The organism is Kribbella yunnanensis, assembly GCF_039529655.1.
Classification (GTDB): Bacteria; Actinomycetota; Actinomycetes; order Propionibacteriales; family Kribbellaceae; genus Kribbella; species Kribbella yunnanensis.
Genome location: NZ_BAAANF010000033.1, coordinates 1 through 56936, shown reverse-complemented (window position 1 = coordinate 56936; position 56936 = coordinate 1). Strand labels below are relative to the sequence as shown.

Here is a 56936-nt window from a genome sequence, read left to right as displayed (position 1 = left end):
CCACGCCGCGGGATGACCAGCTCGCCTGGCTGCGGGCGGACTTGGCCAAGAACACCAAGGGTTGTGTGGCCGCGTACTTCCACCATCCGCGGTGGAGTTCCGGTGACCACGGCGACAATCCGGACAGCGAGCAGTTCTGGCGGACGCTGGCCGGCGCCAAGGTCGACGTAGTTCTGACTGGTCACGACCATCACTACGAGCGGTTCGTGCCGATGAACGCCGATGGCGACGCCGACCCGAACGGAACGGTCGAATTGCTCGCCGGGACCGGTGGCGCACACCCGTACGACCTGAAGCCGGCGCACCCGACGACGGCCAAGCTGCTCAGCGCCTACGGCGTCCTGAAGTTGACCATGAACGACAACTCCTGGACCTCGCAGCTGATCGGCCTGAACAACACCGTGGAAGACAGCAGCCCGACGTACAACTGCCGGGCGAAGGGCTGAGGTCATGTACCTCGCCGGAACCCGGGCCGCGGATCACGCCGCGGCCCGGGCGACACCAGCCCGTTCGGTCCTCGGCCGGGTCCCCGGCACCGTCATCGCGCTGGGCGTCGTCAGCCTGGTGACGGACATCTCCGCGGAGATGGTGACCGCGATCCTGCCGCTCTACCTGGTCTTCGGTCTCGGTCTGAACCCCTTGCAGTTCGGCCTGCTCGACGGCCTGTACGCCGGTGCGACCGCCGTACTGCGGTTGGTCGGTGGGCATGTCGCCGACCGCTGGCAACGCCTGAAGGCAGTCGCCGGCATCGGGTACGGCGTCTCGGCGGTCGCGAAACTGGGGTTCCTCGCGGCCGGTTCGTCGGTGCCGGCGATCGGCGTCGTACTGGCCGTCGACCGAGCAGGGAAAGGCGTCCGCACCGCCCCGCGCGACGCGTTGATCTCGCTCAGCAGCGCACCCGAAACCCTCGGCCGCTCCTTCGGTGTCCATCGCGCCATGGACACGGTCGGCGCGTTCCTCGGCCCGTTGGCAGCGACGGCTGTTCTGTGGGCGGCGCTCGGCAATTACAACGCGGTCTTCGTCACCAGCTTCTCGCTGGCAACCTGCGCCGTACTGCTGCTGGTGGTTCTGGTGCCGAACCGGACTCGGCTCACCACCGAGCCGGTCAAGAACAAGCCGTCCTTCCGCACCATGCTGGGGTTGTTGCGGGAGGCAAGCTTCCGGCGCTGCTGCGTGTGGGCGGCGGCGCTCGGGTTATTCACTGTCACCGATTCCTTTCTGTATTTGGCATTGCAACGCCGTTGGGATATCGACGGCCGCTTGTTCCCGCTGCTGCCGCTCGGGACCGCAGGAACCTTTCTCCTGCTGGCGATTCCGCTCGGCCGGCTCGGTGACCGCATCGGTCGCTGGAAGATCTTCATCGCCGGACACCTGGCGCTGGTCGTCGCGGTCCTGCTGGTCTGCGGGCCGATCGGCAACTGGTGGCTGGCGCTTGCATTGCACGGAGCGTTCTACGCCGCGACCGACGGGGTGCTCCCGGCGGCCGCCGGTCCGATGCTGCCGCCGGAACTCCGGGCGTCCGGTCTCGCTGTGCTGCAGACCGGCCAGGCATTGGCGCGGATGGTCTCGGCCGTCACCGTCGGCTTGCTTTGGACGGTGTGGGACGTTCGCCCGGCGCTGCTCCTGTTTACTGCGGCCCTGCTGACGGTGACCGTCGCCGCGGCCGTGGTCCGACCGTTGGAGGCTGCACGATGAGGAAGATCATCGGCCTGATCACCGGATTCGTCGTACTGCTGGGTGGCGCGGTCGCGTACGTCGTCTCCGCGCGCCACGGCGGCGCCGCCGTGAACGCCGTACCGGTGAGCACCGGGCAGACGCTCGCCCTGGATTCGTCGACGCTGTTCTTCAGCAATCTCGCCGACGGTCCGGATCGGGGCAAACTGGCAGCCGTCCCGGCGACCGATCCGGGCACGGCCAGACGTGTCGGGGACTTGTCTTGCGATCGGTTCGCCGCAGCACGGGGTACGGCGATCTGTCTGCGGCTCAAGCCTGGTTCGTTGCCACCGCTCACCGACATGCTCGTCCTGGACGCGAACCTGAAGGAGGTCCACCGCGAGACGCTTCCGGGTACGCCGAGCCGAGCGCGGGTCTCGCCCAACGGCCGGATCGTGAACTGGACGCTCTTCGTCACCGGCGACTCCTACGCGGCCACCGGCTTCTCCACGCGGACCGGCTTCTACAACCTCGACAAGCAGCGGCTGATCAAGTCGGTCGAGACCCTGCCGATCCTCATCGACGACAAGCGGTACTTCGCCTCGGACGTGAACTTCTGGGGGATCACCTTCGCTGCCGACGGCAACCGCTTCTACTTGACCATGGGCAGCAAGGGCAAGACCTACCTGATCGAGGCCGACTTCGCGAAGTACCACGGTCACGCGATCGCCCGGAACGTCGAGTGCCCGTCACTGTCACCCGACGGCCGTCGGATCGCCTACAAACAAAAGGTTGCCACCGGCAAGTGGCGGCTCGCGGTCATGGACCTCGCCACCCGCAAGATCACCAACCCGCCCGACGACCGCCTGCTCGACGACCAACCGGTCTGGCGCGACAACAACACCCTGCTCTACCCACTCCGCGCCGCCGACGGAACCACCGACATCTGGTCCGTCGGCCTGACCAAACCGCCCACCCTACTCATCCGCCACGCCACCAGCCCTTCCCTCGGCGCGAAGGGCTGACCTGGTCACCGTCCTACTCGCCGGGACTGGGGCTACCCGGCGGGTAGGACGGTCAGTTGTTGAGCTGTGCGGCGAGTGCGGTGTTCATCGCCGCGAACTGTGGCTCGATGGTGCGGCGGAGCATCGAGTGCAGGAACGGTACGGCGATGCCGCGGAACTCCTCGTCGTTGATGAGCCGCGTGCGTTCGCCGGGCAGTTCCTCCAACCGGAACAGGTGCTTGCCATCGAACAGCCCGCCGAAGCCGACGCGGCTGAGCCAGATGAGCTCGCGGTTCGGGTCGACGACCAGCACCTTGGGAGTGAAGGTGCGTTCCTTCCCCTCGGCGTCGCGGATGCGAGTGGTGACGGTCGAGCCGATCGTCAACGCCCCGGTCACCGAGAGGATGAACGGGTTCCACGCCGGGTACGCCGGGGTGTCGGTCAGTACCCGCCAGACCTCCGCCGGGGGCGCGTCGAGGTCGATCGTGGTCCGCACCGCGAAAACCTTCGTCATGGTCCGGAACCGTATGCGGACCTGCAGGCCATCACAACTGCGGTCGTCCACCCGTCGCCACGCTCGGGCGGGTCCATCCGCGCCAATTGTGATGGGCCGTGGGTCCGCGCGATGGTCTGCCCGAAAGGCTCCTGCTGCTCGCGAGCTACGGGCCTAGGGTGACAGGGAGTAATGGACTTGGGGAGGAAATGCGGATGACGCAGACGGCAGACAGCGGGATCGACGAGCTTCGGACCACGATCGAGGGAGTGGTGGTCGGGCCGCAGGACGCGGCGTACGACGACGCCCGGCGGGTCTGGAATGCCGCGATCGATCGGCGACCGGCGCTGGTCGCGCAGTGTGTGAACGTCGCCGATGTCCAGGCTGCCGTCCTGTTCGGGGTGCGCAACGGGCTGGAGATCTCGATCCGCGGCGGCGCGCACAGCATGTCCGGTGCGGCGGTTGTCGACGACGGGCTGATGATCGACGTCCGCGCGATGAACCAGATCACCGTCGACCCGGAGGCGAAGCGCGCGCTGGTCGGCGGCGGTGCGCTGCTCTCCGAGCTCGACGCCGCAACAGCCGAGTACGGACTGGCCGCGCCGGCCGGGATGATCAGCCATACCGGTGTCGCGGGGCTCACGCTCGGCGGCGGGATGGGGTACCTGACCCGCAAGTTCGGGCTCAGCCTCGACAACGTGCTATCGGTGCAGATCGTCACCGCCGACGGCCGGGTACTGCGCGCTGCGGCCGATGAGAATCCCGAGCTGTACTGGGCTGTTCGTGGTGGTGGCGGCAACTTCGGCGTCGTCACCGAGTTCGAGTTCCAGCTGCACGAGGTCGCGCCGATCGTCCAGTACGGGCTGCTCTGGTGGGACCTCGACCAAGGCGCCGACGTACTGCGGTTCGCGCGCGACCTGGTCCCGACTCTGCCGCGCGACGTGACCATCATCATCGGCGCACTGAACGCGCCGCCCGCCCCGTTCGTCCCGGCCGAGCACCACCTCAAGCCCGGCTATGCGCTGGTCGTGGTCGGCTTCGACGCCGAGAAGTTCGAGCAGATCGTCGGCCAGGTCCGGACGGCGCTGCCGCCGACAGTCGAGTTCACGACGCCGATGCCGTTCACCGAGGTCCAGAAGTCGATCGACGAACCGAACGCGTGGGGCCACTTCTGCTACGACAAGGGCACCTACATCGAGGACCTGACCGACGAGGCGATCGAGGTGATCACCGACCACGTCGCACGCAAAGTCTCGCCGCTGTCGAACACCCTCTTCTACCGCCTCGACGGCGCCTACTCCGAGATCGGCGACGACGACACCGCCTTCGGTGGCGGCCGCTCACCGCGGTACGCGGTCTTCGTGGTCGCGATCTCGCCGGACGCCGAAGGCCTGCCGACCGAGCGCGACTGGGTGCGGGCGTTCTGGGATGAACTCCAGCCGCACACCTTGGGCAACGGCAGCTACATCAACGCGATGGCGGAATTCGACGCCGACCGGGTCAAGGCGTCGTACGGGGTGCAGAAGTACGCGCGGCTGCAGGAGATCAAGACGGCGTACGACCCGGACAACGTGTTCCACCGGAACATGAACATCAAACCGTTGTAACAGTACTTATATAAGTGCTGTTATGATCGCTCGGTGGATGATCCGACAGAGCAGAGTCAGTGGCGTGCGCTCCACCAGTTGCTGGCGCGAATGGATGGTGAGATCGGCCGGGTCTACACGGACCGGGACATCCAGGGGCTGAAGCCCTCCTGGGTGATTGAGCTGCTGCGGCTCCACGTTCGTGGGCCGATGACGATCACCGAGCTGGCTGAGTCGGTGGGCCGGACGCACTCCGCGCTCAGCCAGAAGGTCGCGGCGATGCGGACGGCCGGGCTGGTGCAGACCGAGGCTGGGCCGGATGCCCGCGCCAAGATGGTCGCGCTGACTCCGAGGGCGCAGGAGCTGGCCGGGTTGCTGGCGGCGGAGTGGCGGGCCACCGAGGCGGCCATCATCGAACTCGAGGCCGAGCTCCCGTACCCGATGAGTCAGGTGGTGCGCGACATCGAAGAGCGGCTGGCTCAGAAGAGCTTCTATCAGCGGGTGACCGAGAAGCTCGCCGAATGAAGGGCGTGCTGATCGACCTCGCGCCGCTGCGGGCCTCGCCCGCGTTCCGGCGACTGTGGTTCGGCCAGGTGGTGTCGATCTTCGGCGCGCAGTTGGCGTTCGTCGCGGTGATGTTCCAGGTCTGGGACCAGACGCACAGTACGGCGTGGACCGGCGCGATCGGTCTCGCCCAGGCGCTGCCGTTGATCGTGCTCGGCCTGTTCGCCGGAGCAGCCGTCGACCGGTTCGAACGGCGGCGGTTCTATCTCGTGATCACGATCTGTCAGGTGATCACGGCGACCCTGATGGCGAGCCAGCTCCTGATCGGTTCGGTGCCGGTCGGCGTACTGCTCGGACTGGTTTCCATGCAGTCTGCACTCGGGGCTGCGTCCGGTCCGGCGGCCCGAAGCATCCTCCCGCAACTCCTCCCACGCGAACTGCTGGCCGGCGGAATCGCGCTCAACCGCATCGCCTTCCAAGGCGCGATGCTGGTCGGCCCGGCCGTCGGTGGACTGATCGTCGGTGCCTGGGGCCCCAGTACGGCGTACCTGGTCGACGCCTTGACCTTCAGTGGCGTCCTGTACGGCGTCCTCGGTCTGCCAGTGCTCCGAGTCAAGGGCGAGGTGCGACCCGGGGTGCGTGGCGTGGCCGACGGCCTGGCATTCGTCGTGTCGACGCCGGTAATCCGGGGTGCTCTAGTCACGGACCTGGCGGTGACTGTGTTGTCGATGCCGATCAGCCTGTTCCCGGCGTTGAACGCGGAGCGGTTCGGTGGTGATCCGCGGACGCTCGGTCTGTTCCTGACAGCGATCGCAGTCGGGGGAGTGACCGCCTCGGTGCTGTCCGGTTCGTACACCCGGTTGCCACGTCCCGGCGTCGTCATGCTGATCGGCGCCGGCAGCTGGGGGATCGCCCTGGGCTTGTTCGCCTTCGCGCCGACCCCGTGGATCGCGTTGGCCTTCCTAGCCGTTGCCGGTGCCGCCGACACGGTCTCGGTCGTTGCCCGCAGCACCATTGTCCAACTACACACCCCGAACGAGCTGCTCGGCCGAGTCGCCGCCGCCGAACAAATCGTCGGCAGCGCCGGCCCAAACCTCGGCAACGTCCGCGGCGGCGTCACCGCCCAACTGACCTCCCCCTTCATCGCCCTGATCTCAGGCGCAGCCCTCTGCGTAGCCGCAGTAATCACCGTCGCCACCACCACCCCCGGCCTCCGCGATCGCATCGCACCGGAAACCAGCCCGGCCAACGACTGAGGCGGACCGCCCCCACTCACCAAGTCGCATTCCGCTCGGTTCACCACGCTCCCGCACGCTCAGCGCCCGTGGACTTCGCAGGTTGGTGAGTGTCTGGCGTCCGCCTAGCCGAGGCGCATCAGCACGAAGGGGACGGTGTCGCCTGGCAGCAGGTACGTCTCCACCTCGACGAACCCGTGTTTCTCGGCGAACCGCACCCCGTCGACATTGCTGGCCAGGATGTGTGTCTCCACGCCCTTCCCCTGGGTCCGCGCTAGGCAGTGCTGGTACAGCGTCTCGCCGAAACCACGGCGCCGGTACGGCGGGAGCACGCGCGCGATCACGGTTTCCGCAGGCGTGTCCGCGTCCGGCGGTCGCACGGTCGAACACCCCACGAGGACGTCGCCGTCGTACGCGACCTCGAGGACATTGCGCGTGGCGCGCTCGCGAACCTCGTCGACTGACAGAGCCGCAGTCGGCACGATCTCGTTGTGCACCTGCTGCCACTCGAGCACGGTCGCCTCGTCGTGGACCCGAACAATCCTCAGCGTCATGGCTGGAGATGGTGGCACGTAGTAGCGTCCGTGTCGTGCGAATTCTGTTTGTCGGGAACAGCTTTACGGCGCGGAACAACCTGCCGGGGTTGCTGAAGGGGCTGGCTGGGGCGCGGGGGATTGACGTCGAGTCGACGTTGATTCAGGCGGGCGGGGCTTCGTTGCGCCAGCATCTGAATGCGGGGAAGGCGCTGGCGGCGATCGCCACTGGCGGGTACGACGTCGTCGTACTGCAGGAGCAGAGCACGTTGCCGGTGAAGAGTCCGGAGCGGTTTCGGGAGAGTGCGCGCGACTTCGATGCGGCGATCAAGGCGGCCGGGGCGCGGACCGCGCTCTACCTGACCTGGGCGCGCCGGAATGCACCGGAGGCCCAGGCTGCCCTGACGAGTGCGTACGGCGGGGCCGCGGCTGAGCTGGGTGCGACGCTGATCCCGGTCGGGATGGTGTGGGAGCGGTTCCTCGAAACCCATGACGAGCCGGTGCTGCATGACAAGGACAACAGTCACCCGGCATTGGCCGGCAGTTACCTTGCCGCGTGCGTGTTCCTGATCGCGTTACTGGCTGAGGATCCGGTTGGGATCGACGTACCGGTGAAGGGCCTCGATGCGGACACCGCGGCCCTTCTCCAGCAAGCTGCGTGGGATATCTGCGAAGGACTAGTGTCCTGAGCCGGGGACTCGACGGCACTGGAGGCGCCCAGGCACGCACCTCGCTGCGTTGGAGAAGCATCCACGATGAACGCCGCATCGAGGACGCTCCTCCGCCTTGCGATGCACGCACCTGGACACCTCCAGCACTCGCCGATTCCCCGGCTCAGGACACTAGCGTCCGCCGAGTAGCCCACCGAGGACGCCGCCGACGCCACCGTCCTGGCCGCTCTGGGTGCCGCTGCCGGCACCGCCGATGACGCCGCCGGGCGGCTCCTCGGACGGCTGGACGACGACGAAGCCCTGGCCGGCGAAGCTCATCGTGAACGCCTCACCGGTGGTCCGGCCGAGCAGGGTGCCGAGGCCGATCTGGTCGGCGCGCTGGTAGCCGGTCTGCAGGCTGGTCGACCAGGCGATCGCGGCCTGCGGATCGGCGTACGTCGGCTGGTCCACCGACAGCACCACCGGGGTGCCCTTGCAGGTGATCGCGAGCCGGCCCTGGCCGGAGAACGTGCAGTTGAACAGGCCGGCGTTCGACATCATACCCATGCCCTGGACCCGCTGGATGTCCCAGCTCAGCGTCGGCTCGAACGCGAGCACGTTGGCGCCGTTGATGCTGAGCCCGTCCTGCGGCCCTTCGAGGTCGATCAGGTAGACGTCGGCGGCGCGGTCGGCGAGGAAGACATCGCCCTGCCCGCGCATCTTCATCAGCGGGATCCCCTCACCGGTCAGCTTCTGCTTGATGAACTTGCCGATGCCGCCGGACCCCTGGGCCTCGAACTGGACGTTGCCCTGGTACGCGACCATCGCACCCTGCCGCGCGAACACCTCACCCCGCAGCTCGACCTTCAGCAGCTTCGAGTTCTGCAGCCGCAGACCCGGCTGGGCCGACTCCTGCTCCTGGTTCTCCGCCGCGAACAGTTGACTCCGCACTGACCTACCCCCTCATGAGAAACAACCCCGAGCGTAGGTTCGGACGCACCCCACGCCGCCGCGGATCCGTGGATCCTGCCCCAATTTCGGCCGACTCTGCCCTCGCCGCCCCCAGCGCCAGACAGGTGGAACCCCTCTCCCCTTCCAACATATAGCCGAGGGGTGGGCTTGCGGCAAGGCCTGGGTGATGCTTCAGGATGGCCGTCCGATCACGAGTCGAAGGACGTGCAGATGCGATTTGTGTTGCTGACCTGGGGATCGCGCGGAGATGTCGAGCCACTGGCCGGACTGGCGGTCCGGTTGCAGGAGTACGGCGCGGAGGCGGTGCTGTGCGCGCCGCCCGACGAGGAGTTCCAGCTGCTGGCTGAGCGGGCCGGTGTCCAACTGGTGCCGCTGGGTCCGTCGGTGCGCTCAGTGGTGAACAACCCGAAGCCGCCGACTCGAGAGGACGCGCTCCGGTTGGCGCCCGACCTGGTCGCCGCGCGCTTCGCCGTACTGCCGAAGCTCGCCCAGGGCGCCAAGGCCATCGTCGCCACCGGGTTGATGCCGGCGGGTGCTCGGGATGTGGCCGAGAAGCTCGGTATCGGCTATGCGTTTGCTTCGTTCCACACCCTCGGGCTGCCGGCCGAGAAGACGAACGAGCTGTACCTCGAGGCGCTCAACACCAACCGGTCGGCGATCGGCCTGCCACCGGTCGACGACGTACGGTCACATGTCCGCACCGAGCAGTCATGGCTTGCTTCCGACCCGACACTCTGGCCGGCCGACGTCGACGACGTACTGCAGATCGGCGCCTGGACGCTGCCCGACCACCGTCCGCTCCCCGCCGACTTGGAGGCCTTCCTCGACGCCGGCGAACCACCCGTGTACGTCGGCTTCGGCAGCATGGCCGCGCACGCGCCGAAGGACATCGCCCGCTCGACCATCGAGGCCGCCCGCGCCCACGGCCGCCGGGTGCTGCTGGGCCGCGGCTGGGCCGAGCTCGCGGCGATCGACGACCGGAAGGACACCTTCGAGATCGGCGAGGTCAACCAGCAGGCGCTGTTCCCGCGAGTCGCCACCGTCATCCACCACGGCGGCGCTGGGACCACAACTACCGCGGCCAAGGCCGGTACGCCGCAACTCGTCGTACCGCGCCTGGTCGACCAGCCCCGCTGGGCCGCCCGCGTCGCCGAACTCGGCATCGGCTTCGCCCATCAGGATCCTGATCCGACTCTCGAGTCCTTGAGCGCGGGGTTGGCTGTCACATTGGATCCCTCGACGCTCGCCCGGGCGCAGGCCTTGGCGCCGACCATCGACACCGACGGCACGAAGCGCGCCGCCGAACTCCTGCTCAGCTGAGCTGTTCGAGGACGGTGATCGGCGCGAGCAGAGTCGCATCGTCAAGCGGCGCTCGCCCGGTCGCAAGCATCTCGAGAAACACCTTCAGCCCGGGTACGACGTAGTCCTTATCCAGCCGGACATCGTGGCTCACCAGTCCCTCGCGGCCGACGATCTCAGCGTGAAACGGAACCCGGCCGTCCACCAGTTGGAGCGTGACGAGCACCCCGTTGCTGCGATACCGCGCGATGACAGCTGCATTTGTTCGCTCGACCCGGACGCCTTCAGGTTCGCCGGGCGCGAGACGCTGAGCGAGATCGGCCGTATGAATGCCGTAGAAGAAGATCCCGCTGTACTTGCTGTTTGCGTCGGCCGGCCCGGTCACAGTCACCGCCTGCACCTCGCCGACCTCTTGGGTGCCTCGGGCAAGCATTTCCGCATCAGCCAGCCAACGAACAGCCGAGTACGACGTCACCGGCGTACCGCTCCGATTCGCGGCCGCGACAATCGCGCGGGCATCCGCCGTACTGGCCGCGAGCGGCTTGTCCACCCACACCGGAACCCCAGCCTCAAGAAACGGCACCGCATGCTCCCGATGCAACGCCCCATCCCGATTGGTCACAATCAGCGCATCCACACTGCCAATCAACTCGGAGGAGGTAGGAACAAGCCGCCCGATCCCACCTGCTCTGGTGAGCCCACGATTGTGTTCGTCATCCGCCCCGACAAGAGCCACAATCCGAGCCCTGTCAGTGATCGGCTCGACGTTGAGGTGCCGGACGATCTCAGTCGCATGACTGTTCTCCGTCCCCACCAACCCGATGCGCATCAACTGTCCACCTCAACAGGCCGCCCCACCCGAGCAGACTCATAAACAGCAAGCACAGTAGCCAACGCCCGCCGCCCATCCGCCACCCCAACCCCAGGCGCCCGCCCCTCCACCACAGCCCCCACAAAATCCCGATACTGCGCAAGATGAGCCAGCTGCACAGGCCCCCACCCGTCCGCCCCGGACGGAGTCGCCGCCTCCGCCACGCTCCTCCCGACACCACCCGCCGCGCCCTCGCCGGGGCGACTACTTGTGTGCCGCTCCGCCCCCTCCCCACCCCCGGGCGTCTCGGCCCTCAGCCCGGATCCCGCGACCGCCCCCACCACACCCCTCCCGACACCACCCGCTGCGCCTTCACCCTCATCCGGCCGACCACTTCGGGGCTGTGCCCCCTCTCCACCTTCAGTGGTTAGAGCGACTAGGCGGTCGTCGTCCATGACGGCGGTTCCTTGGTCGCCGTGTATGGACAGGCGGACTGCCCTTCCCGGATAGGCGGCTGTGCTGGCTAGGAGTAGGCCTATGGCGCCGGACTCGAAGGTGATGGTGGCGGCGGCTACGTCTTCTACCTCTAGGTTGTGGTGCGCGAGTTGGGCGGTCTGTGCGCTGACCTGGACCGGGCGGCCGAGCATCCACACCAGCAGGTCCAGCGCGTGAATGCCTTGGTTCATCAGCGCTCCGCCGCCGTCGACAGCCAGCGTCCCGCGCCAGCCGTCGCCGTCGTAGTACGACTGGGGTCGGTAGAACGCGGACTCGACGATCCCGGACGTGATCCGCCCGAGCGCACCGGACTCGACCGCCTCCTTGATCCGCACGACCGGCTCCTGGAACCGGCGTTGGCTGACAACCGACACCGTGCGACCGGTCTCGCGTTGGGCTGCGATCAGCCGGTCGGCGGCGGCGAGTGTGATGTCGACCGGCTTCTCGACGAGCACGTGCTTTCCGGCGTACAGGGCTTCGATTGCGGCGTCCGCGTGTAAGGCACTGGGCAGACAGATGCTCACGGCATCGACCTCGGCGTACGCACTGGCCGCGTCCGGGTACGCGCGGGCGCCGTACTGATCAGCGAGTTTCTGCGCACGATCGAGGTCCTGATCCACGACCGCGACGAGTTCGTCGTCGAGGGCTTCGAGCAGGCGAGCATGGACGGTGCCGATCGCTCCGGCACCCACGACGGCGAAACGCATGGAACCTCTTTCGGTCAGCTGGACCAGGGGATCGGAAGGTTGTCGCTCTCCGCCGACTGCTGGGCGAGCAGGGCAAGTCGCGTGATCAGCAGGCTGTGGCTGGTGGTGATATCCGGTTCGTTGCCGTCAGCAAGCGCTTGCAGCGGGAGCTCGGCCGGGCGATGACCGGGTGGCAGCGGTACGTCGTACGGCGGCTTCTCGTTCGTGGTCAGGATCAGGCGGTGGCGGGCCCATTGGAGCTCGGCGGTGCCTTCGGTGCCGGTGAGTTTCATCCGGTAGTCGCCGTGCAGGGGAGAGGCGGCCGGGGTGAGCCAGTCGACGCCGGCGGTGATCAGGACGCCCGGGCCGGTGAGTGTTGCGGTGCCGTAGCGGGGGAAAGCCGGTTCGCCGGCGAGCGCGCCGCTGACCGTGCCGGTGGTGAGGCCGGTGAAGTACAGCGCCGCGTCGATGTCGTGAACGGCGAGATCATTGAGCAGACCGCCGTACCGCGTCCGGTCGAAGAACCATTCCGGACGAGACGGGCGGTTGAGCTTGTGCGGGCCGGACGAGACGACGCCGTGGATCGTGCCCAGCTCACCGGATCGGACGAGCTCGATCGCCGCCAGGGTTTCGGGGTAGTACCGCTTCTCGAGGAGCAGGACGACGTGCCGGCTGTTGCGCTCCGCGGCTTCGGCGATCGCGGTCAGATCGGCGAGCGACGTACAGAGGGGTTTGTCGGCCAGGACATGCGAGCCGGCGTTGAGGGCGTCCACGACAGCGCGGCCGCGGTCGGCGTAGATACCGGCAACCATGACGACATCGGGGTGGACCTCGTCGAGCATCTGCTGGTGATCGGTGAAGACCTTTGCCCCGTAGGGAGTCGCATAGCCTTCGGCGACAACGCGGTCGGGGTCGGCCACGGCGACCAGCTCGAATTCGTCGTACCGGTCGATCTCGGCGGTCACGTACCTCGCGTGCGGATGAGCGGCGCCCGCGATCGCGATCCTCATGGTGAGGATTCCAGCATGCAAGCGATTGCAGGTCAACGGCGTCAATTCGTTCCCCCAGTCATCTCCTGGTCGGTGCAATCGGTTGCGTCCTAGGGTGTCCGCCATGGGTCAGCGGGTCGGTGTGACGTTGGGCGATGTGGCCGGGTTGGCGGGGGTATCGCGAGCCACCGTCTCGCGCGCATTCACCCGGCCGGAGATGCTGAACACCGAGACCGTCGAGCGCGTGCGCGGCGTCGCCGAACGACTCGGGTACGTCGGCAACCAGGCGGCGCGGGCTTTGGCCACCGGTCGGTTCGGGAACATCGCGGTCATCGTGCCCGACATCGCGAACCCGTTCTTCCCGCCACTCGTCCGAACTCTGCAGTCGGTCGCCGAGGAGGCGGAGCTGGCCGTGTTCCTGGGCGATTCCGACGAGTCGCTGGAACGCGAGGCGAAGCTGGTGACGCGACTCGGCTCCCAGGTCGAGGGCTTCGTGCTGGCGTCCTCGCGACAGTCCGAGGAGCTGATCCGCAACCTCGCTCACACCCGGCCCGTCGTACTCGTCAACCGCGACCTCGACGGCATCCCTCGAGTGCTGATCGACTCCTCCGGCGGCATGACCGAAGCCGTCATGCTCCTCAAGAACCTCAACCACCGCCACCTCGTCTCCCTGGCCGGCCCCCGCGACTCCTGGTCCGACCAACAACGCCGTACCACCCTGGCAGAAGCCTCCGCCACCACCGGCCTCACCGTAGACATCATCGAAGTAGGCCGCCCCACCTACACCGCCGGCCGCGACGCCGTCACCGCCATCACCGCCTCCGGCGCCACCGCCGCCATCGCCTTCGACGACGTCGTCTCCCAAGGCGTCCTGGCCGGCCTGGCCCTCCGCAACATCTCCGTCCCCCAAGACTTCAGCCTCATCGGCTGCGACGACACCCTCGCCCTCCTCACCACCCCCGCCCTAACCAGCATCTCCGCCGCCTCAGCCCCCGCCGGCCGCGCCGCCGCCCACCTCCTCATCAAAACCCTCCAATCCCCGACCACCCCCACCGCTCCCCGCATCACCATCCCCACCCACCTAATAACCCGAGCCACCACCACCCAAGCCCCCTAACCGGTCGGCTTTCGATCTGCGGACGGACAGGACGTATACGGGGATTTGGGGGTGCGGCCTGCGGCGGTGGGCGGGGCGGACGCGGGTGGTGGGGTTATACGTCCTGTTGGTCGGGGGAGGGGGCACGTTGGCCGAGGACTAGGGAGTTGCCGTCGGGGTCTTGGGCTCGGGCTGTGCGTTCGCCCCAGGGCTGGTCGGTTGGCTCTTCGAGGATGCGGCCGCCGGACTGGCGGATCAGGGTGGTGGTGGCGTCGCAGTTGGCGACGTAGAACCAGAGGGCGATTGAGCCGGGGGTCGGTTGGTGGTTGGGGTCGTGGCCCAGGCCGAGGGAGGCTGCGCCGACGTGGAGGCCGACGTAGGCGGGTGGGCCTTCGGGCGGGAAGCGGTAGTGCTCGGTTGCGGCGAGGGTTTTGGTGTAGAAAGCGAGCAGCCGGTCCAGGTCCGCGGTCGTCACGATCGGGAAAACGTCATCGGCACCCATTGGTGTCCTCCTTCGCTTGTGGTTACCTGAAACTGACGAACAAGCGGGGCCTGGATCGACCGACCCTGGTTACGCTTGGTATCGGCCGGAATTGGGCACTGGAGCGGCATGCAGAGGTACGTCGGCGTGCGGTACACCCGGATCTGGCGCACGGCTGTAGGTGCGCTGGCCGGCATCGGCGTGCTGTCGGCGCTGATGTTGGTGGCGCCGGGGCCGGCTCTGGCGACGTTCCTGCTGGCCGCGTTCATGGTCGGCGCGATCTCGGTGAGTTTCGGGTTGTCGTGCGAGCGGCCGCCGGACCAGGTGTTTCGGGCGGCGCCGCGGTGGGCGCTCCTCGCCGGCGTCGGTGGACTGGCGATCCTCGGGTACGGCATGGCCGCGGGATCCGAAGTCTTGCTGCTGCTCCTGCTCATCGCCGGGACGTCGCCACCGGTCGTCGCCTGGTTCGGCTGGATACCGCAGACCCCGACCCCCAAGGCGCCGAAGAAACTCAAGCGAGTCGTCGTCGAGCCGGTCGACCTCGCTGTCCCCGAACTGGAACTGGAACTCGAACCAGCCGACCAGCTGAGCGAGATGTCGGCCACCGAACTCTGCCTGGCCTGGCGCCGCAGCTTCACCGAGCTGCAGCGCCCCGACCACTGGTCCGCGACGATCGACGTACGGCGGGCTTATCTGGACGAGCTCGAACGCCGGTACCCCGAAGAGTTCGCCGCGTGGATGGCGTCCGGTCCGCGCGCGGCCAGCGACCCGGGGCGTTTCTTCAATCACGGCGCCGATCACGCCGGCGGGTAGAACACCTCCCGCAGGTGCGTGCCGATCAGCTCGACCGCATGCCGCCCGGCCGAGAGCACGGCTGGGAAGTTGAGAAACGCATGCATGGTCTCGGCGTACTCGACCAGCCTGACCGGCCCGTCGAGACGCTCCGCATAGTGTCGAGCGTCATCCCGCAGCGGGTCGCGCCCAGCCGCGAGGATGAGCGCGGGCGGCAGCCCGGCAAGGGACGCAGCGCGCAGCGGTACGGCGGCCGCCGGCAGCTCGCCGGTGGGGAAGTACTGGGCGGATGACCACCGACCCGGCGCGATGCTGAGGAACGTTCCGTCGAACAACCGGTACGACTCGGTGTCCTGCTCGTGGTCGAGACTGGGGTAACAGAGGATCTGGTGATCGGGGAGCGGGCTGCCGTTGTCCCGGGCAACGAGACACGCTCCGGCGGCGAGCCCGGCACCGGCGCTCTGACCACCGACCGCGATCCGCCCGTCGCCGTTCAACTCGGATGCGTGTTCACGGATCCAGCTCAGGGTGTCGAGTACGTCGTTCAGCCCGGCTGGGTAAGGATTCTCGGGAGCCAGCCGATAGTTGAGCGAGACAACCACAACGTTGCCGGCGGCAGCGATCCCGGACGTCGCGTACTCGATGTCGCGCAGGTGACCGCCGATGAACCCGCCGCCGTGCAGCCAGAGCACGATCGGTGCCGGGCCAGTGCTGTGAACAGGCTGATAGATGCGCGCCTCGAGTGTGCGTCCCGGCAGCTCGATCCGGAGATCGCGCGGGTTCGTCCGCGGATCGACCACCCCGGCCAGTTCGGGGTCCGGAAGCTCCAACCGGTCGTTCAGCAGGGCCAGGTACGGGCCGAGTGAAGGACCGGCCGGTTCGTTCGCGAACCGGTTGAGCAAGGCATCGGTCTCACCGGCGAACACCGGACTGTCGATGCTCTCGGCAACGACCGTGCTCATGCGGCCTTCAGGTGGCGCGCCGCATGGCCGAAGACCTCGTGACCCGGTGGCGTCGACACGTACTCCGCCAGCGCCCCGATCCCACCGTCGTACCCGCCGCCCGTCGCCGGATCGACCCACGCCACGTCGTCGTACTGCTCGATCTCGGCCAGCAACGCAGCGCCCACGCTGCGGTAGCGGTGCAAGGTCAACTCCGACGGAATGTGCCGCCCAGCCTCGACCCCGCCCACATTCAAGGCGCTCCCGGCCGAAGGAGTCTCCCAGCGCGGATCCAGGCTCCAGTGCATCCGCCCGTTCCGGGCATCGCGCAGTACAGCGAGCGTGATCTCGTCCCACATCAGCACGTGGCCGAGCAGGTCGTGCAACGAGTCGCAGAAGTGGCCGAGCGGTCCGTCGCTCACCTGGTACGGCGCTCGCAGCTCGTCCTCCGTCAATCCGTCAACCGCGGCCAGCAGCAGGCCTTGGTCGTCCCGCAACAACTGAGCCGCCTCAGCGGGTGATGTCTTCGCAATACGCATGTCTCGACCAAACCACCGCCCTCGTCGCGGACGCCGTCGATTGAGCGAACTGCTCAATCGGTCAGGCCGAGATCGGTGAGGATCTCGGTCACCGGCCGGTTGGGTGGGGCCGCGGTGGTGAGGCCGCGGATGCAGGCGGTCATCACCATCAGGAAGTAGTCGCCGCTGGAAATGGCCGGCAGTTCCGCGTGAACGGGCGCGAGGACCTCGTCGGTCGCGAGCAGGGCGTAGACCTTCTCGAGCTCCCGTTGATGAGGCCCGTCGTGGTACGGCCGGTGGCGCTCCTCGGCGGCGGTCAGGTTGATGGCGAGGGACGCGACCGTTCCCGACAACATGACGGCTCCCGCAGCGCCGTACCCGCGTCGTCCGAGCGCCTCGACCGCCTCGCGCTGCAGGCGCAAACCGGAGGCGCCGCGGGGGAACAGAGTCTGCAGGTACGCCGCGAGTCCGGGCCGGTCGATGATGAACGTGCGGAGCTGTTGGGCGAACGACAGCAGGTGAGCGTTCAGTTCGTCGGACGGGTCATCGACGACGCGCAGGTCGGCGAGCATCGCCTCTCCGACCACCGATTCCAGGCCGAACTTGCCGTCGACGTGGCGGTAGAGCGCGGCCGGGGTGACGCCGAGCGCGCCGGCGACGCCGTTCACGGTGAGGTTCGCGAGGCCGAGGCGCAGTCCTTCGCGCTCGATGTCCGCGAGCCCGATCTGCGCCTGCCGGCCACCGGTCTTGCGCCGGGGCGAAGTCCCTGTCACGACCCTCCTCGAATCTGCTGACCCCTAAGTTATGGTACTAACTTAGATAGTCACCGTGACTTACGGTGACTGTCCCTTCTCTCCCCAGGAGATCATGGTGAGTGAGCACCGCCCCACCCGGAGAACCGTGCTGAAGGCCGCCGGCGGCCTGACGGTCGCGGCAGGCCTCGGCGCTGGAACCATTCTGGCCACCTCTGCCGCGGCCAGCGCTGCCGATGACGGTTTCGGCCTGCACATCGTCGACAGCAACCAGGCGGATCCGCGGATGTGGTACTACCGCTTCCAGACCGCTGAGATCGGCTGGCAGCCCGCAGTGAACGTGCTGCTGCCCGATGGCTATCACGAAAGCGGCGGTCGCCGGTACCCCGTTCTCTACCTGCTGCACGGCGGTCTGCAGGACTTCATCACCTTCGATCGCGAGGGTATCCGGGCGTGGACGGCGGGGAAGCCGATCATCATCGTGATGCCGGACGGAGGAAAGGCCGGCTGGTACTCGAACCCGGTCACCACCAATGTCGGCCCGCGCAACTACGAGAGCTTCCACCTCAATCAGCTGATCCCGTGGATCGACGCCAACTTCCGCACGTACGCCGAGTTCGCCGGGCGCGCCGTGTCCGGCTTCTCGATGGGCGGCTTCGGCGCCCTGAAGTACACAGCCAAGTACTTCGGCCACTTCGCCTCGGTGAGCTCGCATTCCGGCCCGGCCAGCATCCGGCGCGACGGCGGCCTCGTCGCGCAATGGGCGAACGCGTCGTCGGCCGCCGTCGAACTCAACGGCGGGACGATCTACGGCGTCCCCTGGGACGAGGCCCGGGTCACCGCCGACAACCCGATGCAGAACCTCGAACGCTACCGAGGCAAGCGCATCTTCCTCGTCGCCGGCACTTCGCCCAGCTCCGACCCGGGTGACTACATCAACGAAACCCAGGTCCTGGCCGGGCATCGGGAGTTCCGGGCTGCCCTCGATCAGGCCGGCATCCCGTACACCCACCACGAAGACGGCGGCGGCCACTTCATCCGCCACGACCGCATGATCGAAGACATCGACGGCATCATCAACCACCTGCGGCAGTAGCTACTTGCCGGTGAACGCGCCGATCGCGATCCCGAGGACGGCGGCGTTGTAGAAGAACGACAGCACCGAATGCCAGATCACCGCATGCCGAAGCCGCCTGCTGGTGATCTCGGCATCGGAGGTCGCGAACGTCGCCCCGATCGTGAACGCGAAATACGCGAAGTCGAGGAAGTTCGGCGTACCGGTCCCCGGGAACCGGACGCCATGACCGGTTGCGAAGTAGATGCTTGCGTAGTGCATCGCATAGCCGAGATGCAGGATCAGCCAAGCCAGTATGACGGTTATCGCGGCTAGCGAGCGGATGATCCACAGGTCCCAGTAGAGGCCCGCGTCATCCGGGTTCACCTGCACGATCAGCAACCCGCTCGACAGTCCGGCCGCACTGGCCACGAGCAGCGCCCCGAATCGCAACTGTATCCACCGCGCCGACAACAACCAGGCCGGTGACTCCTCGGTATCGGGCGCCGCTCGGCCGCACCGCATGATCCACAGTTGCCGGCTCAGGAAGGCGAGCGCCAGAACATCCCATATCAGCAAGGCCGGGATGGTCATGGCGTCGAGGAAGTGCGGGACCCACAGCACCGGCAGCAGTACGACGCCTGCCGCCGCGAGTAGCCCCCGCGTGATCCCGTCCCACCACCTCAACACGGTTCGGATGCTAGCGATCGCCGTACCGGATCTGGGGGAATCTGTCAGTCGTCGGCGAGGCGGTTCAGGAGGCCCAGCAGGGTGGACTGTTCGTCCGGGGTGAGGCGGTCGAGCAGGGTGACCATCGCGTCGCGGCGATTGCGGCGGACGGTGGCGAGCAGGTCGGCGCCGGCCGGGGTGAGCGCGACCAGGGTGGCGCGGCGGTCGTGCGGGTCGGGCTGGCGGGCGAGCAGACCGCCGGCCTCGAGGTCGTCGACGACTGAGGTGGCCGAGCGCGGAACGATGCCGAGTTGGGTGGCGAGTTCGCTCAGCCGCAGCGGCCGGTCGGCCTGGTCGAGGGTGCGCAGGACGCGGAAACGGCCGTGGGTCAGGCCTTCGACATCAGCCTTCGCGGCACGCCGCTGCCTGCGCACGATGCCGTCGAGCCGGGCGGCGATCTGTTCGGCGGTGTCGTCGGACGCGGTCACGGGAGGAGCTTAGGCCTTGTCGCTTGGTTCCCCGCCTACTGCGCTGCACTCGGCACGGCACCTCGCCGCACTGGAGGAAAGGCCACGATGGAAAAGCATCGAGGCCTCCCCTCCAGCACACCGATGCGCCGCACCGAGCACATGCTCGCTACGGCGCGGAACCAAGCGACAAGCCCTAACGGGGAGCAATCTTGTGAGTTTGCCTCATAGTGAGGTAACCTCAGTATATCTGATCCTGAACCGAAAGGCCTCGATGTCACAGATCTCCGGAATGCCGGGGGCGGGAGGCGGTGGTGGGCGAGCGATGCGCTCACTGCTGAAGGACTCCTCCGTCCGGCACCACAAACTGTCCGCGGGCACCCTGCGCCGCATCGCCGGATTCGCCGTTCCCTATCGCGGCTACCTGGCCGCCTTCCTCCTGCTCGTCGCGATCGACGCCAGCGCCGGCGCGGCGACTCCGTTGCTGTACCGCGCGATCATCGACCGCGGCATCGTCCCCAAGAACACCGCTCTCGTCATCTGGCTCGCGCTCGTCGTTGCTCTGCTGGCGATCGTCAGCGGTGCTGTCACGCTGGCCCAGCGCTGGTTCTCCGCGCGGATCGGCGAGGGGCTTGTCTACGACCTGCGCACCTCCGTCTTCGATCATGTGCAGCAGATGCCGATCGCCTTCTTCAGTCGCACCCAAACCGGTGCGCTGATCCAGCGCCTCAACGGTGACGTCCTCGGCGCCCAACAAGCCTTCACGTCCACCTTGTCGAACGTCGTCAGCAACGTCCTCAGCGTCACCCTGGTGCTTGCCGCGATGTTCGTGATGTCGTGGCAGATCACTCTGCTCGCGCTGGTCCTGCTGCCGCTCTTCATCCTCCCGGCCCGGTTGATGGCCGGTCGGTTGCGCGAGGCAACAGCCGAGACCTACCGGCTGAACGCGACCATGGCGCAGACCATGACCGAACGCTTCAACGTCGCCGGCGCCATGCTGGCCAAGATCTTCGGCCGCAGCCAGGAGTCGTCCAAGGACTTCGCCGACAAGGCCGCGCGCGTTCGCGACATCGGTGTGACAACCTCCATGTACGCCGGTATCTTCCGCGTCTCGCTCACTCTCGTCGCAGCGCTCGCCGTGGCGCTCGTGTACGGCGTCGGCGGCGTCTTCGCCGTACAGGGCGCACTCGGGATCGGCACAGTCGTTGCGCTGACCGCCTATCTGGCGAGGCTCTACGGTCCGCTGACCGCACTGTCCAACGTCCAGGTCGACATCATGACCACGCTGGTCAGCTTCGAGCGAGTGCTCGAGGTGCTCGACCTCCCGCCGATGGTTGCCGACCGCAAGGACGCGAAAGAACTCCCGCCCGACGTCGAACCGTCGATCGACTTCGACCAGGTCCATTTCCACTACCCGTCCGCGGCCGAGGTCTCCCTCGCCTCACTCGAGTCGGTGGCAACCCTGTCGGCCGAGACCGGCGAAGAGGTCCTCAAGGGCGTCAGCTTCTCGGTCCGCCCCGGCGAAATGGTCGCCGTCGTCGGCCCATCCGGAGCTGGCAAAACCACCCTCGCTTCGCTCGTCTCCCGCATGTACGACGTCACCGGCGGCGCGATCCTGGTCGGCGGTCACGATGTCCGCGAAGTGTCCCAAGGCTCACTCCACGACGTGATCGGCGTGGTCACCCAGGACTCGCACATGTACCACGACACCATCCGCTCCAACCTGCTGTTGGCCCGCCCTGAAGCAACCGAAGCCGAGCTCCACGAAGCGCTGACGGCCGCCCAGATCGCCCCCATGATCGACGCCCTGCCGGACGGCCTGGACACGGTCGTAGGCGACCGCGGCTACCGCCTATCCGGCGGCGAACGCCAGCGCCTAGCCATCGCCCGCCTGCTCCTCAAGTCCCCCTCAATCGTCATCCTCGACGAAGCAACAGCTCACCTCGACTCCGAGTCCGAAGCCGCCGTACAAGCCGCCCTGGCCAACGCCCTAACCGGCCGAACCTCCCTGGTCATCGCCCACCGCCTCTCCACCATCCGCAACGCCGACCAGATCCTCGTCCTCGACAACGGCCAAATCCGCGAACACGGCACCCACACCGACCTACTAGCCGCCAACGGCCTCTACGCCGAACTCCACGCCACCCAATTCGCCACCCCAGCCACAGCCGCCTGAATCGGTAACTTTGGGGTGCTATATGAGAAAAAATTACCGCCCCAAGCATCCAGCCCAGGTGAGGCTGAGGGGAGGTGAGGTGAGGTGAGGTGAGTTGCCAGGTGCGCTTTCTGAACGGCAACCCAAGCCCGTCAGCCCCAGACAACGTGGCTCCCCGGTAGCCGGCCTCGCCATCCCCCTCAGCCACCGCACTGCCCAGCCACCCCTTCTTTTAGTCGGCCGCAGCCCTGCTCAGCCACAGCGAACGCCCCCCGGCCGAGTCGCTTGCGCCCCCGGCCGCCGTACGCGACTCGACCGTCAAAAGACGGCCGACAAAACAAGAGGGCGCGCCAAGCAGATGGCTGAGCCGGATGGCGAGCCAGGCGCCCGCCCTTCACGTCGCCGAGGCCTGAGGGGCGATGGCTGAGGTGCCTGATGCCGCGCTAGTCGGAACCTCTTCGGGACCCCAGGGGTCGTGGCGCCGAAAATGTTCCGACCAACCACTAGCCACAAACAAGCTCCACCACCCCGGCCCCGCTGTCACATCACCCCCGCGACCGAAGCCACCGTGCACCCGCGACTGAAGCCACCGTGTCTCGCGACCGAAGCCGGTGTGCGAATGTGAGAAGTTGCGGGTTGAGTGGGAGGACCGTGTTGCTGGTAAGGGGTTTCCGGCGACACTCTTCCGACAGTCGGTGGATCCGTGTCGTGGGCGGCGACTGAATTCACCGTGCGCCCGCGACTGAAGCCACCGTGTCTCGCGACCGAAGCCGGTGTGCGGCGCGAGCGAAGCCGGTGTGCGACGCGACTGGGGCCGGTGTGGGGCGGGACGTACGGCGAGGTTGCGTGGACCGCCGGGCCATCACAACTGCTGGTTGCGCTGGTCGGAATATTTTCGGGTCGTGGCGCCGAAAATGCTCCGGGCAAGGTGTTAGAGGCGGCGGGGTGGGTGGTAGGTGGGGGGTTGTTCGGTGCGCCAGTCGTCGGTGGGGTCCAGGGAGGCTCGGACTATGCGGCCGGCGAAGGCGGGGAGTTCGGCGTCGGTGAGGCGGTCGTCGGTGATGACCAGGTCCAGTTCGGAGGCTTCGGCGATGAAGCCGACGCAGCGGGCGCCGAAGGCTTGGGAGCGGGCCAGGCCTACTCGGCGGTCGCCGGCCGACAACAACGCTCTGGCGGTGGAGACGTGCCAGGCGTGGGAGGTGGTGATGCCGGCGAAGGGGTGGATGCCGTCTACTTCGAGGAAGACCCAGTCGGCTTGCTGGGTGGCGAGGAACTCGGCGGTGGCGGCGCCGGAGACGACGGTGGAGCCGGGGGCGTCGCGGAGTTCGCCGCCGGCGATGACGACGCGGATGTTGGGTTGGCGGCTGAGGCGTTCGGCCGACTGGAGGTCGGTGGTGACGACGGTGAGGTCTTCGACGTCGAGGAGGGTGCTGACCAGGCGGTCGATGCAGACGCCGGCGCCGAGGGCGATCCGGTCGCCGTTGCGGACCATCCGGCGGGCGGTGTGCGCGATGGCGTCGACGCCGCTGTCGGGGGTGGTGGCGAAGGCGACCGGTGGGCTGTCGACGGTACGGCGCCGGACGCCGCCGTGCAGGCGTTCGACCAGGTCGTCGCGGACGAGGCCTTGCAGGTCGCGGCGGATCGTCGAGACGTCGACGTCGAGGCGGTGGGCGAGGTCCTTGACCTCGACGTACTCGCGGCCCTCGACCTCGCGGAGGATCGCCCGCTGGCGGGTGTTGAGTCGTAACCGCATCCGTCGCCTCCCTCCGGGTAGTGCACGACTGTAAACCATCGGTCACCGGCCCGGTAAGGTGCTGACTGCCCGAAATCGGGTCGTCACTCACCATTGACATAGACCGGAACCAGCCGCCAGAGTGAGGCGCACTGCACGAATTCGTGCAGTGGTCGTGCGGAAACGTGCATGACAAGACAAACGCTGGTTTGCCGACCGCCAGAGGAGTTTTGCATGAAGAAGCCGTCACTGCTAGTGCCCGGCGCAGTACTGATTGCAATGCTGGTCGGGTGCGGGACGGTGGATCAGGGCAAGACGGCGCCGCCCGCCGGAAACCCCTCCTCCTCATCCAGTGCGGGCGGCGCCTACATCAATGTGGTCAAGCTGACCGGCATTGCGTGGTTCGATCGGATGAACCAGGGCGTCAAGCAGTTCGCGACCACCGCCAAGGTGACCGCGACCCAGACCGGACCGTCGACGAACAGCCCCGAGCAGCAGGTCAGCCTGATCCAGGGCCTGATCGCGCAGAAGCCGGCCGCGCTGGCGATCGTGCCGTCGGATCCCGGTTCGGTGATCCCGGTGATCAAGCAGGCCCGGGCGGCCGGTATCAAGGTGGTCACCCACGAGGCGCCGGCGCTGACCGATGTCGACGCGGATATCGAGGCGTTCGACAACGCGACGTACGGGCAGACGATCATGGGCGACCTGGCTGCCTGTATGAAGGGCAGCGGCGAGTACGTCCAGTTCGTCGGCACGCTGACCGCCGCGACGCACATGGCCTGGGCGACCGCGGGGTACGAGCTGCAGCAGCAGAAGTTCCCCGGCATGAAGCGGGTGAGTACGCCGGTCGAGTCGAACAACAACGGTGATCAGGCGTACCGCAAGGCCAAGGAGCTGCTCCAGGCGCACCCCAAACTGACCGGCTTCCAGGGCGGGTCGTCGGAGGATGTCCCCGGCATCGCCCGCGCGATCAAGGAGGCCGGACTGCAGAACGACACCTGCGTGTTCGGCACCGGCGTCCCGTCGCAGACCAAGGCGTTCGTCAACGACGGCTCGATCGACGCGATCTACCTGTGGGACCCGCAGCTCGCCGGCGAGGCGATGCTGAGCGCCGCCAAGCTGATCGTCGACGGCAAGCCGCTCGCCGAAGGAACGAACCTGGGGGTGAAGGGGTATGAAAAGCTCAAAGTCTCGCCGCAGAACCCCAAGGTGTTCCTCGGTGACGCCCAGCTGAAGCTGACCAAGGCGGACGTCGGCAACTACGACTTCTGAAGCATCCACGACTTCTGAACGGGCACAGATGTCAGCACCTATCGTCGAGGCGGTCGGCGTCTCCAAGCGCTTCGGAGGCGTCAGGGCACTGACGGACGTCAGCGTCGCGTTCCGCCCCGGCGAGGTGCACTGCATCGCCGGTGAGAACGGGTGCGGCAAGTCCACCCTGCTCAAGGTGATCAGTGGCGCCTACCGCCCGACGTCCGGCCACGTGATCGTCGACGGGACGACGTACGACCACCTCACGCCGCGGCAGTCCCTGTCGGCCGGGATCGAGGTCATCTACCAGGACTTCAGCCTGATGCCGAACCTGACCGCGGCCGAGAACATCGCCCTCCCCGGCTCGGTGGCCGGCGGCCGGCGTCTCTATTCCCGTACGGCGGCCCGCACTCTGGCGGAGCGGGCCGTCGTACGGCTCGGGGTGGAGATCGAGCTGGACATCCCGGTCGGCGAGCTGACCGTGGCCGAGCGGCAGTTGACCGCGATCGCGCGGGCGCTCGCGCACGAGGCGAAGTTCATCGCGATGGACGAACCGACGACCGCCCTCACCTGGAAGGAGGTCGACGCGCTGTTCGCGGCGGTCGGCCGGCTGAAGGAGGCCGGGGTCGCGCTGGCGTTCATCTCGCACAAGATGCAGGAGATCTTCTCGATCGCCGAGCGCCTGACGGTACTGCGGAATGGCGCGGTCGTGACGAGTGGTCGGCCGGACGAGTTCACCCACGCATCGTTGGCCGAGACGATGACCGGCCGTGGCAGTCAGAGCTTCGACCGGGTCGCACCCCGCAACAAGGGTCGCGCCCCGGCGCTCAAGGTGACCGGGCTCGGCCGGGAGCCGCTGTTCGCGGATGTGGATCTCGAGATCGGTCAGGGCGAGATCGTCGGCCTGGCGGGGCTGCTCGGTTCCGGGCGGACCGAGATCGCCGAGGCGATCTGTGGCGTGAAGCCCGCCCAGACCGGGACGATCGAGGTGCTCGGCAAGGCGACCCCGATCAACGCGCTCGCCGATGCGGTTGCCGCAGGCATCGGCTATGTCCCCGAGGACCGGCTGACCCAAGGCCTGTTTCTCGATCAGCCGATCGGCGACAACATCGTCGCGACCCACCTGCCGGCCCGGCGTGGCTTCCTGAAGTCCGAAGCGATCGAGCGGCGGAAGGCACGCGTGGTCCGCGACCTCCGGATCAAGCTCGGCAAGCTGACCGATCCGGTCCGCTCACTGTCCGGCGGAAACGCGCAGCGCGTGCTGCTCGGCAAGTGGCTGGTCGGCGAACCGAAGGTGCTGATCCTCAACGGCCCGACCGTCGGTGTCGACGTCGGCAGCAAGTTCGACATCCTCGGCGTACTGAATGCCCAGTCCCTGCAGGGTCTTGGCGTTCTGATCATCAGTGACGACGTCCCCGAGTTGATCTCGATGTGCCACCGCGTGCTCGTCGTGCGCAGCGGCCGGATCGTCCGTGAGCTCAGCGGTGATCAACTCCGCGAAGACACCGTGGTCGCGGCGGTGACCGCGTGAGGCGAGTGATGGCGAACCAGGAGCTGCTCCTGGTCGGGTTGATGGCGCTCCTGGTCCTCGGAGTCAGCCTGAAGTTCCCGGACTTCTTCGGACTGCAGACGCTCTTCAACGTGCTCACCGCCTCGATGGTCGGCATGCTGTTCGCGGTTGGCGTGATGCTGGTCGTGGTCTCCGGCGGGATCGACGTCTCGTTCCTTGCCGTCGGCATCCTTTCCGCCTACGCCACGGTCAAGTACGGCCCGCAAGGTGACGGCGCTTTCGGTGCGCTGGCCGTCTTCGCGATCAGTACGGCGATCGGCCTCGGCCTCGGCCTGATCAACGCGGCCGTGGTGATCGTGGCCCGGACGTCGGTGCTGATCGCGACGTTGGCGACCAGCTCGATCTACCTCGGGGCGATGTTCGCGTTCGTCGGCGGTGAGGTGATCTCGACCCTGCCGCAACCGTTGCAAACACTCGGTACGACGCACCTGATCACCGTGAAGGGGGCAGTCCGGGGGACCACCAGCCTCAACGTGCTGATCCTGGTCGTACTCGTGGTCTGCGTGCTGGTCTGGGCGTTCCTGCGCTTCACGATCGCCGGCCGCAGTATCTTCGCAGTCGGCGGCGATGCCGAGGCAGCCTCCAGGGCAGCGATCTCAGTACCGCGAACCCGCGTGCTGGTGTTCGCGATCGCCGGTGCGGTCGCCGGGCTCGCCGGGATCATCTCGATCACGTTGAGCGGACGTGCCGACCCGACCACGTTCATGGGTCGCGAGCTCGACACCCTCGCCGCGGTGGTGCTCGGCGGTGTCGCGATCACCGGTGGTCGAGGCACCGTCCGTGGCGCGGTGCTCGGCGTACTGCTGATCTCTCTCGTGACCGCGTCGCTTGTCCCGCTCGGTATCCCGACGATCTGGCAGCGGGCCGCGGTCGGCGCCCTGCTGATCGGCGGCATCCTGCTGCAGACCGCGATCAGCCGTCGGCAACGGATCCGGCCGATCCTGGATGCGCCCGCGCCGGAGGTGACCAATGCCTGAGCGCCTCCGCAGCTTGCTGCTCACCATGGGCACCCGAGCCAGCTTCATCCGGCTTCTGGTGGTCGCCGTCGCGATCGTCGTCGTGTTCGGCATCCTGAACCCCACGGTCTTCCTGAGCGGGCAAAACCTCCAGTACGTCGAGTTGGCGTCACCCGAGGTGGCGATCCTCAGCCTGGCCATGGCGTTGACCATGTTGACCGCCGGAATCGACCTGTCCGTGGTGTCGATCGCGAACCTGTCCGGTGTCGTCGCCGCACTGATCATGACGAACGGCCATCAGTCGCCGGGTCTCGCGATGCTGGCCGCGGTCGGGGTTGCACTGGCGTGTGGAGCGGTCAACGGATACCTGGTCGGCTTCAAGCACGTGCCGCCGATCCTGGCCACGCTTGCGACCGGTCAGTTGTTCTCAGGACTCGCACTGGTCGCGTCGAGCGGGACTGTGGTCAAAGGACTGCCGGATTCGTTCACGCGCATCGCCTTGCTCACCGTGGCCGGCGTACCGCTGATCTTCTGGGTGATGCTGATCGCCGCCGTGATCATCGGGATCGTCGTCGCGAAGACTCCACTGGGCTTCCGGATGCGGTTGGTCGGCGCGAATCCGACCGCCGCCGACTTCAGCGGTATCCGCCGTGGCCGGGTGCTGCTGGCGACGTACGTGATGAGCGGTGCACTCGGTGGCGTGGCCGGTCTGATCATCTCCGCGCGAGCCGGTGGCGCGAACTCGGACTACGGCTCGTCCTACGTGCTGCTGGCCGTCGTGATCGCCGTACTGGCCGGCGTGGATCCGGAAGGCGGTTACCTGACTGTCGCCGGAGTGGTGATCGCAGCGATCGCCATGCAGCTCCTTGGCGCCGGACTCCTATCCCTCAGCGTCAGCTCGCATGTAGTGAACATCTGCCAGGGCTTGTTGCTAGTAACCATGGTCTTGCTGAACACCTGGGGAACAGCCTTGTCCGCCCTTCTCCCAACCCGGAGAGTGACCGCATGAGTCACCTCATCGGCGTCGACATCGGGACTGGCAGCACCAAGGGTGTGCTGACCACGACTGATGGCGTTGTGGTGGCGATGGCGCGACGCGATCATGCGCCGACGTTCCCGCAGCCGGGGTGGGCGGAGATGGACGCCGAGCGGGACTGGTGGGGTGATGTCGTCGAGGTGCTGCGTGAGTTGACCGCGGCGCACCCGGACAAGTCGATTGCGGCGGTCTGCGTTTCCGGGCTAGGGCCTTGTGTCGTGCAGACCGATGACAACCTCAAGCCGCGCCGCAAAGCCATCCTGTACGGCGTCGACACCCGCGCAACCGTGGAGATCGACGAGATCACCAAGCAGCTCGGCGCCGATGCGATCCTGGCCCGCTGTGGCAAGGACCTGTCCAGCCAGGCGATCGGTCCGAAGCTGGCGTGGCTGCGGCGGATGGCGGACTCCGACTGGCGAGCACAGGACCGCTGGTTCAGCGCACACACGTACGTCGTCGCGCAGCTGACCGGTGAGTGGGTGCTCGATCACCACACCGCGAGTCAATGCGACCCGTTCTACGACATCCAAGAACAGCAGTGGGCAACCGACTGGGTCGAGGAAGTGCTGCCCGGTCTGGCGCTACCGCGACTGGTCTGGCCGGCGGACCAGGTCGGCATTGTCCATGAGGCGGCCGCGGCTGCTACCGGTCTGGCCACGGGCACTCCGGTCGTGGCAGGCACTGTTGATGCCTGGGCCGAGGCGTTCAGCGTCGGCGTCCGCAAGCCCGGCGATCTGATGCTGATGTACGGCTCGACCATGTTCTTCGTCCAGGTGCTCACCGCACCGACCAGCGTGCGCGGGCTCTGGACCACCTCCGGTGTCGACCCGGCCTCGCACACCTTGGCCGCCGGGATGGCAACCTCCGGCATCATCACCACCTGGTTGCAGGACCTGACCGGGGGAGTGCCGTTCGAGACGCTGGTGACCGAGGCTGCCGCCGTACCGGCCGGCAGCGAGGGTCTCGTGATGCTCCCGTACTTCAGTGGTGAGCGCACCCCGATCTACGACCCGCTGGCCCGCGGCGTAATCGCCGGCCTGACCCTGCGACACGGACGCGGGCACCTGCTGCGAGCGACGTACGAAGGCATTGCCTGCGGCGTGCGTCAGATCGTGGCCGAGTTCGAGGCCGCAGCTGGTCAGCCGGCGCGCGTGGTGGCGGTCGGCGGTGGCACGCAGGGCGGGTTGTGGACGCAGATCGTCAGCGACGTCAGTGGCCTTGAGCAACAAGTTCCCGCACAGACCATCGGCGCCGCGTACGGCGACGCGCTGCTGGCCGCGATCGGTGTCGGACTGGTTGCCCCGGACACCGATTGGGCGCAGCTCGATCACACCGTGCGCCCGGATCCGGCGACCGCTTCCACCTACGAGACGTTGTTCCGCACGTACGCCGAGTTGTACCCAGCGACACGGCGGCAAGTGCACCGGCTGGCCCGGTCGGTGCAATCACCGGACGGGGGTGAGTAGACCATGATGATCAGCAGGCCGATGCCGCTCGCTCTGGGCTACGTGCACAGGCGATGCTCGCTGCGCCACTTCGAGATCGGTATGGAGCAGCAACTACTAGCCGATGCCGCGCGGGCCCAGGGACACACCCTCGGGACCGTGCACGTCGATGACGCGCTGACCGATCCGGACGGGTTCGCCGTACTGCTGGAGGCCGCGACGACCGAGGAGCACGTCTCCGCGGTGATCGTGCTGACCTTGGACCTGCTCGGTGATCCGGACGATCCGTACTCGAAGTACAGCCGGCTGAACCAGCGCGGGATCCTCGTACTCGCCGCGGATCAGCCCGTCGTACCACCCGAGCCGCAGTCGCTCCCCAGCGTGCCCGTCATCCAGGGCTGTCACCCCAAGCGTCGGCGGTCTCGCGTCAAGTGACGTCGCGGACGTGCAGTACGGCGCCGTTCGGCAGCTCGCGGTCCAGCAGGGACCAGATGATCCGGGCGACGTCCTCGGGCTTGGCCAGTTGACCGTCAGCCTCGAGTTGCCGGAACCGCCGCACTTCCGGCACCTGCTCGTCCGAGCTCGCGCGCAGCTCGGCCTGCATCTCGGTGTCAACCGCGCCCGGTGAAACCGAGATCACTCGGCAGCCGGAGGTACGCCGATCCTGCTCCGGCCCGACTGTGCGGACCCACTGGTCGATAGCCGCCTTGCCCGCTCCATAGCTCGACTCACCTTCGTGCGGACGCCGTGCCGCCCCGGACGACACCATGATCAGGTGTTTCTCGCATTGCACTCGGGCGACCGCGGTGAGAAACGCATGACCCAGCACCTGAGCAGCGGCCGAGTTGAGCAGAACGTTACGGGTGTACTGCGCACTGTCGACCCGATCTGCCGATCCGAGTGGGGTCAGCGTCGCGGCGCCGTGGATGAAGACCACGACGTCCCCGGTGAAATCGGTCGTGCGCCGGTCGAAGTCCTCGGCGACGGCCGGCCAGGACGCCGGGTCGGCCAGATCCACCCGCAGATGGTGAGCACCCGCCGTACCGCCACGTCGGGAGATGTCGATCAATTCCACAACCTCGAACGGGACTGTCGCCGCCAGCGCAGCACCCAATCCGGCCGAAGCCCCTGAGATCCATACCAGCGCACGGCGCAGCCGACTCATCAGCAGTTCCCCCCTGCATCAGCCCCTGTTCAGGAGGGTACGTCGCCGAGCCCGGTCACCGCCATCAGCTGACGGTGACCGGGCGGTGGCTCAGCTGTTCTGCTGGTCGTCGCCGCCCAGACTGCCGAGGCGGTCCTTGGCGAACTCCTGGCCCTGGTCGACCTTGTCCGCGTGCTCGCCGCCGGTCTTCTCGTCGACGAGGTCGCCGGCCTTCTCGATGCCCTCGTCAACCTTGTCGCCGTGCTCGCCGAGAGCGTCCTTGGCCTTGTCGAAAATACCCATCGTCTTTCCCCGTTCCTTCGATGGTTTCGGATCGTGCGCCCCCGCCATTACCCGTTTCCGCAGATCTCACACCCACCGGCGCTCATATGTCCGGACATGATGCTCAGAGCAACGGCCCCAGGCTGTTGCGCCGGGCAACACCGAGTTTGCGGAAGGTGCTCGTGATGTGGTCCTCGATGGTGCTGACCGAGAGCTTCAGCTGTTCGGCGATCTCGCGGTTGGTGAGGCCTTGCGCGGCCAGCCGGGCCACTTCGAGCTCCCGCGGGGACAGCTTGTTGTTGTACCCGCGTCGTCCGCGCTTACGTGGAGCCGCGAAACCAGCCGCCCGCAACGCATCGCGGCAGCGCTCGCCATCACCCCGCGCGCCCAGGGCGTCGTACGTGCGAGCCGTCTCGGTCAGGTGTTCGGCGTCGCCTCTGCCCAGCAGGTAATGCCCGAGCTGCTCGCGCGCCAGACACTCGTAGTATCGCCAACCCAGAGCGCTGTACTGCGCCGCTGCCTGTCCGAAGGCGGGAACCGACGGGCGTACGACGGCATCGACGAGCGCGGCCGCCGCAGCAGCCGCCGGAGCGTTCACATCCCCGACCGCCTCGATGAACTCATCCGCCAACCGCGTCGCATCCTCGACCCGATTCGCCCGCATCAGCGTCGTACAGACCTGGATGACCAGATCACCGGAGATCGCCCACAACCCCTTGCGCCGAACGATGTCCAGGCACTGCTCGTAGGCGGCCTCGGGGCTCGCGGCAACCGCCGCGGCTTGTAGCGGCCACGGTCCGAGCGCAGTCCGGGCGATCACTGTCTCGAGGATCTCTTTGCCTGTAGCAACATCACCGCGCGCCAGTCGATGTCGGCCGTCGACCAGGTCGAGCTCTGCCAGCACCAGTGGCAGACCTTCGGCCGCAGCCCTTGCCCGCGTCAACCGCTCCTCGAGCGTCGCCCAGTCGGCCGCCGCGAACGCGACCCGCACCTGCGCCGCCGCGACCACGGCTCGCGAATACCGATCCGTGCCGACATTCGCGAACGTCTGCCGCTGACCGAGCCACGCACGCGCCGCAGCCGCCTCGGCACCAGGTGCCGGATCAAGCTCACCCGTGGCAAGCCGGAAACGAGCCTCATTCGTCCGTACGGCGTACCGCGTCACCCCGTCGACCGTCTCCTGCACGAGCGACCGGGCCTGGCGCATCCACACGCGCTGCTGGGCGATCGGCTCACCACCACGAGTCGGGACCGCGAGCACCGACAACGCCCAAGCGATCGACCCGGGATCACCGTCCAACTCCGGAACAGCCGCGCACAGCTCCCGCCGTCCGGCCCGAATGTCACCAGCCCGGTCATGCAACAACAACCCGAGCATCAACCGCAGCCGCCCGCGCGTCATCCCGGCAACCTCCGACTCGGCCAGCACCTCACCCAGTACGGCGATCACGTCGTTCCACCGCGCGTTGTCGGCGAGTGCAGTCCGTCCGAGCTTGGTCGCGAGCCGTGCCCGATCGGTCCACGGTAGGGCGGTCACCTCCAGCATCGCGGTGAGCTGGTCGGCTCCGGCAATGAAGTTGCCGCCAGCAATCAAGTGGTCAGTGGCCAGCTCGGCGTGGGTCAGCCAGGTGCCGAGCAAGCCACCCCTCCGGGCATGCTCAGCGATCCGCGCGTGGGGTGCCGGCGTGATCCCCATCAACGCCCTGGCTGCCTGCCGGTGCAACCGCCGCAATTCGTCTGGCGGCAGCATCGCGAGCACCGCGCGCCGAGCGAGCGTGTGCCGGTGATCGTAGAGTCCGGGCCGCCGTTCGTGCAGCAGCCCGGTGGCCAGCGCGTGGTCGATCGCCGCCGTCAAGGACGGCCCGGTCAACCCGGCCACCGTGCCGAGCAGGTACTCCGGGGCCGCAGTCGTCAAGACCGCCGCGGCCCGAACGACATGTCGACATGACTCCGGCACTTCGCGCATCCGGATCCCCAGCGACGCCCGCAACGCGACCGGCGGTGGGGTCTCGACCAGGGCTCGTCGTACCTCGTTCTCCACCGAGGTTCCAGGTTTGATCGTGCGCAGAAACTCCAGCACTGCAAAGGGAAGACCGCCACTATGTCGGGTCAGTTCTTCGGCCAGATTCAGCGACAGTTGATGTCCACCCAGCTGATGAGCGGCCACCGCCTGCACCTCGCCGGCATCGAGCGGACCGAGCCGGATCTCGGTCAGCCGTTCGGCGAGGAAGCCCGCCTCGATGGCCTCCGGCCGGCACGTCACGACCACGTGCACACCCTTCGGTATTCGGGCAGCGACGAACCGCACCAGCCGCAAGGTCTCCGGGTCTGCCCATTGCAGGTCCTCCACTGCGAGCACGATCGGACCGAGGTGCGCCAGTCCGCGCAGGACCGCGCCGCGCCGATCGGGTTCGGCAGGGTCGACACCGAGAACCTCGAGCAGGGCCGCGAGGGACGACGTACCGGCGAGGCACTGGGTGATGAACCACGGCACCGAATGCCGGGACGCCACCTGGCGCAGGAGATGGGTCTTGCCCACTCCGGATTCGCCGACCACCAGGATCAGGCCGGAGTCTTTGTTCAGGGCATCATGTAGTACGCCGAGTTCGTGCTCGCGCCGGGCCTCGACGCAGGGCGCGGTCACGAGCGCCGCATTCTGCGCGTGGCCGCCATCGCGGCACCGGCGGACATGATCAGGATGATGGTCGCCAGCGACCAGCGTCGCATCACCTGCACTGCGCGATCGGCTTCCGGCGGCCGGGCAGCTGCCTGCTGAGCCGCGACGAACTCCTTCTCCTCCGCAGGTTGCGCCGGACGCGGCGTCGGTGTCGGTGTCGGAGTTGGCGTCGGGCTGGAAGGTGGCGGCACAACCACCTGCGGCTCAAAGGTCGGCGTAGGAGTGGGAGTAGGCGTCGGAGTCGGCCGCGGCGGCACCGGGACAGCGGGTGTCGGCGTCGGCCTCGGGGTCGGCCGCGGGACCGGCGGCGTGGGTGTCAGCGTCGGCCGAGGAGTAGGCCTCGGTGTCGGCGGGCGAGGGGTCGGCGTTGGAGTCGGGGGAGGTGGCGGTGGCGCGACGCGCGGCAGACAGCCCGCGGCTTCGCTGAACGCCACCGGCCGCCAGGACGCGATCTCCCGCGCCGATCCATTGAAGCCGATCAGGAACGCCCGGCTCGGCCGCCCGTGCCCGGTGTGAACGGCGTACACCCCGGATGCCCCGACCACCACCGAGCTGTACGAGTCGTGCCAAGGGATCCCCGGCACCGACGCGACGGTCTGCACCGAGCCGCTCCGCGGATCCAGGCTCACCAGCTTCGCGGTGTGCCCGGACGTCGAGACGCCGTACAGGGTCCCGCTCACCGGCGACACCCCGAAGTCGTCCACCGACAGACCCAGCGTCACAGGTTTCAGTCGCACATCACCCACCACCTTCCGGTACGTCGGACTCCCTGGATCGATGTCGATCGTGAAGAGCCGATGTACATCCCGCACGTAGAACTTCGTCCCGGAGACCGCGCCACCGACCGGATCGGCGAGGCCCCCGACACCCCGCCGTACCTCGCCCAGATCGGTGACCGCTCCCCGGCTGTTCACCGTCAGCAGCCGCGGCCGGCGCAGCAGCCAGCCGTGTTTGTCCCTGGTCGCCACGCCGTAGACGAGCCCTTGCCTGGTCGAGTACCCAGCGGCCTGGATCTGATAGTCGAGCCGACCGAGATCCGTCGAGGTTCCGGCCGGCAGGTCGACCCGGACCATCCGGGACAACGACGTGAACCCGGTCGACCGGAAGTCGTAGATCGAGCACTCGGGGGTCGCCGCCTCGGACGGTACGGCGACCAGGACAACACCGGCCGCGGCGCCCGCGACCACCGCTGAGCAGGCGAGTGCTCGACGGGCCTCACCCACTGTCGCCCAAGCGGGAGAGTGCGGACAGGAACGCTTCCGGACCGACGTCGGCTCCACCGCTGAACGGGTTCTGCAGCTGGTAGATCGCGAACAGCAGCAACCCGATCGCGCCGGCCAGCATCGAGACGATGAAGGCGTAGGAGTAGAGCCCCGGGCCACCGAACATGAACATCAGCGCCACCGACATCACGCTGCCGATCATGATCGCGAACCAGACCACAGAACTGACGCCGCTGCCGCTGGAGTTCAGCCGCTCCTGCCGGGCCTGGTACACGTTCCAGACCTGGCTGACTGCTTGGACCCGGCTCTCTTCCTGCCGCTGGCTGGTCGTCTTCGCGTTCTCCAGCGTGCGTTGCAGCTCGGACAGCAGCGTCCAGCCCTGCGCGCCGACGTCCCGCCCGTCCCGCATCGCCGGCCACTCGCGTTCGGCGACCTGGGTCGCGTACTCCTTGGTCAGTTCCTCGACCCGGGACCGAGTGGGCTCGGCCAGCGTGTTCCCCGACCAGTTGACCGCGACCAGCGCGTTCGCCTCGTCGTACGTCGTCTTGGACGCGGTGTCCATGCCGTCGAACAACGAGATCAGGACGAACGCCGCGATCACCACGTTGACGCCACCGACCACGGTGAAGACCTGCCCGGCGACCTCGTTGTTGGCCTCCCGGCCGACGCGCTGCCGGGCCTTGCGCAGCACGACGGCCAGGACGCCGGTGACGATCATGATGCCGCCGACCCACAGCAAACCGCTCACGAACAGAGTCATACTTGCCTCACCGCCGGGGGTAGCGTGAACCGGACGGTCTCCCGGGTCACTTCGTGCTCGATCACCTCGACCGGACCCCAGGACGCGATCCGCTCGATCACCTCGTTCACCAGCTCCGGCGGTGCCGAGGCACCCGCCGTCAGCCCGACCACCTGAACACCGTCGAACCACGAGACCGGTACGTCGTCCGCCCGGTCCACCAGGTACGCCGTCGTGCCGTTCCGCTCGGCCAACTCGACCAGGCGCACCGAGTTCGACGAGTTGGCCGACCCCACCACGAGGACGAGATCGGCCTGTTCGGCGATCACGGTCAGCGCGGACTGCCGGTTGGTGGTGGCGTAACAGATGTCCGCCGTGTCCGGTCCCCGGGCGCCGGGGAACTTGTTGCGGAGGGCATCGATCAGGGCGGTGGTCTCGTCCACGGCCAGCGTGGTCTGAGTCAGGTACGAGACCCGATCCGGATCGTCGACCTGCAGTGCTTCGACATCCGCGAGGGTCTCCACCAGCACGGTCTGCTCGGGTGCTTCGCCGAGTGTGCCCTCCACCTCTTCGTGACCGGCGTGCCCGATCAGGACGACGGTGTCCCCGCGAGCGGCGTACCGGCGAGCCTCGATGTGCACCTTGGTGACGAGTGGGCAGGTGGCGTCGACCACGTCGAGTCCGCGCCGCGCGGCGTCCTGGTGGACGACCGGCGCGACCCCGTGCGCGGAGAACACCACCGTGGCGCCTTCAGGCACCTGGTCGAGTTCGTCGACGAAGATTGCCCCCCGTTGGCGAAGGTCGTCGACGACTCTGGTGTTGTGGACGATCTGTTTGCGGACATAGATCGGCCCGGAGCGGGCCGCCAGTAATCGTTCGACGATGTCGACCGCCCGTTCCACCCCGGCACAGAACGACCGAGGTGACGCGAGCAGGATGGTTCTTCGTGTCGTCATCGGATCCCCCCTTCAGTGATCACGACGGGTTGCGAGCCGTGCCAGCCTCTCCAGTTCGACGGACGCGGGTGCGAGTGCACCGGCGCTGATCAGTGAGCCCAAAGCTCCGCTCAGCAAGGCATCGGCCTGGGCCTGGCTGGTCGCACGACCACCGGCCGTCTCGACCAGTGCCGCCGCAGTCGTCAGCTCCTCGGCCGACAGCTCGTGGGTCTGCCCGTACAAAGCGGCGAGCTCCCGAGCGGCCGGCGTACCGGAGGCCAGTGCGGCAACCACCGGCAGCGACTTCTTCCGGCGGCTGAGATCGGAGTACACGGGCTTGCCGGTGACCGACGGCGTCCCCCAGATGCCGAGCAGGTCGTCGACGTACTGATATGCGAGCCCGAGATCCTCGCCGTACAGGCGGAGATGGTCGACCTGGTCAGGTCGGCCACCGCCGAGCAGCGCGCCGAGTGCCGTGCAGCACCCGAGCAACGCACCGGTCTTCAGCTGCGCCATCCGCACACACTCCGCCGGTACGACGTCGTCCCGGGTCTCGAACTCGGCATCGGCCAACTGCCCGTCGACCAACTCCTGAACCGCCGCCCCGAGGATCCTCGCGGCCTCGCCACGAGCGGGGTGACCGCTCCCGACCAGTACGTCGAACGCCAGGCCGAGCAACGCGTCACCGGCGAGGATGGCCGGCCCGAGTCCGAACACGGTCCACGCGGTTGCGCGGTGCCGTCGCGAGGTGTCGCAGTCCATCACATCGTCGTGCAGCAAGGAGAAGTTGTGCACCAGCTCGACCGCGACCGCGGCCGGGAGCGCGGGTTCCGTCGTACCGCCGACTGCTTGTGCGGTGAGCAGGACGAGGGCCGGACGGATCGCCTTCCCGCTGTCGGCGTGGGCCGGTCGGCCATCCTCGTCGGCCCAGCCGAAGTGGTAGTCGGCGATCCGGCGGGTGGCCGGCGGCAGGGTGGCTATCGCGGCCCGGAGCGCGGGGTCGACAACCTCACGGCTCCACGCGAGAACCTCGGACGCCGAACGACCACTCTGACTGGTGGCCTCTTGGAGTGTTGACATCTCATCCCTCTCATCCACCGAGCTCGACGTTTTCCAGAACGCCCAGCGCGTCCGGGACGAGAACAGCCACCGAGTAGTAGGTGCTGACCAGGTACGAGATGACTGCCTTGTCGCTGATGCCGAGGAACCGCACGTTCAGGCCCGGTTCGTACTCGTCCGGCAGGCCGGTCTGGTGCAGCCCGATGACACCCTCGTCGTCGGCACCGGTTCGCAGTACCAGCACCGACGTGGTGTTGGTGTCGGAGATCGGGATCTTGTTCGACGGCAGCAGCGGTACGCCGCGCCAGGCGTGCACGGTCTTGCCGTTGACCACCGTGTTCTCGGGGTAGATGCGCCGCTTGGTGCACTCCCGGCCGAACGCGGCGATCGCCTTCGGATGGGCGAGCAGCAACCGCGGTTTGCGCCGCCGGGTGAGTAGCTCGTCGAAGTCGTCCGGTGTCGGGGGACCGGTGCGGGTGTAGATGCACTGGTTGTAGTCCGCGTTGTGCAGCAGCCCGAACTCGCGGTTGTTGAACATCTCCCACTCTTGCCGCTCGCGGAGCGCCTCGATGGTCAGCCGCAGCTGTTGCTCGGTCTGGTCCATCGGGTCGTTGTAGAGATCCGCGACCCGGGTCTGCACGCGCAGGATCGTCTGCGCGACGCTGAGCTCGTACTCCCGCGGGGCCGGGTCGTAGTCGACATACGTGCCGGGCAGGACGTCCTCACCGGCGTGACCGGACGCGACGTCGATCTCCGCTTCACCGTTCTTGTTCTGCGCGTGCCGTGGGCGCTCGCGGTAGCCGTCGAGCTGGGTGCGCAACGATTCCGATCGATCGAGCAGCTCGGTGAAGTCCTGGCGACTGAGCCGCAGGACCACACAGCTGGTCAGTGCCTTGGCTGTGTACTCCCAGAGGTGTTCCGGTGGCTCGGTCAGCAGTTGCGCACCGAGATGGTCGCCGTCGGCAACGGTCCCGAGGTCGGTGCCGGCGCCGTACTCGCCGACTCCGGTCTTGGAAACCTTGCCGTGCGCAATCAGTACGACGTCGTCCACGCGGCTGCCGAATTCGACGATCACCTCACCGGGCTGCACGTCATCGCGGTGGAAGCGCTCGGCTAGCGCGGTCAGCACTTCCTCGTCCTCGAACCCGCGTAGCGGCGGCAGTTCGGTGAGCTCGGCCGGGATGACCCGGACGTCCGATCCGGTGACCGAGAAGCTGAGCCGGCCGTCTCCGACCGCGAAGGTGGTCCGCCGGTTCACCCGGAAGGCCGCGCCCTTCGTCTCCACCCAGGGCAGCTGGTTCAGCAACCACCGCGGGGTGATGCCTTGCATCTGCGGGACGGTCTTGGTGGTGGTCGCCAGTTTGCGGGCAGCCGCCGTACCGAGGCTGAGCTGGGCTTGTTCGGTGTGGTCGACGGTCATGCTGCACCGGCCTTTCTAGCGAGTCGGAAGGCTGAGGTGCCTAGTCCAGTTGGAATGCCTAGTCGGAGTGGTTGGGCGGTGCGATGCGGTAGATCGGAAGCCTTGTAGCGATGACAGCCTTCGTGCCAGACGAGGATTCCGGACATCCAGTTGCGGAGTTCCTCGGCGTACCCGAGCACTGCTTGCCCGACGTCGTCGGCGAGGCCGAAGTCGGCGATCATGATGGGCAGGTCGTTCTCGGTGACGCGTTCGAACTGCTGCATCCGGGCCGTCATCAAGTCGTTGACCACGGCAACGGACTCGTCCTTGGTGCAGGCCAGGAAGTTCTGCACGACCGCGACCCCGTTGTGGAAGTCGCCGTCGTACTGGGTCTCCTTGTGGTACGAGAAGAGATCGTTCAGCAGGCAGGCGTAGTCGGCGGCCGCGGCCTCCATCGCCTGCACCGGACGCGATCGGTAGACCTCCGGCGGGATCCGGCGGTCGTGGCCGATCCGGCACAGACTCATGGTCAGATCCGATCCGAACGTCCGGCGCCGCATCTCGACGTAGTCGACCGGATCGGGGATCCGGTTCTGCGCCTGGTTGGTCAGCTCCCACAGCCAGCTCTCGGTCATCGAGTCGACCGCCTGCCGGAAGGCTCGCCGGTTCTCGTCGGACATCGGCCCAGCGGTCCGCTGCCACAGATCGGCCAGCGACACCTCCAACGGACCCACGGGTGGTGGGCCGACCAGGTCGAGCGGCATCAGTGCCGACAGACGTGCGGTGGTCGCCTTGGCGCCGGCCAGATCACGTCGCTGGCCGAAGACCTGCGGGTAAAGGTCGTCGGCGTACGTCCCCCAGGCCAGCCACTCGCTCGCCAGTGTGAGCTCCTCGGCCGAGGCATCCGGGAAGATGCCGGAGGCGCAGAGCGGGAGGTCGAACGCCGCCAGCATCCGGGCATCCCAGATCGTCCCGTCGGTGATACCGGTCTGCGCACCCCACTGCAGGACCTCGAGCCGCGCGGTGTCTAGGTGTGGGCTGCTCTTGGCCTTGAACGGCATGTAGAGGTCCGGCAAGGTCGTCGGCCCGACCGGCTGGTACGGCGTGAAGCTGTGACTGCGCGTGCGGTAGGGAGCCGTCGCGATCAACGACGAGACGATCCGCATCGCCGACGTACCGAGGCCTGTCGTCGCTGCCTTGCCGCCCTTGTTCATGTAGCGGCTCGACCGCAGATGCCACTCGTGCCCACCGGACTGCCAGTCCTGCAGACCCTTCACATAGTTCAGTACGTCGAGCTGCCCCTGCGGGTCGATCCCGTTCTCGGCGAGGAGTTGCGGGACCTCGACCACGGCCGTGTTCTCGAACTGGTGCAACCGCGAGGTGAGGATGTCGTTGACCAGGTTCGCCGCCCGTTGCGTCGGGCAACCGAAGAAGGTCTCCATCACCAGCACCGCGTTGTTGACCTCACCTTCCACCTCGACCTCGCGCTGGTAGGAGAAGAGGTCGTTGCGCATGTGGATGGCGTCCGAGAACGTGTCACTCAGGACATGCATCGGCCGCGTCTCCGCGATCGCCTCCGGTACCTCGGCCGTGACGTACTCGACCAGGTTCGCCGACCAGGGTGCGCCACCCACCTTGCGGCGCATCTCGATGTACTCGATCGGGTTGGCGATCCGGCCGGCGCTGATGTTCGACAGCTCCCACAGGGACTCGGCGAGTAGAGCCTCGGTGGTCAGCCGGAACCGCCGCCGCCAGTCCGCCGACATCGACGGGATGGTGCGGTTCCACAGATCGACGAGACCGCGCTCCACCGGATTCTCCGGGACCTCCGTGATCTCGCCTTCAGCCGGCATGAACACCAGCAGTCGGTCGAGATAGGCCTTCGCGGCCGGGATGTCCCGGGTCTTCTTGTACAGCTCGAGAAAATGGTCGTCGAAGTAGAAGACCCAGACGTACCAGTCGGTGACCAGATCCAACTGCGGACCGGTGGCATCCGGATGGGTGTACGCACACAGCAGCGCATAGTCGTGGGAGTCGAAGTCGTGCTCGTCCCAGACGTGATGCCCTTCCTGCGGTACGTCGATCATGTCGAACTCGTAGGCCCAGGACTTGCTGTGCGCCCGGGCTCCCTCCAGGTGTGGATTGATCCTGGCGGGATAAGGCACGTAGAAGTCGGGCAGCTCATAGGGCTGCGTTCCCCCGTGACCAGCCATCGATCAGCCCTCGCGGCCGATCTCCACGTTCTCGAGGACTCCTAATGCATCCGGCACCAGGACTGCTGCCGAGTAGTAGGCGCTGACGAGGTAGTTGATGATCGCCTTCTCGCTGATGTTCATGAACCGCACCGACAGGCCGGGCTCGTACTCGTCCGGCAGGCCGGTCTGGTGCAGGCCGACGACACCCTGGGTGTCCTCACCGGTCCGCATCAACATGATCGAGCTCGTCCGGGTATCGCTGATCCCGAGCTTGTTGCACGGGAAGATCGGTACGCCGCGCCACGCGGGCAGCCGGTGTCCACCGACATCGACGGAGTCCGGGTAGATACCGGCCTTGGTGCATTCGCGGCCGAACGCGGCGATCGACCGCGGGTGTGCGAGGAAGAAGGCCGGCTCCTTCCAGACCAGGCTGAGCAATTCGTCCATGTCACCCGGCGTCGGCGGTCCGCTGCGGGTCGGGATCCGCATACTCAGATCCGCGTTGTGCAGCAGGCCGAAGTCGCGGTTGTTGACCATCTCGTGTTCCTGCCGCTCGCGCAGGGCCTCGATGGTGAGCCGCAACTGCTGCTGGGTCTGGTCCATCGGGTGGTTGTAGAGATCCGCGACCCGGGTGTGCACCCGCAGGACGGTTTGCGCAACGCTCAGCTCGTACTCACGCGGGGTCGTTTCATAGTCGACGTACGTGCCGGGCAGATCGGACTCACCCGCATGGCCGGCCGCCAGCTCGATGGCGGCCTCGCCGAACTCGTTGCTGGCAGCCTCGGGGCTGTTGCGGAAGTTCTCGATGTGCGCGCGGAGACTGTCGGACTGGCCGATCAACTCCTCGAACGACTGCTGCGACAAGGTGAGCAGCGTGCCCGGCGTGAGTGCCTTGACCGTGTACTCCCACAGGTCGTCGGACTCGAGAATCGCCTTGTAGGTGAAGTGATCACCGTCGATCAGGGTCTCCAGCACGGTCTCGTCGCCGTACTTGCCGACGCCGATCTTGTTCACCTTGCCGTGGGCGATCAGGCAGATCTGGTCGGCCGGGTGGCCGCGTTCGACGATCACGTCGCCGGGCTGGAAGTCGCGCTGGACGAACCGGTCCGCGAGGGCGGACAGCACCTCGACGTCGTCGAAGCTGCGCAACATGCCCAGCTCGCAGAGCTCCTGCGGGATCACCCGGACCTCCGCACCGGAGGTGGTGAAAGTGACTCGGCCGTCGCCGACGGCGTAGCTCAGCCGGCGGTTCACCCGGTAGGCGCCACCCTTGGCCTCCACCCACGGCAGCAGTTTGAGCAGCCACCGCGAGGTGATGCCCTGCATCTGCGGCTCGGACTTCGTGGTCGTGGCCAGGTTGCGGGCGGCCGCCGTGCCGAGGCTCAGTTGCGGCTGGCCGTTAGCGCTCACATCAGGTTCGGTCAGGGTCATGGCAAATACACCACCGTTTCGAATCGACTGCGGGCATGCGTCAGCACCACGCCTGCGTGGTCTGGGCAGGTGAGGACGATGTGGATCTGGCCGCGCTGGATGTGCTGTCAAGGCATGACAAAGCCAGGACTCAGCGCGGGTCAGCTGTCTGATGGCATGGACGGAGCGACGACGAGTGGCATACGGATTCCGGCGTCCCCAGATCGCCTACTGTCCGACCCCGTCGGGGTACTCACTAACAGTAGTCAGATGCTGACCGGCCCCGTCAAGATGTACGCACGGTCAACTTCTTTCAGACCTTGCCGGACCCCGAGACAATGCCGCTACGACCCCGACGAAATGTGTCTGAGCACTCAACGTTTCAGTGCTCCGGGCGGGCCGCGATCTGCATCAACGTCTGTTGCCCGACGGCCACCGACATGCGACGATCACCTTCCACTGCGAAGACCTCGAGCTGACAAACAGTCAACGTACGACCGGATTTGAGCACTTTGCCCACTGCTTCGAGGTAGTCGCCTTCAGCCGGCGCCAGCAGGTTGATCTTGAACTCCACGGTCAGGACCGAATTGTCCGGAGCGAAGAGCGTGAGGCCGGCGTAGCCACCTGCGCTGTCAGCGATGGCACTGGTCGCACCGGCATGGAAGTAGCCGTGCTGCTGGGTGACTTCGGGGCGCCGTGGCAACTCGATGTGCACACACCCCGGAGAAATGCGGGTCAGCCGCGCGCCGAGATGTTCCATCAGACCTTGGTGCTCGAAACTCGTGCGAACCCGTGCCTGGACCTCGGGGCTGGCCTCCTCCATGCAGGCACCCTAGCGGCCCGTGGCACCATTTCGAGGTGCATGTGTACTCGGGTCCTCTGCAACAAGGTTCTGTGCCGTCTAAAGAGGGAGCGTTAGAGCTAGCAGTCGCGCATGCGCTGGTACGACGGGCCTCGGACGGCTTTGTCGATGAGGCACTCCGGATCTATCGGCCGGCTGATCCGGTCGTGGTATTCGGTCGCCGCGATACCCGACTGCCGGGCTTCGCGGCCGCCGTACGGACTGCTCGGGATGCCGGGTTCGAGCCGTTGGTGCGGGCGGTTGGCGGACGGCCGGTCGCGTATACGACTGAGGCGCTGGTCGTTGACCACGTTCGAAGTGAGCGCCTCGCTCCGGATGGCATGGAGTCGCGCTTCACACACTACGGCGACCTGTACGCCGGTGTGCTCCGCGATCTCGGGATCGACGCGCGAGTTGGCGCCGTACCGGGGGAGTATTGTCCGGGTGCGCACAGTGTCAACGCGCGTGGCGTGGTGAAGCTGATCGGCACCGGACAACGCGTTGTGCGCAACGGCTGGTTGTTCAGCGCATTGATTGTCCTAGGCGACGATGACCAGTTACGCCCGCTGCTGACGGAGATCTACCGCCACCTCGACCTCCCCTTCGACCCAGCCTCGGTGGGATCCGTGGAGACAGAGGCTCCAGGCCGCGCCAACTCCGTTGAGCTGCTACTACGCGCCGCCTACGCCCAAACCGCCGTACTGCAACCTGCAACCTTGGACGAACCCACGCTCGCCTTGGCAGCCGAGCTCGCCGCAGACCACCGCGCCTAGGTAGTCCGCTCTCGGGCGACTAGTAGGTGGAGCCCGAGCGTGAGGGCGAGGATCGTTGCGGCGACTGTTAGCAACGTGTGGGGTGCGGCGCCGGCGGCGAGGGTGATTCCGCCGAGGCCACCGCCTAGGGCCGCGCCGAGTGATATGGCGCTGCCGTTGAGGGCCATCACGATGGCGGCTGAGTCTGGGGCTAGGCCGCCTAGGCGTGCTTGCTGGGGGACGGCGGCGCCGCCGTTGCCGACGCCGGCTAGGAAGAACCAGAGCAGTCCCATGACGGCCGCCGCGGTGACTGGCGCGAACGTCAGGGCGACATCGCCGATGATCGAGTTCAGCAGGAGGCCGGTGAGGACGACGGTCAGTACGCGGATCGGCGTGAAGCGATCGGTGAGGCGGCCGGTGACGGCGTTGCCGAGCATGCTGAACAGGCCGTACCCGAACATGATCAGGATGATCATCCAGTCGGCCCGGAAGGTCGGTCCGAAGATCAGCGTCGCGTAGGTGAAACAGGTGTAGCTGCTGCACAGGATGCCGACCGTGACGAGCAGACCGGCCAGCAACCGAGGCTGGCGGAGCGGTCGAAGCCGGTCGGCCAAGGTCCCGGCCGGGAGGTGCAGCTCAGGCAGCCGAAGCATGATCCCGACCAACGCGATCGTGCCAACCACGGCCACCAGGATCATCGGGAAGCGCCAACTGGATTGCCCGATCACCAGCCCGACAGGTACGCCGAGGGCGGTCGCGGTCATCCACCCACCAAGCACGAACGACAGCGCCTTCCCGCGATGCCGGATCGGAGTCTGCGCGATCACATACCCCAGAATCACCGCGTTCAGCAGGCACCCACCAAGCGCCGCAATCACCCGACCGCCGAAGGCGACCCCGTAGTTCGGTGCGAGAGCAACGACCAGGTTGCCGACGACAAACACCGCCAGCGACAGTGCGATCGTCCGCCGACGCTCCCACCGACTGGTCGCCGTACCAAGGATCGGAGCCGCGATAGCCGAGGTCAGCGCGAAGACGGTCATCAGCTGACCAGCCGCCGCCTCGCTGACCCGCAGGTCATCGGCGATCGCCGGCAACAGCCCCGCCAGCACATAACCGTCGATCCCAGTCGAGAACGCGGCCGCCGCCAGCCAGATCAAGGTCCGGTACGAGACGCCGCGGTCTACCTCAGTTTGCTCCACAAGCGCCTATCGAACCCTCGTCGGCTCACCCCGGCAAGCGCTCGCCCGCGTGCTGGGCAAGTACGCGGGCTGCTTCCGCCGCGCGCAAACCCGTTCGCGCGCGGTCTGCAAGCACACCTTCACGCAGAAATGCGGCGAATCCGTGGGCTGTGGCAGCGATCGTGTGGATCAGGTCGACAGCCGCGTCCGGGGTGGTTCGGAGCTGCTCGGCAGGCTCCCGCAGTACGTCGAGGACCTGCTGACCGGCCTCTTCCAGGCCAGGGTGGTCAGCCTTTACCAACCCGGCGCCGAAGGTTACATCGAACAACGCCTGCTGGTCGACCGCGAACTCGACGTACGCCGTCGCAAACCGAGCGAGCTGCTCGGCCGGGTCGGCGACTCCGGTCATCGCGGCGGCGAATCGCTCCCGCTGCTCCTGATAACTGCGCAGGGCGAGCGCCGCGAGCAGGGCTTCCTTGTTCGCGAAGTGCCGAAACGGCGCAGCCGCGCTGACCCCGGCCCGGCGGCTCGCCTCGGCCAGCGAGAAGCCCTGGGGTCCGCGTTCGGCGACCAACTGCAGTGCGGCCTGCTCGAGTGCATTCCGCAGATCGCCGTGGTGATAGCCGGCCCGAGGAGTCATGAGATCGATGTTAACAGCATTAACTTCAGGTGCTACGCTCGTTGATGTGAATACCATTAACTTTGACCACATCGGCCTGTCGGTGGCCGATCTCGACGCGCAGCGCGCCTTCTACGGACGTGCGCTGGGCCTGACATTCGTCGAGGAGGAGCTCGAGTTGCCCGAGGCTCAGGTCCGAACGGTGATCCTGCGGGCGGCCAACGGGCTGAAGCTCGAGCTGATCGAGCGGGGTGGTTCGGCGCCGCAGGAATTCGCCGATCCGTTCGCCGGAGCCGCCGTACAGGGCTATTTCCACTGGGCTCTGTCTGTCGATGATCTGGACGCGACGTTCGCGCAGTTGCTGGCGGCCGGGGCGTGCGAAGTCAGTCCGCCGGCGCCCGCGGCCCGGGCCGGGATGCGCTTCGCCTACGTGAAGGATCCGGAAGGTAATCTCCTCGAAATCGTCCAGCCCGCGGTGGCCTGATCGTCCTGTGTAAGGCTTGCCCCATGCGCATTGCGGTGATGGGGACGGGCGGGATCGGCGGGTACTTCGGTGGGCGGCTCGCGGCGGCGGGGCATGACGTTGCCTTCGTGGCCAGGGGTCGTCAGCTGGAGGCGTTGCGGGTGAATGGGTTGCGGGTGCAGAGCGAGCTTGGTGACCTGCATTTGCCGGCGGTTGAGGTGACGGATGATCCGTCCGAGTTGGCGCCGGCGGATGTCGTGTTGTTCGGGGTGAAGTTGTGGGATACCGAGGAGTCGGCTGCGCTGATCAAGCCGTTGCTGGGGGAGCAGACGGCGGTGATCTCGTTCCAGAACGGTGTGCAGAAGGACGAGGTACTGCGTCGCATTCTCGGACCCGAGCATGTCGTCGGCGGGGTTGCCTATATCGCGGCGACGATCGCCGAGCCCGGCGTCATCAAGCACACGGGAACGCTGCAACGTCTGGCCTTCGGCGAGTACGACGGGAGTGCGTCGGATCGCGTCGAGGCGTTCCGCGCGGCCTGTGCCGAGGCTGGTATTGATGTTGCTGTCAGCAACGAGATTGAGCGGACCATCTGGGAGAAGTTCGTCTTCCTGGTCGGCCTGTCCGGGATGACGACGAGCACGCGGACGCCGATCGGCGCGATTCGCAGCAACCCGCGGTCGCGGGCGTTCCTGCGGGACGTGATGGAGGAGGTCGTCCAGGTTGCCCGCGCGCACGGCGTACCGATCGCGGCTGACTTCGTCGACGACCGGCTGGCTTTCGTCGATCAGGCCCCGGCCGAGATGACGTCGTCGATGCACCATGACCTCAACCGCGGTAACCGCCTCGAGGTCCAATGGCTCAGTGGCGACGTCGTCGACCGGGGCCGTGCGCACGGCGTACCGACTCCGTGCAACCGCGCAATCACCGATCTACTGGCTGTGCACGCCGACGGGCACTAGTCCTCCGGGAAGTGCGGGATTTGCTCGTCCGGGTTCTCGTCGGGTTTCGGCTCCGGAGCCGGGGTGGGTTCGACGTCGGGATCGGTGAGGTCGGGCAACGGTTCGACGGGTGGGACCGGGATGGGATTGGTACTCATGATTCCTCCTAGGGGTGCCGGCGGCGGAGTTCAGGGAGCACTTCGGTGCGGTAGAGGTTCATCATGTCCACCGAGTGCGGGCCCATGTTCGCCACGTAGATCTCGTCGAAGCCGGCCTCGACGTACGGCGTGAAGGCGTCGACGTGGTCATCGGCCTTCGGCCCGCAGGTGACCGACTTGGCCGTCGCTTCCTTTGTGACGAGCTGACTCGCCTGCTCGAAATGACGCGGCGAGGGCAGCACCTGGGCGAGTTCGCCGGGGAGACCGGAGTTGCCCCAGATCCGGTGTGCCTGCTCGATACCCTCGGCCTCGGTCGGCGCGTAGCTGACCTTGAATCCGGCCTGCGTGGGTTTGCTGCCACCGCCGTTGGTGCGGAACCGATCGACCAGCTCGGCATCGGGTGAGGTGGTGATGTAGCCGTCCGCGATCCGGGCGGCGACATCGGTGGCCTCGGGACCGAAACCGGACATATAGATCGGCAGCGGCTCCTTTGGCCGGGTGTAGATGCGGGCGGTGTCCACGGTGTAGTGCTTGCCGTGATGGGAGACGAACCCCTCCTCCGTCCACAACCGCCGCATCACCTCAACTGCTTCCTCCAGCATCTCCAGCCGTACGTCGACCGTCGGCCAGACCGTCCCGAGCACGTGCTCGTTCAGGGCTTCACCCGTCCCGATCCCGAGCCGGAACCGCCCGTTCAGCAGTACGGCGCTGGTCGCCGCGGCCTGGGCGATCACGGCCGGATGGATCCGCACCGTCGGGCACGTCACCGCGGTCGTCACCGGCAACTCGCACACCTGTGAGACCGCTCCGATCGCCGACCAGACGAAGGCACTCTGCCCCTGCTCGTCGTTCCACGGATGGAAGTGGTCACTGATCCACAAACCGTCGAATCCGGCGTCCTCGGCCATCCGCGCCTGCTCGATGAGCTGGGCGGGCGTGTACTCCTCGCTGGACAGGAAGTACCCGATCTTCACGCTCTCCTCCGATCACTGGGTACCGTGTCCGGTGCCCGTGACCCGAGGATCCATGCGTGGGGCTACTTCAGCAGCGCGACGGCTTCCTGGATGGAGTCCGTGACCAGGAACCCGGTCGCTTCCAGGGCATCCCGGCTCATTGCGCCGGTGCTGACCAGGATGCTGCCCGCGCCGGCAGCCCGCGCAGCATCCGCGTCGTCGACCACGTCACCGATCAGTACGACGTCGGCCGGGTCCAGGTTCTGCGCCTCGAGATGCCGGATCAGGCTGTCCGCCTTCGAACCGCCACCGACCTCGGCGACCAGTCCGTCGATCCGGGTGAAGTACGACGTCAGCCCGAACTCGCCGATCGTCGGGGTGAGCCGGTCGTGGAACCACATCGACAGCAGCGACTGCGTCCGCCCGGATTCGGCCAGCCCCTTGAGCACATCCTGGGTGCCGTCCGCGAGCAGGGCTTCGGCGAGCAAAGCGTCGTACCGGTCGTGGTAGAGCTTGTCGACCTGCGCCCACTCCTCCTCGTCGAGGAGCCGCTTCAGGACCGTCTCGTACGAGACGCGCATCGGCCGCGTGTACGCCGCCTGCCAGTCCGCCCACGTGATCGCCGTACCGCCGAAGCCCACGAACACCTCGTTGACCGCTGCCAGCACGATCTCGTTGTCGTGCAGCAAGGTGCCGTTCCAGTCCCAGACCACATGAGAGATCTTCACCGGCAGCAGTCTAGGTGTTCAGCAGGACGAGTTGAGCTCGCAGATGTCCGAGGCCTGGGTGGAGACCTTGAGGTCGTCGTACCAGATCCAGGAATCGTTGGCGGGGGCGAACTCGGCGGTCGCTCCGCCGGCGAACGACGAGAAGTAGGCCTTGTCCACCTGGTCGCTGTTCTTGACGAAACGCAGGCCGGAGATGTTCGCGGCCGAGACGCCGTTGAACCAGACCTGGATCTGGCCGTCGGGGTTCGCCTCGCCGTTCGTCACGGTGTTCACCCGGAACCGCTGGATCACGTTCACCCACGAGCCGCGCGGCCACTTGAACACGGTCCCGGAACTGTTGGTCAGGTTGACGTAATCGCCGTACTCGCCGTTGTGATTCAGGCTGTAGTAGTAGATGGCCGCCTGCCCGCTGCTGCGCCAGATCAGCCGGGACGTGAAGCCGTTGTAGCCGTTACAGGGCTGGCCGCCGGAGCAGGACAAGCCACCGGCCAGGCCGACACCGACCTTGCCGGCGTACTGGGTCGTACCCCAACTGAAGTCGCTGCTGAACCGGACCCATTGGGACACGTAGTACTCGCGGGCCTTGGTCAGCTTGAACGGTGCTTGGGCGCCGGAATTCGCCGGACCGATCTGGCCTTTGGGGTAGAAGACGCGCAGCGATTTGGTGCCGTTGTGGTGGAAGTTGACGCCGTCGATCCAGGTCCGGTTGCTCATCCCTTCGTCCCAGTCGGCATTCCAGCCATCGGTCGCCCAAGCGGCCCGCGTGTACGCCGATTGCGACGCCGGACGCTCGAACGTGTTGATCATCAGAGCGGAGGTCTGGCCGACGGCAGGAGCTTGGGCGAGACCTGCGGCCAGCAGGGTGAGGGCGGTGAGCAGGGCCACTGAGCGGATTCTTCGCCTCATGGGAAATCCTTCCATTGAGAGAATGAATAACCAGCGTTGCTATGCCGCTCAGCGTGTGCCCTGCAACATTTGCCCGCAATAGCTCAGGATTCATTCCTAATACACGCCTTGACGGGGATTGAATCGGCTCTCACGATGTCCTCCATGGACGTTCCCCGCGGGATGAAGTTCCGGGCCTTGGCCGAACAGTTGCGCGAGCAGATCGCGACCGGCGTCTGGACGGTCGGCGGCCGGTTGCCGACCGAGCCGGAGCTGGCCCGCTCGGCCGGCGTCGGCATCAACACCGTCCGGCGGGCGGTCGACCTGCTGATCGAGGACGACATCGTCCAGCGCCGGCAGGGTTCCGGGACCTACGTGCTCGCGCAGCCGTCCGGCATTCGGCTGCAGCGCCGGTTCGTCGGCGTACTGGTGCCGTCGACGTCGTACTTCTACCCGAAGGTGATCGAGGGGATCGAACGGGTACTGAGTGCGGCCGGGGTGCGGGTGATCCTGTCGAGTTCGGAGTACAACCTCGAGGTCGAGGCCGAGCAGACCCGCCAACTGCTCCAGGCCGGCGTCGACGGCCTCCTGCTGGTGCCGAACCTGCATCTAATGGACGACCCCGGGCTGTACTTCGAGGACCTACCCGAACTCCCGGTCCCGTATGTGCTGATCGAGCGCCGGCCGCCCCATCCCACGCTGGATGACGCGACGCCGTACGTCTGCACCAACCACCAAGGCGGCGCGTACGCCGCCGTCCGGCACCTGACCGAGCTAGGCCACCAACGCATCGGCCACCTCGGTCGGCTTCGGACTGGTACGGCGGATGCCGTGCAGGCCGGATTCGACGCGGCCATCACGGAGTTCGGTCTGCCCGTGATCCCCGAGGTCAACCAGCGCCGCGAGATCTGGACCACTTCGGAGATCGCCTCGTACGCCCGGACTTGTGTCGACAACGAGGTCAGCGCGGTCTTCTGCCTAGGCGATCGCGACGCCTCGGCACTGGTTTTGCACGCCCGCCGACTCGGACTCGATGTCCCTGGCGACCTGGCGATCGTTGCCTACGACGACGAAGTGGCCGACCTGGGGGAAGTGCCACTAACCGCTGTCTCCCCACCGAAGGCTGAAGTCGGTGCGCTCGCCGCCGAGCTGCTACTGCGCCGCCTCACCCAGGGCGAGACCGCTCCCATTCATCAGGTCCAGCTGCGCCCGCGGCTGGTCATCCGCGCCTCCTGCGGCGCCGCAAGCCGAGAGCTGGTGGAGATGTGAGGCCCTACCTGCTGTCAGCCGCGTTGATCGCGGCCCTGCTGCAACCCGTGAGCGCAACTGCGGCACTACCCGAGGATTCGGTTGCCTCCGGCAATCTTGTTGTGAACCCGGGGTTCGAGGCTGCAAACCCGGATGGATGGACACTCTCGACGGGTGCTGCGCTGGATTCCAGGACCTTGAAGGTGACCTCTAGTACTGGAACTACCTGGGAGGGCGCGAACTCTGCCTCCTTCGGACTGGACGGCCGCCGCACGTCGCGGGTGACGCTTTCCGCGCAGGTCAAACTCGATGGTGTGGTTCCGGGTGCCACCCCCGACAATGCGGCGAAGCTCTACATTGCGTTCGTCAATGCGGCGGGTGTGAAGAACTGGCAAGGCGTTCGGCTGCAAGGCACCCAGAACTGGACATTGCAGACCGCCACGTACGCCGTACCGGCTGGAACGGTGTCGGCGTTCGTCAGCGTGGCGCTCGATCGTGCGGTCGGCACAGTTCGGTTCGACGATCTGCGGGTTGACGCGAGTGCCCCGGTCAACCTGGTGACAAACCCCGGCTTCGACACCACGACGACCGATCCGAACTGTCCGGCGGCTGGCTGGTGTACCCCGTACCTGAGTCAGGTCTATGACCTCAGCGAAGGCGCCATGCGGCTGAAAGGCGTGCCAGGGAAGAAGGTCGGCGGGTTCGTCACTACGCAGGTCGACCAGGCCGTCTGGCCGGTAGTCACGGTCGCCGCGGACGTGCGGACCGATCAACTGGTGTCGTCGGACTTCACCGACGTACCGGGTGGGTTGCGGGTCAGCCTCAGCTTCTCGTACGTCGAGAACGGGCAAACCACCTACACGGGCTCATCGATCATCGCCGGGGTGATCACCGGGAGCCGTGGTTGGTCGCGCATCTCCGGGACCATGCGACTGCCGGCCAAGACCAAACGGATCCAGGTGATCCCGACAGTCACCAACGCGACCGGTACGGCGTGGATTGACAATGTCAGCGTCAGCACCGAATCGAACTGGGTGTCGCCGGACACCGTAACCAAGTCGGTTGCCGCGGGCTCCGAAGTTGTGCACTACACGACGATCACGAACCGCCGCGAGGTCGCCGACACGTTCCGACTCAAGCTCGACCAGTCGGCGTCGGCGCCGTACACAGCAAGGCTCGAAGCGGACTCGATCACTCTGGCCCCCGGCGCATCCGCCCAGGTCAAGGTCTTCGTCACCGCCCCAGCAGGACAAGCGCCCGGTACGACGCGCGAGGTCAAGCTCCTCGCGACTCCAGCCGCTGCACCGGAGCTAACGCAAACAGCGTGGCTCGAGACGCGAGTCGCGGCAGCGGCCGTGCGTGGTGAGCAGCCACAGGTGTTCAACACAGCTGGTGAGCTAGACGCGCTCCGGAAGAAGGTTGCCGACCAGGGCTGGGCGAAGGATGCCTTCGGCAAGGTGGTGAAGACCGAGGCCGACAACTGGTTGCCGCGTCCCCTCGACAAGACGATGTTCCACAACGCGTGGACCGGCAACTACAAGTGCCCGGGCACGAACACGAGTCTGCGGTTCGACTACGACAAGCCGACCGAGCACACCTGCCCGATCGACGGGAAGGTCTACACCGGTGAACCCTACGACAGCGCCTGGATCGAGACCTGGCATTACAACGCCGCCCAAGGTGCTGCGGATCTAGGCCTCGCGTATCAACTGACCGCGGATCCTCGGTATGCAGCAAAGGCACGAGACCTCCTGCAGTACTACGCCGACCAGTTCGTCTCAGTCCCGTTGAACGGGCTCTACGGCCGCGTGCACTACCAGGTGCTGGACGAGGCGGTCTCGTCAATCGCCCTCGTCGATGCCTACGACCTGATCCACGACTCGCTGACACCGGCCGAACGGGTGGACATCGAGGAGAACCTCCTCCGCCCGCTGGCCGACCTGATGACCTCCTGGCCGACGTCCACCTCGAACTTTCAAGCCTGGAACGACGCCGGCATCTACTCGATCGGCGCCGCGCTGAACGATTCGGCGTACAAGGACTATGCGCTGCACGACTCCGAGGACGGGCTGGAGTTCCTGCTGAACAAGGCGCGGATGGACGATGGTTGGTGGTGGGAGGGTTCGGCCAGCTACCACGTCTACGCACTGCAGGCGTTGACGAGTCTCGCGCTTGCGGCTCGCGGCGAGCACGACTACCTCGGCGATCCGCGGTTCAAGCAGATGTACACGACCTTGCTGCCCTACCTGTATCCGGATCTGACGGTCCCAGCGGCCGGCGACGGTGGCAACTGGGGCAGGCGGTTCGGCGTCAGCTTCACGCAGTTCGCCGAGTTCGCCTACGGCCAGTACGGCGATTCGCGGTTCGCGGCCGCGCTCGACTTCGCGTACACGAATGCGAAGGTGCCGCGGGCAGACCGCTGGGCACTGCGGTACGGCGCCGACAGCATCCCACCGAGCTCCGGATTGCGAGTCGGGAGCACGAACTTCGCCAGTCTCGGTGAGGCCGTTCTGCAGTCGCACAACGGTCGCAACCTGGCCCCGAATCCCGGGCTGGAGGACGAGTCCACGGTGGCGGACGGCGTACCGGCGTACTGGAAGTTGGACGGCGCATCCTGGGTGACGGATGTCGTGATGGACGGGAAGCGCGCGGCGCGGGTGACTGCCGATCTGTCAGGCTGGCGTGGGTTGCGGCAGGACGTGCCGCTCGATGGGCGCCGGACGCCGACCATCCGGTTGTCGGCCATGGCGAAGACGTCGGCCGCGACGGCCGGTCGGTTGACGGCGAGCTTCCTCGACCGACACGGCCGGGTGTTGTCGACGAAGAGTGTGGCGTTGCTGCGTGATTCGGACTGGACGGCGTACGACGTCGATGCTGAGGTGCCGGCGGCGACTCGGTCGGTCCGGCTCAGTCTCGGCAGCGACCGGGGGACCGGGGCGCTGTGGTTCGACCAGGTCGATCTGTGGACGAACCAGTTGCTGGTCGACGGTCAGCGAGAGGTTCCGGTGCAGGGCGGCAACGTCGGCTCGCTGACGCTGCGTGGCGCCGGCAAGGTGGAGCTGACCTTCCTCGACAAGGACGGCGCCGTACTGGCGACAAAGGCGGGGAAGCTCCGGGTACAGGCCGACGTGCCGGCGCAGACGGTCAAGGTGCGAACCTCGGCGGCCTCCCGAGCGGTGCTGAGCTTCGAGCATGGGATCGACGCCTTCCAGGCGAACTACCTGCGGCTCGACTACGGCATCGCAGGCGGTACCCACGGGCATGCCGACAAACTGCACCTGGATGTCGTCGGTGCCAGCGGGCTGCAGTCGACCGACCTCGGTCAGGTGTACGGCGCTTCCAACGCGGATCTGACCGAGAACTGGTACCGCGAGACGGTCTCGCACAACACGGTGGTCGTGGATGGGACGAGCCAGGACCGGAACCTGCGCGGCACCCTGAAGTACTTCGGAACCACGCCGCGGCTGCAGGTCGCGGATGCGGAGGTCAAGGGTGCCTACGCCAGCGTCCCGGCGTTGAGTGATGTCGAGCTGGAACGCGCGGTGCTGATGACCGACGACTACTCGCTCGACGTCTTCGATGCCAAGGGCACCAAACCACACCGATTCGACCAGTCGTGGCACGGCGCCGGTTCGCTGACGATCGGGACCGTGCCGATGAGTCCCGCGCCCTGTTGTGTTCTCGATCCGGACAACAAGAACTTCGGCTATCACCTGCTGAAGAACGTTGCCGAAGGCAAGGCTGCGGACGGTCGCTGGACCGGCACTTGGTCGAGCGGTCTGAAGCTGACCGCACTGGAGCCTTGGGCAACGACCGTCCTGCACGAGACCGGTCCGGGGACGGCATCGACCGGTACGGCGATCCCGTTCGTACTGGCTCGCCGTGAGGGCGTGGCGGCGACGCGGTACACGACTCTGCTCGAGACTGCGCCGACCGTGGCCGCCGTACAGCGGATTGCGGACGGGCACGTGCGGGTCGACCTGGCCGCTGGTGGTCGCGACGACCTCTTGTACGACGACGGCTTCGCATTGATCAAGCGGACCCGGTCGGTGCAGAGTGTCGACATGCTGCAGCGAACGTCGGTCGTCGTCGACGCCCGGACGTATGTCGAGGCGTCGCGGAAGCTGGACAACGCGTCGATCGAATACGCCGGGGATACCGTGCGGATCGACGTACGGCGGTCTGCTATGGCGCCGGCCCCGGCCACGCTGCGGATCTACGCGCCGGACGCCCGGTCCGTGACGGTGAACAATCAGCCGGCCAGCGTTGTGCCGGTGGGCGGTGGGTATCTGAAGGTTGTCGTGAATGCGTGAACTGATGGATTGGGTCGGGATTCCGGTAACGGAACAGGCCGCAGTTCTCGCGTCGCCGCCGGACGAGCAGCAGCTCACGGCGGCGGTCGCGGAACTGCGGCGCGATCTCGGCACCCTCGAAAGCCGGGCCTGGCCGGCCGACAGCGGCACGCTGCCGTTGTACGCCTACCTGACGATCCTGCCCGAGGTGCTTGCGTGGCATGCGGCACGTGGGGTTCCCCGAGAGGTGTCGCAGGCAACGATGCGGCAGCTCGGTTCCCGAGTCCGCGACGGCGAGCTCATCCGCCCTTACTGGTTCGGCCGTCACTTCCGTGGCAGCCTCTATCGACTCGGCCGGCTCCAGTTCGACCGGACCACCCGACACGGCGAGCCGATCCTGGACATCCACATCCCGAGCGGCGAGCCGCTCACCCCCGAGGCCTGTGACTCCTCGCTGACCGCGGCCCGCCCGTTCTTCGCCCGACACTTCCCGGCCGAGGACTACAAACGAGCCGTCTGCACCTCCTGGCTCCTCGACCCACAGTTGGCCGACTACCTACCGGAGGACTCCAACATCCTCCGCTTCCAACGCCGCTTCACCCCCGAAACAGTCGTCTCCCAAGCCGACGACGACGTCACCACCTTCGTCTTCGACCAACCACCTGGCGCCGAACTACCCCGCCGTACCACCCTCGAACGAGCCATCGCCGACCACCTTGCCAACGGCAACCACTGGCACCACGTCACCGGCTGGCTCCCCCTCTGACCCGCATCGGCCTCGCCAACACCATCACCGCCACCCGCCCTCGCCCCCGCGACCGAAGCCACCGTGCCCCCGCGACCGAAGCCACCGTGCCCCCGCGACCGAAGCCACCTTGCGAGTGTGGGGACTGGCGCGTCGAGTGTGGGGACCGTGGTGCCGACAAGCGCCTTGGGTTCAGGTGGTCGTTGCAACACCTTGATTGTGGAGGTGTTGTTGATGTCTGT

The 56936-nt window shown here is 67.0% G+C and carries 54 protein-coding genes (1 of these 54 running past the window's edge); 24 read left to right on the top strand and 30 right to left on the bottom strand.

The features are described 5' to 3' along the window. The 3 genes in view from ABD231_RS40405 to ABD231_RS40395 are tightly spaced (at most 4 nt apart) and all read left to right on the top strand, a layout consistent with a single transcriptional unit that may run on beyond the window. A protein-coding gene (locus tag ABD231_RS40405; protein ID WP_344165171.1) for a discoidin domain-containing protein crosses the window boundary here: on the top strand, window positions 1-446 show its 3' portion. Its footprint begins 1165 nt before the window's first position; the window shows 446 of its 1611 coding nt (coding positions 1166-1611); its start codon lies off the left edge, out of view; its stop codon occupies window positions 444-446. Window positions 447-450: 4 nt separating this feature from the next. Continuing rightward, on the top strand, window positions 451-1695 hold the full coding sequence (locus ABD231_RS40400) for an MFS transporter (protein ID WP_344165169.1): 1245 nt from the start codon (window positions 451-453) through the stop codon (window positions 1693-1695). Then, window positions 1692-2678 (top strand): TolB-like translocation protein, encoded by a 987-nt coding sequence (locus tag ABD231_RS40395; RefSeq protein ID WP_344165167.1) that lies wholly within the window; start codon window positions 1692-1694, stop codon window positions 2676-2678. The genes ABD231_RS40400 and ABD231_RS40395 overlap by 4 nt, the downstream gene beginning before the upstream one ends. Window positions 2679-2730: 52 nt before the next feature. Here the strand turns inward: ABD231_RS40395 and ABD231_RS40390 are convergent, their stop codons facing one another. Then, a complete protein-coding gene (locus tag ABD231_RS40390; RefSeq protein ID WP_344165165.1) occupies window positions 2731-3171 on the bottom strand; it encodes an SRPBCC family protein in 441 nt (146 codons plus the stop codon). A 194-nt stretch (window positions 3172-3365) separates the two neighbouring features. On the opposite strand from ABD231_RS40390, the gene ABD231_RS40385 reads away from it, so the two are divergent. Genes ABD231_RS40385 through ABD231_RS40375 form a run of 3 tightly spaced genes read left to right on the top strand, consistent with a single transcriptional unit; the run spans window position 3366 to window position 6496 of the window. Continuing rightward, window positions 3366-4757 carry an FAD-binding oxidoreductase gene (locus tag ABD231_RS40385; protein ID WP_344165164.1) on the top strand — a complete coding sequence of 464 codons (1392 nt, stop codon included), beginning with the start codon at window positions 3366-3368 and terminating at the stop codon, window positions 4755-4757. A 33-nt stretch (window positions 4758-4790) separates the two neighbouring features. Continuing rightward, window positions 4791-5261: a MarR family winged helix-turn-helix transcriptional regulator gene (locus ABD231_RS40380; protein ID WP_344165163.1), complete on the top strand. Its 471-nt coding sequence runs from the start codon at window positions 4791-4793 to the stop codon at window positions 5259-5261. After that, on the top strand, window positions 5258-6496 hold the full coding sequence (locus ABD231_RS40375) for an MFS transporter (protein ID WP_344165162.1): 1239 nt from the start codon (window positions 5258-5260) through the stop codon (window positions 6494-6496). Before ABD231_RS40380 ends, ABD231_RS40375 begins: the two co-directional genes overlap by 4 nt. Before the next feature lie 104 nt (window positions 6497-6600). Here the strand turns inward: ABD231_RS40375 and ABD231_RS40370 are convergent, their stop codons facing one another. Continuing rightward, window positions 6601-7029 carry a GNAT family N-acetyltransferase gene (locus ABD231_RS40370; RefSeq protein WP_344165161.1) on the bottom strand — a complete coding sequence of 143 codons (429 nt, stop codon included), beginning with the start codon at window positions 7027-7029 and terminating at the stop codon, window positions 6601-6603. A 35-nt stretch (window positions 7030-7064) separates the two neighbouring features. Here ABD231_RS40370 and ABD231_RS40365 point away from each other — a divergent pair, with 35 nt between their 5' ends. Then, on the top strand, window positions 7065-7697 hold the full coding sequence (locus tag ABD231_RS40365) for a hypothetical protein (protein WP_344165160.1): 633 nt from the start codon (window positions 7065-7067) through the stop codon (window positions 7695-7697). A gap of 153 nt (window positions 7698-7850) precedes the next feature. On the opposite strand, the gene ABD231_RS40360 is transcribed toward ABD231_RS40365, so the two are convergent. After that, a complete protein-coding gene (locus ABD231_RS40360; protein WP_344165159.1) occupies window positions 7851-8609 on the bottom strand; it encodes an AIM24 family protein in 759 nt (252 codons plus the stop codon). 231 nt (window positions 8610-8840) lie between these two features. Here ABD231_RS40360 and ABD231_RS40355 point away from each other — a divergent pair, with 231 nt between their 5' ends. Continuing rightward, a complete protein-coding gene (locus ABD231_RS40355) occupies window positions 8841-9950 on the top strand; it encodes a glycosyltransferase (protein ID WP_344165158.1) in 1110 nt (369 codons plus the stop codon). Here ABD231_RS40355 and ABD231_RS40350 read toward each other — a convergent pair. From ABD231_RS40350 to ABD231_RS40340, 3 genes are read right to left on the bottom strand one after another with little or no spacing between them, the layout of a single operon-like run. Continuing rightward, window positions 9943-10758 (bottom strand): Gfo/Idh/MocA family oxidoreductase, encoded by an 816-nt coding sequence (locus tag ABD231_RS40350; protein ID WP_344165157.1) that lies wholly within the window; start codon window positions 10756-10758, stop codon window positions 9943-9945. The two genes, ABD231_RS40355 and ABD231_RS40350, sit on opposite strands and share 8 nt — an antisense overlap. Continuing rightward, window positions 10758-11942, bottom strand: coding sequence for a Gfo/Idh/MocA family protein (locus ABD231_RS40345; RefSeq protein WP_344165156.1), 1185 nt, complete (start codon window positions 11940-11942; stop codon window positions 10758-10760). The genes ABD231_RS40350 and ABD231_RS40345 overlap by 1 nt, the downstream gene beginning before the upstream one ends. Window positions 11943-11956: 14 nt before the next feature. Beyond that, on the bottom strand, window positions 11957-12931 hold the full coding sequence (locus ABD231_RS40340) for a Gfo/Idh/MocA family protein (protein WP_344165155.1): 975 nt from the start codon (window positions 12929-12931) through the stop codon (window positions 11957-11959). A gap of 103 nt (window positions 12932-13034) precedes the next feature. Here ABD231_RS40340 and ABD231_RS40335 point away from each other — a divergent pair, with 103 nt between their 5' ends. Beyond that, the gene (locus ABD231_RS40335) at window positions 13035-14027 is read left to right on the top strand and encodes a LacI family DNA-binding transcriptional regulator (RefSeq protein ID WP_344165154.1); all 993 of its coding nucleotides are present in this window, start codon (window positions 13035-13037) and stop codon (window positions 14025-14027) included. A gap of 94 nt (window positions 14028-14121) precedes the next feature. Here the strand turns inward: ABD231_RS40335 and ABD231_RS40330 are convergent, their stop codons facing one another. Beyond that, window positions 14122-14508 (bottom strand): VOC family protein, encoded by a 387-nt coding sequence (locus ABD231_RS40330; protein WP_344165153.1) that lies wholly within the window; start codon window positions 14506-14508, stop codon window positions 14122-14124. Window positions 14509-14616: 108 nt separating this feature from the next. Here ABD231_RS40330 and ABD231_RS40325 point away from each other — a divergent pair, with 108 nt between their 5' ends. Beyond that, window positions 14617-15300, top strand: a complete 684-nt coding sequence (locus ABD231_RS40325) for a hypothetical protein (protein ID WP_344165152.1) — start codon at window positions 14617-14619, stop codon at window positions 15298-15300. Here ABD231_RS40325 and ABD231_RS40320 read toward each other — a convergent pair. From ABD231_RS40320 to ABD231_RS40310, 3 genes are read right to left on the bottom strand one after another with little or no spacing between them, the layout of a single operon-like run. Continuing rightward, window positions 15285-16241 carry an alpha/beta hydrolase gene (locus ABD231_RS40320; protein ID WP_344165151.1) on the bottom strand — a complete coding sequence of 319 codons (957 nt, stop codon included), beginning with the start codon at window positions 16239-16241 and terminating at the stop codon, window positions 15285-15287. The genes ABD231_RS40325 and ABD231_RS40320 overlap by 16 nt on opposite strands. Next, window positions 16238-16759, bottom strand: a complete 522-nt coding sequence (locus ABD231_RS40315) for a hypothetical protein (protein ID WP_344165150.1) — start codon at window positions 16757-16759, stop codon at window positions 16238-16240. Before ABD231_RS40315 ends, ABD231_RS40320 begins: the two co-directional genes overlap by 4 nt. 53 nt (window positions 16760-16812) lie before the next feature. Then, window positions 16813-17511 (bottom strand): hypothetical protein, encoded by a 699-nt coding sequence (locus tag ABD231_RS40310; RefSeq protein WP_344165149.1) that lies wholly within the window; start codon window positions 17509-17511, stop codon window positions 16813-16815. A 94-nt stretch (window positions 17512-17605) separates the two neighbouring features. On the opposite strand from ABD231_RS40310, the gene ABD231_RS40305 reads away from it, so the two are divergent. After that, window positions 17606-18586: an alpha/beta hydrolase gene (locus ABD231_RS40305; protein ID WP_344165147.1), complete on the top strand. Its 981-nt coding sequence runs from the start codon at window positions 17606-17608 to the stop codon at window positions 18584-18586. Here the strand turns inward: ABD231_RS40305 and ABD231_RS40300 are convergent, their stop codons facing one another. Together ABD231_RS40300 and ABD231_RS40295 are read right to left on the bottom strand one after the other, a co-directional pair. After that, window positions 18587-19234, bottom strand: a complete 648-nt coding sequence (locus ABD231_RS40300; RefSeq protein WP_344165145.1) for a DUF1345 domain-containing protein — start codon at window positions 19232-19234, stop codon at window positions 18587-18589. A gap of 44 nt (window positions 19235-19278) precedes the next feature. Next, a complete protein-coding gene (locus ABD231_RS40295; protein WP_344165143.1) occupies window positions 19279-19701 on the bottom strand; it encodes a MarR family winged helix-turn-helix transcriptional regulator in 423 nt (140 codons plus the stop codon). Between the two features lie 304 nt (window positions 19702-20005). On the opposite strand from ABD231_RS40295, the gene ABD231_RS40290 reads away from it, so the two are divergent. Next, complete coding sequence (locus ABD231_RS40290; RefSeq protein WP_344165141.1) at window positions 20006-21856, top strand: ABC transporter ATP-binding protein; 1851 nt, start codon at window positions 20006-20008, stop codon at window positions 21854-21856. A gap of 910 nt (window positions 21857-22766) precedes the next feature. Here the strand turns inward: ABD231_RS40290 and ABD231_RS40285 are convergent. Beyond that, a complete protein-coding gene (locus ABD231_RS40285) occupies window positions 22767-23588 on the bottom strand; it encodes a DeoR/GlpR family DNA-binding transcription regulator (protein ID WP_344165139.1) in 822 nt (273 codons plus the stop codon). Between the two features lie 213 nt (window positions 23589-23801). Here ABD231_RS40285 and ABD231_RS40280 point away from each other — a divergent pair, with 213 nt between their 5' ends. Genes ABD231_RS40280 through ABD231_RS40255 form a run of 6 tightly spaced genes read left to right on the top strand, consistent with a single transcriptional unit; the run spans window position 23802 to window position 30260 of the window. Next, on the top strand, window positions 23802-24839 hold the full coding sequence (locus ABD231_RS40280) for an autoinducer 2 ABC transporter substrate-binding protein (protein WP_344165137.1): 1038 nt from the start codon (window positions 23802-23804) through the stop codon (window positions 24837-24839). Window positions 24840-24867: 28 nt separating this feature from the next. After that, window positions 24868-26349, top strand: a complete 1482-nt coding sequence (locus ABD231_RS40275) for a sugar ABC transporter ATP-binding protein (protein WP_344165135.1) — start codon at window positions 24868-24870, stop codon at window positions 26347-26349. Next, the gene (locus ABD231_RS40270) at window positions 26346-27365 is read left to right on the top strand and encodes an ABC transporter permease (RefSeq protein WP_344165133.1); all 1020 of its coding nucleotides are present in this window, start codon (window positions 26346-26348) and stop codon (window positions 27363-27365) included. Before ABD231_RS40275 ends, ABD231_RS40270 begins: the two co-directional genes overlap by 4 nt. After that, window positions 27358-28353 (top strand): ABC transporter permease, encoded by a 996-nt coding sequence (locus ABD231_RS40265; protein ID WP_344165131.1) that lies wholly within the window; start codon window positions 27358-27360, stop codon window positions 28351-28353. Before ABD231_RS40270 ends, ABD231_RS40265 begins: the two co-directional genes overlap by 8 nt. Next, window positions 28350-29846: an FGGY-family carbohydrate kinase gene (locus ABD231_RS40260; protein ID WP_344165129.1), complete on the top strand. Its 1497-nt coding sequence runs from the start codon at window positions 28350-28352 to the stop codon at window positions 29844-29846. Before ABD231_RS40265 ends, ABD231_RS40260 begins: the two co-directional genes overlap by 4 nt. Window positions 29847-29849: 3 nt before the next feature. Beyond that, window positions 29850-30260 (top strand): hypothetical protein, encoded by a 411-nt coding sequence (locus ABD231_RS40255; RefSeq protein ID WP_344165127.1) that lies wholly within the window; start codon window positions 29850-29852, stop codon window positions 30258-30260. On the opposite strand, the gene ABD231_RS40250 is transcribed toward ABD231_RS40255, so the two are convergent. From ABD231_RS40250 to ABD231_RS40200, 11 genes are all read right to left on the bottom strand, one after another. Further along, complete coding sequence (locus ABD231_RS40250; protein WP_344165125.1) at window positions 30253-30990, bottom strand: SDR family NAD(P)-dependent oxidoreductase; 738 nt, start codon at window positions 30988-30990, stop codon at window positions 30253-30255. The two genes, ABD231_RS40255 and ABD231_RS40250, sit on opposite strands and share 8 nt — an antisense overlap. 90 nt (window positions 30991-31080) lie before the next feature. Next, window positions 31081-31272, bottom strand: coding sequence for an antitoxin (locus tag ABD231_RS40245; protein WP_344165123.1), 192 nt, complete (start codon window positions 31270-31272; stop codon window positions 31081-31083). Between the two features lie 103 nt (window positions 31273-31375). Then, on the bottom strand, window positions 31376-33895 hold the full coding sequence (locus ABD231_RS40240) for a LuxR C-terminal-related transcriptional regulator (protein ID WP_344165121.1): 2520 nt from the start codon (window positions 33893-33895) through the stop codon (window positions 31376-31378). Beyond that, window positions 33892-35151 (bottom strand): DUF6923 family protein, encoded by a 1260-nt coding sequence (locus ABD231_RS40235; RefSeq protein ID WP_344165119.1) that lies wholly within the window; start codon window positions 35149-35151, stop codon window positions 33892-33894. The genes ABD231_RS40240 and ABD231_RS40235 overlap by 4 nt, the downstream gene beginning before the upstream one ends. Then, entirely contained in the window at window positions 35144-35911 is a 768-nt protein-coding gene (locus ABD231_RS40230) for a bestrophin-like domain (RefSeq protein WP_344165117.1), read from the bottom strand. Before ABD231_RS40230 ends, ABD231_RS40235 begins: the two co-directional genes overlap by 8 nt. After that, a complete protein-coding gene (gene ispH, locus ABD231_RS40225; RefSeq protein WP_344165115.1) occupies window positions 35908-36846 on the bottom strand; it encodes a 4-hydroxy-3-methylbut-2-enyl diphosphate reductase in 939 nt (312 codons plus the stop codon). Before ispH ends, ABD231_RS40230 begins: the two co-directional genes overlap by 4 nt. Before the next feature lie 12 nt (window positions 36847-36858). Beyond that, window positions 36859-37905 (bottom strand): family 2 encapsulin nanocompartment cargo protein polyprenyl transferase, encoded by a 1047-nt coding sequence (locus ABD231_RS40220; RefSeq protein ID WP_344165113.1) that lies wholly within the window; start codon window positions 37903-37905, stop codon window positions 36859-36861. 10 nt (window positions 37906-37915) lie between these two features. Further along, complete coding sequence (locus ABD231_RS40215) at window positions 37916-39304, bottom strand: family 2B encapsulin nanocompartment shell protein (protein ID WP_344165111.1); 1389 nt, start codon at window positions 39302-39304, stop codon at window positions 37916-37918. Then, entirely contained in the window at window positions 39301-41496 is a 2196-nt protein-coding gene (locus ABD231_RS40210) for a terpene synthase family protein (RefSeq protein WP_344165109.1), read from the bottom strand. Before ABD231_RS40210 ends, ABD231_RS40215 begins: the two co-directional genes overlap by 4 nt. Window positions 41497-41499: 3 nt before the next feature. Then, window positions 41500-42909 (bottom strand): family 2B encapsulin nanocompartment shell protein, encoded by a 1410-nt coding sequence (locus tag ABD231_RS40205; protein ID WP_344165106.1) that lies wholly within the window; start codon window positions 42907-42909, stop codon window positions 41500-41502. 361 nt (window positions 42910-43270) lie between these two features. Continuing rightward, entirely contained in the window at window positions 43271-43711 is a 441-nt protein-coding gene (locus ABD231_RS40200) for a PaaI family thioesterase (protein WP_344165103.1), read from the bottom strand. Between the two features lie 71 nt (window positions 43712-43782). On the opposite strand from ABD231_RS40200, the gene ABD231_RS40195 reads away from it, so the two are divergent. Then, window positions 43783-44502 carry a lipoate--protein ligase family protein gene (locus ABD231_RS40195; protein WP_344165100.1) on the top strand — a complete coding sequence of 240 codons (720 nt, stop codon included), beginning with the start codon at window positions 43783-43785 and terminating at the stop codon, window positions 44500-44502. On the opposite strand, the gene ABD231_RS40190 is transcribed toward ABD231_RS40195, so the two are convergent. Both ABD231_RS40190 and ABD231_RS40185 read right to left on the bottom strand, forming a co-directional pair. Continuing rightward, window positions 44499-45683: an MFS transporter gene (locus ABD231_RS40190; protein WP_344165097.1), complete on the bottom strand. Its 1185-nt coding sequence runs from the start codon at window positions 45681-45683 to the stop codon at window positions 44499-44501. The two genes, ABD231_RS40195 and ABD231_RS40190, sit on opposite strands and share 4 nt — an antisense overlap. Window positions 45684-45708: 25 nt before the next feature. Further along, complete coding sequence (locus tag ABD231_RS40185) at window positions 45709-46302, bottom strand: TetR/AcrR family transcriptional regulator (protein WP_344165094.1); 594 nt, start codon at window positions 46300-46302, stop codon at window positions 45709-45711. 46 nt (window positions 46303-46348) lie between these two features. Here ABD231_RS40185 and ABD231_RS40180 point away from each other — a divergent pair, with 46 nt between their 5' ends. Together ABD231_RS40180 and ABD231_RS40175 are read left to right on the top strand one after the other, a co-directional pair. Beyond that, window positions 46349-46765: a VOC family protein gene (locus ABD231_RS40180; protein WP_344165091.1), complete on the top strand. Its 417-nt coding sequence runs from the start codon at window positions 46349-46351 to the stop codon at window positions 46763-46765. 23 nt (window positions 46766-46788) lie between these two features. Then, complete coding sequence (locus ABD231_RS40175) at window positions 46789-47706, top strand: 2-dehydropantoate 2-reductase (RefSeq protein ID WP_344165088.1); 918 nt, start codon at window positions 46789-46791, stop codon at window positions 47704-47706. On the opposite strand, the gene ABD231_RS40170 is transcribed toward ABD231_RS40175, so the two are convergent. The 4 genes from ABD231_RS40170 to ABD231_RS40155 all read right to left on the bottom strand — a co-directional run bounded on the left by ABD231_RS40170 (window position 47703) and on the right by ABD231_RS40155 (window position 50430). Then, a complete protein-coding gene (locus ABD231_RS40170; protein WP_344165086.1) occupies window positions 47703-47843 on the bottom strand; it encodes a hypothetical protein in 141 nt (46 codons plus the stop codon). The two genes, ABD231_RS40175 and ABD231_RS40170, sit on opposite strands and share 4 nt — an antisense overlap. Before the next feature lie 8 nt (window positions 47844-47851). Continuing rightward, entirely contained in the window at window positions 47852-48817 is a 966-nt protein-coding gene (locus ABD231_RS40165; protein WP_344165084.1) for a TIGR03557 family F420-dependent LLM class oxidoreductase, read from the bottom strand. A 62-nt stretch (window positions 48818-48879) separates the two neighbouring features. Further along, complete coding sequence (locus tag ABD231_RS40160; protein ID WP_344165081.1) at window positions 48880-49524, bottom strand: HAD family hydrolase; 645 nt, start codon at window positions 49522-49524, stop codon at window positions 48880-48882. An 18-nt stretch (window positions 49525-49542) separates the two neighbouring features. Beyond that, on the bottom strand, window positions 49543-50430 hold the full coding sequence (locus ABD231_RS40155; protein ID WP_344165078.1) for a polysaccharide lyase: 888 nt from the start codon (window positions 50428-50430) through the stop codon (window positions 49543-49545). A gap of 144 nt (window positions 50431-50574) precedes the next feature. On the opposite strand from ABD231_RS40155, the gene ABD231_RS40150 reads away from it, so the two are divergent. The 3 genes from ABD231_RS40150 to ABD231_RS40140 all read left to right on the top strand — a co-directional run bounded on the left by ABD231_RS40150 (window position 50575) and on the right by ABD231_RS40140 (window position 56715). Next, window positions 50575-51678, top strand: coding sequence for a LacI family DNA-binding transcriptional regulator (locus ABD231_RS40150; protein WP_344165075.1), 1104 nt, complete (start codon window positions 50575-50577; stop codon window positions 51676-51678). A gap of 182 nt (window positions 51679-51860) precedes the next feature. Continuing rightward, window positions 51861-55970, top strand: a complete 4110-nt coding sequence (locus tag ABD231_RS40145; protein WP_344165071.1) for an alginate lyase family protein — start codon at window positions 51861-51863, stop codon at window positions 55968-55970. Beyond that, window positions 55963-56715, top strand: coding sequence for an acyltransferase domain-containing protein (locus tag ABD231_RS40140; protein ID WP_344165068.1), 753 nt, complete (start codon window positions 55963-55965; stop codon window positions 56713-56715). The genes ABD231_RS40145 and ABD231_RS40140 overlap by 8 nt, the downstream gene beginning before the upstream one ends. The last annotated feature ends 221 nt before the right edge of the window (window positions 56716-56936 follow it).

Bases quoted from the DNA above. Each gene is read 5' to 3' on its own strand.
- ABD231_RS40400 (WP_344165169.1), top strand. From the start codon at position 451: ATGTACCTCGCCGGAACCCGGGCCGCGGATCACGCCGCGGCCCGGGCG.
- ABD231_RS40395 (WP_344165167.1), top strand. From the start codon at position 1,692: ATGAGGAAGATCATCGGCCTGATCACCGGATTCGTCGTACTGCTGGGT.
- ABD231_RS40390 (WP_344165165.1), bottom strand. From the start codon at position 3,171: ATGACGAAGGTTTTCGCGGTGCGGACCACGATCGACCTCGACGCGCCC.
- ABD231_RS40385 (WP_344165164.1), top strand. From the start codon at position 3,366: ATGACGCAGACGGCAGACAGCGGGATCGACGAGCTTCGGACCACGATC.
- ABD231_RS40375 (WP_344165162.1), top strand. From the start codon at position 5,258: ATGAAGGGCGTGCTGATCGACCTCGCGCCGCTGCGGGCCTCGCCCGCG.
- ABD231_RS40370 (WP_344165161.1), bottom strand. From the start codon at position 7,029: ATGACGCTGAGGATTGTTCGGGTCCACGACGAGGCGACCGTGCTCGAG.
- ABD231_RS40355 (WP_344165158.1), top strand. From the start codon at position 8,841: ATGCGATTTGTGTTGCTGACCTGGGGATCGCGCGGAGATGTCGAGCCA.
- ABD231_RS40350 (WP_344165157.1), bottom strand. From the start codon at position 10,758: ATGCGCATCGGGTTGGTGGGGACGGAGAACAGTCATGCGACTGAGATC.
- ABD231_RS40345 (WP_344165156.1), bottom strand. From the start codon at position 11,942: ATGCGTTTCGCCGTCGTGGGTGCCGGAGCGATCGGCACCGTCCATGCT.
- ABD231_RS40340 (WP_344165155.1), bottom strand. From the start codon at position 12,931: ATGAGGATCGCGATCGCGGGCGCCGCTCATCCGCACGCGAGGTACGTG.
- ABD231_RS40335 (WP_344165154.1), top strand. From the start codon at position 13,035: ATGGGTCAGCGGGTCGGTGTGACGTTGGGCGATGTGGCCGGGTTGGCG.
- ABD231_RS40330 (WP_344165153.1), bottom strand. From the start codon at position 14,508: ATGGGTGCCGATGACGTTTTCCCGATCGTGACGACCGCGGACCTGGAC.
- ABD231_RS40325 (WP_344165152.1), top strand. From the start codon at position 14,617: ATGCAGAGGTACGTCGGCGTGCGGTACACCCGGATCTGGCGCACGGCT.
- ABD231_RS40320 (WP_344165151.1), bottom strand. From the start codon at position 16,241: ATGAGCACGGTCGTTGCCGAGAGCATCGACAGTCCGGTGTTCGCCGGT.
- ABD231_RS40315 (WP_344165150.1), bottom strand. From the start codon at position 16,759: ATGCGTATTGCGAAGACATCACCCGCTGAGGCGGCTCAGTTGTTGCGG.
- ABD231_RS40305 (WP_344165147.1), top strand. From the start codon at position 17,606: ATGGTGAGTGAGCACCGCCCCACCCGGAGAACCGTGCTGAAGGCCGCC.
- ABD231_RS40290 (WP_344165141.1), top strand. From the start codon at position 20,006: ATGCGCTCACTGCTGAAGGACTCCTCCGTCCGGCACCACAAACTGTCC.
- ABD231_RS40285 (WP_344165139.1), bottom strand. From the start codon at position 23,588: ATGCGGTTACGACTCAACACCCGCCAGCGGGCGATCCTCCGCGAGGTC.
- ABD231_RS40280 (WP_344165137.1), top strand. From the start codon at position 23,802: ATGAAGAAGCCGTCACTGCTAGTGCCCGGCGCAGTACTGATTGCAATG.
- ABD231_RS40275 (WP_344165135.1), top strand. From the start codon at position 24,868: ATGTCAGCACCTATCGTCGAGGCGGTCGGCGTCTCCAAGCGCTTCGGA.
- ABD231_RS40265 (WP_344165131.1), top strand. From the start codon at position 27,358: ATGCCTGAGCGCCTCCGCAGCTTGCTGCTCACCATGGGCACCCGAGCC.
- ABD231_RS40260 (WP_344165129.1), top strand. From the start codon at position 28,350: ATGAGTCACCTCATCGGCGTCGACATCGGGACTGGCAGCACCAAGGGT.
- ABD231_RS40255 (WP_344165127.1), top strand. From the start codon at position 29,850: ATGATGATCAGCAGGCCGATGCCGCTCGCTCTGGGCTACGTGCACAGG.
- ABD231_RS40250 (WP_344165125.1), bottom strand. From the start codon at position 30,990: ATGAGTCGGCTGCGCCGTGCGCTGGTATGGATCTCAGGGGCTTCGGCC.
- ABD231_RS40245 (WP_344165123.1), bottom strand. From the start codon at position 31,272: ATGGGTATTTTCGACAAGGCCAAGGACGCTCTCGGCGAGCACGGCGAC.
- ABD231_RS40230 (WP_344165117.1), bottom strand. From the start codon at position 35,911: ATGACTCTGTTCGTGAGCGGTTTGCTGTGGGTCGGCGGCATCATGATC.
- ispH (WP_344165115.1), bottom strand. From the start codon at position 36,846: ATGACGACACGAAGAACCATCCTGCTCGCGTCACCTCGGTCGTTCTGT.
- ABD231_RS40220 (WP_344165113.1), bottom strand. From the start codon at position 37,905: ATGTCAACACTCCAAGAGGCCACCAGTCAGAGTGGTCGTTCGGCGTCC.
- ABD231_RS40215 (WP_344165111.1), bottom strand. From the start codon at position 39,304: ATGACCGTCGACCACACCGAACAAGCCCAGCTCAGCCTCGGTACGGCG.
- ABD231_RS40210 (WP_344165109.1), bottom strand. From the start codon at position 41,496: ATGGCTGGTCACGGGGGAACGCAGCCCTATGAGCTGCCCGACTTCTAC.
- ABD231_RS40205 (WP_344165106.1), bottom strand. From the start codon at position 42,909: ATGACCCTGACCGAACCTGATGTGAGCGCTAACGGCCAGCCGCAACTG.
- ABD231_RS40200 (WP_344165103.1), bottom strand. From the start codon at position 43,711: ATGGAGGAGGCCAGCCCCGAGGTCCAGGCACGGGTTCGCACGAGTTTC.
- ABD231_RS40185 (WP_344165094.1), bottom strand. From the start codon at position 46,302: ATGACTCCTCGGGCCGGCTATCACCACGGCGATCTGCGGAATGCACTC.
- ABD231_RS40175 (WP_344165088.1), top strand. From the start codon at position 46,789: ATGCGCATTGCGGTGATGGGGACGGGCGGGATCGGCGGGTACTTCGGT.
- ABD231_RS40170 (WP_344165086.1), bottom strand. From the start codon at position 47,843: ATGAGTACCAATCCCATCCCGGTCCCACCCGTCGAACCGTTGCCCGAC.
- ABD231_RS40155 (WP_344165078.1), bottom strand. From the start codon at position 50,430: ATGAGGCGAAGAATCCGCTCAGTGGCCCTGCTCACCGCCCTCACCCTG.
- ABD231_RS40150 (WP_344165075.1), top strand. From the start codon at position 50,575: ATGGACGTTCCCCGCGGGATGAAGTTCCGGGCCTTGGCCGAACAGTTG.
- ABD231_RS40140 (WP_344165068.1), top strand. From the start codon at position 55,963: ATGCGTGAACTGATGGATTGGGTCGGGATTCCGGTAACGGAACAGGCC.